The following is a 55,288-nucleotide window of genomic DNA, read 5'->3' as shown; positions in this document are numbered from 1 at the left end:
TGCAAAACCCTCCAGATGCTTCCGGGTCATGGCCGGCGGGTAAGAGGGGGGCGTCATCGGTTTACTCGCTCAGGCCTCAGAAACAAGCGGCGCTGAGATGCGTGAGTCCCTGCGGGGCTATCCACTCTCGCTACATGCACGATGTTCAACCACCCACAAAATTTATTGGTTCGCAGCAACAATTTTTCTTGTTGGACACCTCCCGCCCCCAGGCAGCAAAGTTGCGGCCACTGACGCTCGACCTTCTGGGTCAACAATAAAAAACCGAGCCGACTGCACGCCACTTCCTGCTGTGAACCCTTTGTTCACATCCTGCTGTAATGGCGCCGCAGCGCGCACTTAAGGACCTCACCGCCATGCAAACTGTTGTGAACTTATGGCCGTTGATCGGCGTACTGGTGATCGTGGTTGGCTTTGTATTGCGTATCAACCCTCTGTTGGTGGTCACCGCCGCCGCTATCGCCACCGGGCTTGCCGCCCATTTCCCCCTGGAAAAAATCCTCGCCACCATGGGCGATGGCTTCCTTCAGACCCGTGCCCTGCAATTGATTCTGTTGCTGCCCCTGGCGGTCATTGGACTGCTGGAGCGGCATGGGCTGCGCCTGCATGCGCAGAATTGGATTGCACGGTTCGAGCGCGCCACGGTCGGGCGCTTGTTGATCATCTATCTGTTTGTGCGTGAATCCACGGCCGCCATGGGCTTGACCAGCCTGGGCGGGCATCCGCAGATGGTGCGTCCGCTGCTGGCGCCGATGGCTGAAGGTGCAGCGGAAAAACGCTACGGCAAACTTCCCGAAAAACTGCGTCATAAAGTGCTGGCGATGTGCGCGGCAACTGACAATGTCGGCCTGTTTTTTGGTGAGGATATCTTTGTCGCCTTCGGTGCAATCGCCTTGATGCACACCTTCCTGCTGGGCTCGGGGATTGATGTGGAGCCGCTGCATATTGCGGTATGGGGGATTCCTACGGCGATCTGCGCCTTCATCATTCACGCGATCCGCCTGCATCGGTTTGACCGAAGGCTCACCCGAGAGATGACGCCGGCCGCTGCACCCGTGGAGGCCGCACAATGATTATTTCCATTCAATACCTGTATTGGCTGGCCGGGGTTCTGCTGCTGATCACGGCGGGCATGATCCTGATGGATCGCACCCATCCCAAACGCTGGACCAGTGCATTGTTCTGGCTGTTGTTCGCCATTCCATTCCTGATCGGTGAGCGTCTGCCGTCGGTGGCTATCGGGGTAGGCATAGTGGTGATGGCCTTGATAGCCGGCATGGGCGGCGTCGGCCGAGGCAAGCATGCCGAGCTGCACGACAAAGCATCCCGTGCCAGCGCTGGTCGCCTGGGGCACAAGCTGTTCATCCCGGCGTTGGCGATCCCGCTGACCACGGTGATCGGATCGGTGTTGCTCAAGCACACCGAGATCGGCGGAGTGCCATTGCTGGACCCGAAAAACACGACCTTCGTTTCTCTCGGTATCGGCTGCCTGATCGCCCTTGGCCTGGCGTGCTGGTTGACCCGTGATACGCCGGTGCAGGCCTTGCGTGAATCCCGTCGCCTGACTGAAGCGCTTGGCTGGGCCATGGTGCTGCCGCAGATGCTGGCAATGCTGGGCTTACTGTTCAACGAAGCCGGGGTTGGTACGGCTGTCGCGCACGTCACCACTACCTATATCAACCTTGATTTCAAGTTGGTGGCGGTGATCGTCTATGTGCTGGGCATGGCGTTGTTTACGGTGATCATGGGGAATGGCTTTGCAGCTTTTCCTGTAATGACCGGCGGTGTCGGCGTGCCGGTGTTGGTGGGTGTCTATGGCGGTAACCCCGCGGTGATGGCGGCGATCGGTATGTTCTCCGGCTACTGCGGTACCCTGATGACCCCGATGGCAGCCAACTTCAATATCGTTCCGGCGGCGTTGCTCGAGCTGCCGGACAAGAATGCGGTAATCAAGGCCCAGCTTCCGACCGCGTTGATGATGCTGGTGGTCAATATTGTGCTGCTTTATCTGTTGATGTGAGGCCGTGATGCAAATTGTACTGCTGACGGGTTTCGAGCCCTTTGATCAAGACCGGGTGAACCCCTCCTGGGAAGCCGTGCGCCAACTGGACGGCGTGCGACTGGGAAGCGATGTGCAGATTGTTGCGCGATTGCTGCCTTGCGCATTTGCCACGGCGGGCGCGTGCCTGACCGGGCTGATCGACGAGTTGCACCCTGCGATGGTGATTGCGACTGGCCTGGGGCCTGGGCGCAGCGATATCTCAGTCGAACGGGTGGCGATCAATATCAATGATGCACGCATCCCCGATAACCTCGGGGAGCAGCCTATCGATACGGCTGTCGTAGCCGGCGGCCCGGCGGCCTACTTCACGACCTTGCCGATCAAGGCGATGGTCAAGGCTGTGCGCGACGCGGGAGTCGCGGCCTCGGTATCGCAGACGGCTGGGACATTTGTGTGTAACCAGGTGTTTTATCTGTTGCAGCATGCGCTCGCAGGTTCTGGGGTACGCAGTGGGTTTATCCACGTACCTTTTCTGCCAGAGCAGGTGGCAGATTCACAGCGGCCCTCAATGGCGTTGGATACGTTGGTTGCGGGGCTGCAGACAGCTGTGCTGGCGGCGTGGCAAACACCGGTAGATGCAGAGGAAGCGGGCGGGCAGGTCAGCTGATCGGCCCGACGCTCCTCAAATCGCAAACAGTCGGGTAAGCCCGAAGGTGATAGCGCAAGCCAGGCCTGTCATGGCGAATGCGGTTGCCACGTACCATTTGATAAGGTTCAGTTCAGTAGTTGCCAGGTCTGCCTTGGAAGCGAAGTGCTTGTCCATGGCATCTGCCTTGCTCGAAACGGTGATCAGCTTCTCATTCATTTCAGCCAGCCCCTTTTCCAGTAAACCTAATCGCATTTCCATTTCAGGATCTCCATAATTTTACCGCTGCCGGCTCTCCCTTGAGCCCCTTGGGAAGCGAGACTAGTCTGGCTTGCGACCAGTGTTAAGAGACAAACCTTTGCAAAATAACACCGGGCGTTTGCGCTCAATCTTCCCGTCTAGGAAAGAACAACTCAAAACACGTCACACCTGCCTCACTGCTTACGCTGTACCGCCCGTTATGCAGTTGCATGATGGTTGCCACAATCGATAATCCCAACCCGTTGGACTGTGCAGAACGTTCCCGTGACTCATCCACCCGGTAAAACCGTTCGAACAGCCGCGGCAGATGCTCGGCGGCGATGGTCTCGCCTTGATTGCTGACCCTCAGGTGAATGCCATCGGCGCTTGGCACGGCGCGGATCTCCAGCTCGGTACCTGGCGCACCATATTTGATGGCGTTGGCGCACAGGTTCGCCAGGGCCCTGCGCAGCAGCATTGGCTCCGCCCAGATCACGCCTTCACCTTCGGCGTGAATGCTGATATCCACATCATCCGCCAAGCCCTCAAAGTACTCGGCGATGCGTTCCACCTCGTCCCAGGCACTGAGTTCCTGGCGTTGCCGCAAAGCACTGGCCGGGTCGGTGCGCGCGAGGAACAGCATGTTATCGAGCATCCGCGCCAGGCGTTCAAGCTCTTCCACATTGGACGCCAACAACTGCTGATAACTTTCAATGCTGCGGTGCTGTTGCAGGGCGACCTGGGTTTCTCCCAGCAAATTGTTGATGGGTGTGCGCAGCTCGTGGGCCATGTCGGTGGACACCTGACCCAGTTGGACAAAGCCCTTGGCCAGCCGCTCAAGCATGGTATTGAATGAATCAATCATCGGTAGCAGTTCCTTAGGCGCGCCGTGGCTGTCGAGGCGTTCGGCGAGGTTGCCGACGCCAATGCCTTGAGCGTGCCGGGCCAGGCGTCGCATCGGTAACAGCCCGCGATGAACCAGCAGGTAGCCGACCAGGGCCAGGATGATCGCGGCAATGCTCGCCAGGATATAAACGCTCAGGCGATAGCTGGCGAGTACGCTGGTGCGCTCGGTCATCAGGCGCCCCGTGGTGACTTGCAGGCTGCCCAGGTCGCCGGAGTCGATGGACGCGGCGACGGTGGCGAAGGGTGCGCCGTTGATGCTGGGAAAATGGTGTACGTCGGCGAGCGTCAGTTCGTGGTTCTTGGGGACCGGGGGTATGGAAGGCAGGTCGATATTGCCGGGATTGACCGTCAGCAATGGCTTCTGTCCTGGCGCGGCGATGCTCAGTACCGATTCGCGGTTGCCGAGCATGTTCTGGAACAACTCCGGCTTGGTCTTGATCAGGTCCAGGGTGTTGCTGTCATTGAGCAGGTTGCGCAACTGATCGATGCGGTAGATCAAGGCCGCGTCGTCACGCATGATCAATTCCCGCTCCAGTTCGCGATACAGCGCCACACCGAGGGTCGCCAGCAGGGCGAAGGCGAGCAGGGCGAAGATCAACGCCAGACGCAGGGTCAGGGAGTAATGACGGCGTGTGTTCATGGCTGGGTATCGAAACGGTAGCCGATGCCACGCACGCTGTGGATCAGCTTGAGCTGGAACGGGTCGTCGATTTTCAGGCGCAGGCGCCGTACGGCCACGTCGACCACGTTGGTGTCGCTGTCGAAATTCATGTCCCACACCCGCGAGGCTATCAGCGAGCGGGACAGCACCTGGTCCTGATGAGTGGCGAACAGGTGCAGCAAGGCGAACTCTTTGTTGGTCAGGGTGATGCGGGTGCCGGCGCGGGTGACACGGCGTTTGAGCACGTCGATTTGCAGGTCGGCGATCTGCAGCTGTTCCTCCTCGCGGCTTGGGCCACGACGGGTCAGGGTTCGCAAACGTGCCACCAGTTCGGCGAAGGAAAAAGGCTTGATCAGGTAATCATCGGCACCCAGCTCCAGGCCCTTGATGCGGTCGGCAATGTCGTCGCGAGCCGTCAGGAAAAGTACCGGCGTATCCGCTTCCTTTCGCAGGCGGCGCAGCACCTCCCAGCCGTCCATTTTCGGCATCATCACATCCAGCACGATCACGTCGAACGCTGTTTCCAGGGCCTGGTGCAAACCGTCCACGCCGTCACGGGCGAGGCTGACGGAGTAACCCAGTTCCTGCAGGCCGTTGAGCAGGTAATTGCCGGCCTTGGGTTCGTCTTCGACTACAAGAATGTTCATGGAAAGTGCCCTGTCTCAATGCGTGGCGCAAGTGTAGCCCGATCAATTGTCGCTGGCGCAACCGATGCCCTGGACCTGGTAGTCCAACACATGTTCGCGACCCTGGCTGTCCAGGTAGTCGAGGCGCGCCGGGACGATGCCGCATTGGCCGTAGGTGTCGGTGCTCGACAGCACTTTGGCCACATCCAGGTGCACGAAGAAGCCGGTTTTGTCATGGATCACAGGTTCTGCGGCAAGCACGGAACCGGTAGCGAGCAGAGCGGTAAAACCGAGGACAAACAGTTTCATGGTGGTATCTCTCTTAAAGGGTTAGCTGCCAGATCGTGACAGTGAGTTCACGGTAACCAGGCACCCCGAACAGCCAACCAACAGGATGATGACAAGTTTGTAATGCACGGCTCAGGGCTGGCGGCCAGAGGCCTCGAGGATCAGGTCGGTGATTTCCTTGGCGTGGGACACCAGCGACAGGTGGCTCGAAGGCAGCTCGATGGTGGTGGCGTTCATGCGCTTGGCGAGGAAGCGCTCCAAGTCCGGCTTGATGGTCTGGTCATTCGCCGACACTGCATACCAGGAAGGCTTGGTGTGCCAGGCGGCGTTGACGGTGCGACCGCTGAACAGGGTCTTGGCGATGGGCTGCTGCACGGCGTACAGCTCCATGGCCTTGGCATGCGGCACATCGCCGGCAAAGTATTTGAGGAAGGCCTCCTGGCTCAGGGTGAGGTAGCCGTCGTGGTCTTCAACGCCGGCCCGCACCGGCATGCTCGGAGACTTTGCCGAGAGTGCGACAAAGTCTTCATTGGCGTCCGGCGCGCGGGCGGCCACGTACACCAGGGCGCTGACCTTCGGGTTGGTCCCGGCGTCGACTCCACTGTATGAAGTGAGGGTGCTGGTAAGACTTGCCGCTCCATTACAAACCTGTAATGCAATCGACCTCGGTAGCGTTTACAAGCACCGAGGTGATCCGTAGATTGCATCGGGCCTATCATTTTTCCGCCCATGAGGAATTCGCTCAGTGTCTATCCGAGCTTCAGCCGTGTTCAATCGCCGTTACCGTGCCTTTTTGTTTGATATGGATGGGACCTTGCTCAACTCCATTGCCGCTGCCGAGCGGGTGTGGAGCATCTGGGCTGAACGTCATGGGCTGGATGTGGCGGCTTTTTTGACGACTATTCACGGCGCCCGCGCGATCGACACCATCACACGCCAGGCATTGCCGGGCGTCGATCCCGAGGTTGAAGCGCAGTGGATCACCGAGGCTGAAATCAATGATGTCGAAGGTGTTGTGGCGATTTCCGGCGCCGTGGCGTTTCTGAACCGCCTGCCGGGTGATCAATGGGCGTTGGTCACTTCTGCCCCCAGGGAGTTGGCGTTGCGCCGACTGCAAGCAGCGGGCATTGCGCCGCCGGCGGTATTGGTGACGGCTGAAGACGTGGCCGTCGGCAAGCCGAATCCGGCTTGTTACGTTTTGGGGGCGCAACGCCTGGGTGTGCCGGTGCAGGAATGCCTGGTGTTTGAAGATGCGCCGGTGGGTATTCGTGCGGGAGAGGCCGCAGGCGCGGATGTGATGGTCGTGACGTCGACGCATCACACGCCTATGGCCACTGACCACCCTTCGATAGACGGGTACCAGCAGTTGGACGTACAGCGTGACGCAGATGGCTTGTTGTACTTGAAGAGTCGGACGGGCTGATACGAAAAGGCCAAACTCGCGCTGTGACGCTGTTGATAGGGGGGCTGCTAGCGATGAGCGCGATGTCACTGACGCGTTTGCCGGCACAACCTGCGTTGTACGGACTTCTGGATGGGTTTGAGACAAAACAGGAACAAGTACCCGCAAAGCAGCAGCGCCAAGTCCAGCCCCGAATGAGGAGCGGCGGAGCCGGAGCCTTCGATTGCATACTTCAAACCATAGGCCAGCCCTGCGAAGACCCATCCTATCGATAAGGCGATCATCCAAGACGTGTAGGCAAATGGCGGTGGGGGCCTGGGCCGCATCGACATGCTCCTGAATGCACGCGGATAGCTGAGTGTCAGTCAGAAGATTCGGCTGAGAATGAAACAACAAGTTCCGGGCGTGAAGACAGTTTCATCTTTCCATGAAGATGAACGTATTGGTGGCGTCAGTCACGCAGCAATGACAAGAGCGGTGTGAAGAGGTTTTCGCCAGCCATTACAGTGCACGAAAGGGCTGGCTACTGAGGGCGCTTCAAGGCGTCTGGTTTTTGTCCGGGGCAGTCAAACCGGCCTGGATGCGCTGGTAGATCTCCTCGCGATGCACGGCAACATCCTTGGGTGCGTTGATGCCGATTCTTACTTGCTGGCCGCTGACGCCCAGGATGGTGACCGTGATGTCATCACCGATGTTTATGCTTTCACCAACTTTGCGGGTGAGTATCAGCATGGACTTCTCCTTGATTACTTTTAAGGACACATGTTTCAGACAGGGCAGGTGTCGGATGTGTGTAGCTTACTGCTAAGCGCTTCCCTGTGACTGCCTCTTTTTAGGACGCATAGAGGCGACATTAATTCCCATGGCGGCATCATACAGGTCTGCGATACATGATTCGCATTGTTTAAGCCAATGTTTATGACGGCCAGAATAGACAGTGAATGATAAAGTCGCCTCTTTATCTTTAAAGGAGCAGGGCAGTGCGTAAAGTAGCGATGGCAATGGCGGTGTTGGCATTGGCCGGTTGCGGTGAGGACAAACGCGTGGAGGCCCCCAGGAGCAAGCCTGTCGTGACCGAAAACCAGCCTCGAACCGGCGCGATTGCTGCCCAGGAATGGGACGTGTGGGTCGGGCCGCCGGACCACAAGCTACAGGCCATCACCGACCTTACGGCCTGGTTGCTGGAGCATGGTTTCAACTTTTACATCGTGAAGGTTGACGGCAAGGACGAAGTCCTGCTGGGGCCGTTCGCGACCAAGGCTGAAGCGCAGGCCAAGCAGGCACTGCTCAACGAGAAAATGGCGCGCGCCAAGAAAACCGATACCGAATCGCAGGTTATCGAGCACAAGGCGGCACAGTAACGCGCCGGGTGGGCGGGAGTTTCGCCCATTTTCAACTACAGGCTTTCAGATTCACCGGGCCGACAAACTCATTGCCGCGCCCCATCACACACGCCACTGTCTGGTTACGCTGGCGCTCCCAGGCCTGCACCGGGTAGGTCTTGTTCCAGGCTTCGTACAACTGGCGATCCTGTTTCGACAGGCGCAAGCCGTACTGTTTGCTCATATAAAAATAGGTGCGGGCGATCATCCCCCGGATGGAAGGGCGCGGCATGACCTTCTTGGTCTTGAAATCCACTTGAGTCAGGCAAGACCCATACTGCCCGCTTTGTACCGGCAGCCAGCCAAAACTGAAGTTATTACGGTCACCGTTGACCTCACCGATGCTGGGTACCAAGTTGTGCAGGTCCGCTTCGGCACGCTTGAACACGTCATCATGGCGCGTGCAGTTCTTACGCCCACCGTCCTGCCAGCATTGGCGCTGATGCCCGATCTGCCAGGCGGGAACAATGTGCTCCCATTCGATGCGTGCGGCACGATTGGCGTTTTTGCGGGGGATGTAGCCACAGGCTTTCAAGTCCACGCGATTGCCCGTGTACTTGCAGCCGCAATAGAACTCGGTGGATTGTGGCGCGTAGAGCTTCCAGGCGATTTTCTTGGCTTCACTGAACGTGCGTGGCGCCTGGGCGTGGGCGGTGACAGCAAAAAACAGGCAGCAAACCGCGATAAAACGGACACTCATTGAATCAATCTTCCTTCGGTACAACCCAGAAAATCTGTACGCCACCGTCGTCACGATAGGCGAGGGTGACGTTGTCGTTCTCTGCTATTTCCTCCAGCAACCGCGCCCATTCATCCTCGGGCTCGTCCGGCAAACGGAAGATCAACGCCGCCTTGGCTTTCTGGGCGTTGGTTGAATTGATGATCTTTTGCACGCGAATAGCCAGGCGTTCGTAGGCATCAGGTGCGGTTGGCACTGCGGAAGAGGACTTTGCCACGGAGTATTCCTTAATAAGCTGTACGCACATACAGTATTTAACTGTAGGCGATTTCGCAACTACTTAAAATTCAAGAAGTTCGTCTTACAGCAATTCAGGCAATTGGGTGTAGGGCGGGGCGGGATGGTGCAGGAGCGAGCATGCTCGCTCCTGCAGGGGACAGTCAGGAATCAATATTCCCAGAACATGCGCTGCAGCTCTTTGCTGTCTTGGGTCTTGGTCAAGGCGACCATGGCCAGGATGCGGGCTTTCTGCGGGTTCAGGTCGAGTGCAGCCACCCAGTCGTATTTGTCGTCAGGCTGTTCGGCGTTGCGCAGAACCATGCCACCGGCATTCACGTGGGAAGAGCGAATGATCTGTACACCCTGTTTGCGCAGTTCCACCAGGGCAGGTACGACTTTGGAGGACACGGAGCCGTTGCCAGTGCCGGCGTGGATGATGGCTTTGGCGCCTGCTTGAGCCAGGGCCTTGTAGGCAGTGTCGCTCACGTTGCCGTAGCCATAGGCGATCTCGACGTCCGGCAGGCTCTTGATGTTCTTGATATCGAATTCCGAATCCATGGTGTGACGCTTGGCCGGCAAGCGGAACCAGTAGGATTTGCCTTCAACCACCATGCCCAGTGGGCCCCATGGGCTCTTGAACGCTTCGGTCTTGATATTGATCATCTTGCTGACGTCGCGACCCGACTGGATCTCGTCGTTCATGGTGACCAGCACGCCTTTGCCGCGTGCATCCTTGCTGCCGGCCACGGCCACAGCGTTGTACAGGTTGAGCATGCCGTCCGCCGACATGGCGGTGCCTGGACGCATGGAGCCGACCACCACGATTGGCTTGTCGGTTTTCTCCACCAGGTTCAGGAAGTAGGCGGTTTCTTCCAGGGTGTCGGTACCGTGGGTGATCACGATGCCGTCCACATCCTTGCTGTCGGCCAGTTCGGCGACGCGGCGACCCAGTTGCAGCAGATTGTCATTGTTGATGCTTTCGGACGCAATTTGCATCACTTGCTCGCCACGCACATTGGCGATCTGGCTAAGCTCAGGAACACCAGCGATCAATTGCTCGATACCGACTTTCGCTGCCTGGTAGGTGGCGCTGTTGGCTGCGCTGGCGCCGGCGCCGGCAATGGTACCGCCGGTGGCGAGGATCACCACGTTGGACAGTTTGGTCTTGGTTTCAACTTCCTTTGCCTGGGCGGCAACGGGGAACAACAGCAGGAGGGCTAACGCGCCCGGAACAAAAGTCTTCAGTGCAGATTTCATTATTTTTCTCTCTGGTTTTTGATGAGTGCTGTAGCAGGTTCATCTAGAACACCCGTGCGGTTCTGAATGCCACGAGGTGATGAGGTAGAGCAGGATCTGTACCAGGCTCAGCGTGAACGCTAAAACAATTTAAATTATTGATTTATAACAGTTAATATTGATTTTTCGGGCTTATTGATCATGTCGGTGTCCGGCTTTCCGAACATCGGACCGCATTGCGTTCGGTTGTCCGAAAAGTTGACCGCCAGGCTTTTGAGGATGCATGAATGATGCGTTCCAGCCTGTCGTTTCAGAGAACGATTGGAAGTGTGTGATGTTTAGCTGCATCTATGCCCAAGCGTGAGGGAGGGCCTGGATGAAAGGCTGTTTTCAACCGTTGACAAATCTCGACAAGGTTCTCATAGTTTGAACAACGCAAACGTTTGCGAGATGTTTCACGAAGCACTCATTGAGTATCGTGATAGCTCGTATCAGTCCCCCGGGTGGGAAGGCTGCCGAAGGGGTCTTCGGTGCAAGCGTTGCTCACAATAATCATAAGATCGGAGTGAAACCATGAAGCTGCCATTCGCTGGACGTCTTCTTGCTGTCGCTGTGCTTGCCGCCGCATCCGCTGCCCTGCCTCTCTCCTCTGCATTTGCCGATGACGCCGCCAAACCCAAGGTCGGCCTAGTCATGAAATCCCTCGCCAATGAATTCTTCGTCACCATGCAGGACGGTGCCAAGACGTATCAGAAAGAGCACGCCGCCGATTTCGACATGATCACCAACGGGATCAAGAACGAAACCGACACCAGCGCGCAGATCGATATCGTCAACCAGATGATCCTCGCCAAGGTCAACGCCATCGTGATCGCGCCTGCTGATTCGAAGGCACTGGTCACCGTGCTGAAGAAGGCCTCCGATGCCGGTATCAAGGTCGTCAACATCGATAACCGCCTCGACCCGGATGTGCTTAAAAGCAAGAACCTCGATATCCCGTTCGTAGGCCCGGACAACCGTAAAGGCTCGAAACTGGTGGGTGACTACCTGGCCAAGCAACTGGCTTCGGGTGACAAGGTCGGCATTATCGAAGGTGTGCCGACCACCACCAACGCCCAGCAACGTACCGCAGGCTACAAGGATGCGATGGACGCTGCCGGCATGAAGATTGTGTCCACACAATCCGGCAACTGGGAAATCGACCAGGGCCAGAAAGTGGCGTCCGCCATGCTGAGCGAATACCCGGACCTCAAGGCCCTGCTGGCCGGTAACGACAACATGGCCCTGGGCGCGGTCTCCGCCGTGCGTGCGGCAGGCAAAGCCGGCAAGGTGCTGGTCGTAGGCTACGACAACATCGAAGCCATCAAGCCGATGCTGCAGGACGGTCGTGTGCTGGCGACCGCCGACCAGGCCGCTGCCAAGCAAGCCGTGTTCGGTATCCAGAATGCGCTCAAGCTGGTCAAGGGTGAGAAAGTCGATGCCAAGGACGGCGTGATCGAGACCCCGGTCGAACTCGTCCTCAAGAAGTAATTCCGGCAATACCCCAACAGCGCCCGCTCGTCCTGGGCGGGCGCCTGGAGATTTTCCTATGTCATCTTCCGCCCCGAACGCTGTCCTCTCGGTCAGCGGTATCGGCAAGACCTATGCCCAACCGGTTCTGTCCGACATCACCCTGACGCTCAATCGTGGGGAAGTGCTGGCGCTGACCGGTGAAAACGGCGCAGGCAAAAGTACCTTGTCGAAGATCATCGGCGGGCTGGTCACGCCGACCACCGGGCAGATGCAGTTCAACGGCCAGGATTATCGCCCTGGCAGCCGCACCCAGGCTGAAGAGCTGGGCGTGCGCATGGTCATGCAGGAACTCAACCTGCTGCCGACGCTGACCGTTGCCGAAAACTTGTTCCTGGATAACCTGCCCAGCCACTGCGGCTGGATCAGCCGCAAGCAACTGCGCAAGGCGGCGGTCGAGGCCATGGCCCAGGTCGGGCTGGACGCTATCGACCCTGACACTCTGGTTGGCAGCCTGGGCATTGGTCATCAGCAAATGGTCGAAATCGCACGCAACCTAATCGGCGATTGTCACGTACTGATCCTTGACGAACCCACGGCCATGCTCACGGCCCGTGAAGTCGAGATGCTGTTCGAACAGATCACCCGTCTGCAGGCCAGGGGCGTGGCGATCATCTATATTTCGCACCGGCTGGAAGAACTTGCCCGTGTTGCCCAGCGCATTGCGGTACTGCGCGACGGCAAGCTGGTCTGTGTCGAGCCGATGGCCAATTACAACAGCGAGCAACTGGTCACCTTGATGGTGGGGCGCGAGCTGGGCGAGCACATCGACCTGGGCCCGCGAACCATCGGGGGGCCGGCGCTGACCGTAAAAGGCCTGACCCGCTCGGACAAGGTCCGCGACGTGTCCTTTGAAGTGCGTGCGGGCGAGATCTATGGCATCTCCGGCCTGATCGGTGCCGGCCGTACTGAATTGTTGCGCCTGATCTTCGGCGCCGACCTGGCCGACAGCGGCACCGTGGCGCTCGGTTCGCCGGCCCAGGTGGTGAGCATCCGCTCGCCCGTGGACGCGGTAGGCCACGGCATTGCCCTGATCACCGAAGACCGCAAGGGTGAAGGGCTGCTGCTGACCCAGTCCATCAGCGCCAACATCGCCCTGGGCAATATGCCGGAAATCTCTGGCGGTGGGGTGGTCAACAGCCGCGACGAAACCGCCTTGGCCAAGCGTCAGATTGACGCCATGCGCATCCGCAGTTCCAGTCCGGCGCAGTTGGTCTCCGAACTGTCCGGCGGTAACCAGCAGAAGGTGGTGATTGGCCGCTGGCTGGAGCGCGACTGCTCGGTGATGCTGTTCGACGAGCCAACCCGCGGCATCGACGTGGGTGCCAAGTTCGATATTTATGCCTTGCTGGGCGAGTTGACCCGCCAGGGCAAAGCGCTGGTGGTGGTGTCCAGCGACCTGCGTGAGCTCATGCTGATCTGCGATCGCATCGGTGTATTGTCCGCCGGGCGCTTGATCGAGACGTTCGAGCGCGACAGCTGGACCCAGGATGAATTGCTCGCCGCCGCCTTCGCCGGCTATCAGAAACGTGATGCGCTGCTCAACGACGCAGTGCTTAGGGATACCCCATGAAAACCACAACCTCCCCTGGCAAGACCGGCGGCAACTTCTATGGCCTGGGTACCTACCTGGGTCTTGCGGGTGCCTTGCTGGCGATGATTGCGCTGTTCTCGGTGCTCAGCGATCACTTCCTGTCCTATGACACCTTCAGTACCCTGGCCAACCAGATTCCGGACCTCATGGTGCTGGCGGTGGGCATGACTTTCATCCTGATCATCGGCGGGATCGACCTGTCGGTGGGCTCGGTGCTGGCACTGGCTGCATCGGCCGTCAGCGTGGCGATCCTCGGCTGGGGCTGGAGCGTGTTGCCGGCTGCCGTACTGGGCATGGGCTGTGCGGCCTTGGCCGGCACCATCACCGGCTCGATCACCGTGGCCTGGCGCATTCCGTCGTTTATCGTCTCCCTCGGCGTGCTGGAAATGGCCCGGGGCGTCGCCTACCAGATGACCGGCTCGCGCACCGCCTACATCGGGGATTCATTTGCCTGGCTGTCCAACCCGATTGCCTTTGGTATCTCGCCGTCGTTCATCATCGCGTTGCTGGTGATCATCGTCGCGCAGCTGGTGTTGACCCGTACTGTGTTTGGTCGTTACCTGATCGGTATCGGCACCAACGAAGAGGCCGTGCGCCTGGCGGGGATCAATCCAAAGCCCTACAAGATCCTGGTGTTCAGCCTCATGGGCCTGCTGGCCGGCGTGGCGGCGCTGTTCCAGATTTCGCGCCTGGAAGCGGCGGACCCGAACGCCGGCTCCGGCCTGGAGCTGCAAGTGATTGCGGCTGTGGTGATCGGCGGCACCAGCCTGATGGGCGGGCGCGGCTCGGTAATCAGTACTTTCTTTGGTGTGTTGATTATTTCGGTACTGGCGGCTGGCCTGGCGCAGATCGGTGCCACGGAACCGACCAAGCGCATCATCACCGGTGCCGTGATCGTGATTGCCGTGGTACTCGATACCTACCGCAGCCGGCGCGCCAGTCGGCGGGGTTGAACCATGGCAACCATCAAGGATGTGGCAGCGCTTGCGGGTATTTCCTACACCACGGTGTCCCATGTGGTGAACAAGACCCGCCCGGTCAGTGAGCCGGTGCGTATCAAGGTTGAAGCGGCGATCAAGCAGCTCGACTACGTGCCCAGTGCCGTCGCGCGCTCACTCAAGGCCAAGACCACGGCCACCATCGGTTTGCTGGTGCCCAACAGCCTCAACCCGTATTTTGCAGAACTGGCTCGCGGCATCGAGGATTACTGCGAGCGTAACGGCTACTGCGTCATCCTGTGCAACTCCGACGACAACGCTGAAAAGCAGCGCAACTATTTGCGCGTGTTGCTGGAAAAGCGCATCGACGGCTTGATCGTCACATCGGTGGGCGGCGATGACAGTGGCCTCGCCGCCGGCTTGAGCGCAGTGCGCACGCCCATGGTGATCGTCGACCGGGCGCTGGATGGCATTGATGTGGACCTGGTGCGCATCGATCACGAGGAGGGCGCCTACCTGGCGACCCGGCACCTGCTCGAATTGGGCCATCGCGACATTGCTTGCATTGGCGGCCCTGCCCATACCCGTGTCGCGCAAATGCGTTTGGCGGGTTTTTACCGTGCGCTGCGCGAGGCCGGTGCCGAAGTGGCCGCCAACCGCACCCAGGAAAGCGATTTCACCAGCACGGGCGGTTATGCCGCCGCTGTGCAATTGCTGGCGCAAAACCCGCCCAGTGCGATTTTTGCCAGCAACGATATGATAGGTTTCGGCGTATTGCGTGCAGCGGCAGAGCGCAATATTCGCGTACCCGGCGAGCTGTCGGTGATCGGTTTCGATGACATTCAAATGAGCCGTTACGTCTACCCGGCGCTGACCACGGTCGGGCAGTCGATCGTGCAACTGGGCGAGACGGCCGCCGAGCTTTTACTGCGAAGAATTGCAACACCCCAAATGCCATTCGATCAACGCATCGTGACGCCGAGCATCGTGTTGCGTGAGTCGACGGCACCTGTCTCCGGTACGTTCGCCCAATACCGCTGAACCGAATTGATGAGTACTGATGTATGCCAGCAAAAGTAGTGGTAATAGGCAGCTTGAACATGGACCTGGTCACCCGTGCCAGCCGGTTGCCCCGTGCCGGTGAAACCTTGATCGGCCAGACATTCTCAACCGTACCTGGCGGCAAGGGTGCGAACCAGGCGGTAGCCTGCGCACGCTTGGGGGCCGATGTGTCGATGATCGGCTGTGTCGGCAGCGATGCCTATGGCATCCAGTTGCGCGATGCGTTGGTGGTGGAAGGCATCGATTGCCAGGCCGTCAGCACCGTGGACGGTTCCAGTGGCGTGGCCTTGATCGTGGTCGACGACAGCAGTCAGAACGCGATTGTGATCGTGGCGGGCAGTAACGGCGAACTGACGCCAGCCTCATTGCAGGCGTTTGATGCGGTGCTGCAGACGGCTGAGGTGATCGTCTGCCAGCTGGAAGTGCCGATGAATACGGTAGGCTATGCCCTCAAGCGCGGTCGTGAGCTGGGCAAGACGGTGATCCTCAACCCTGCACCGGCCAGCGCGCCGTTGCCGGCCGAGTGGTACGCCTCGATCGACTACCTGATCCCCAATGAAAGCGAAGCTGGCGCACTGAGTGGTGTGGCCGTCGACTCCATTGACAGTGCCAAGGCCGCGGCCACCCAACTGATCCTGGCGGGCGCCGGCAAAGTCATCGTCACCCTGGGCTCTCAGGGCGCACTGTTTACCGACGGCCAGAATTTCGAGCACCTGCATGCGCCCAAGGTCAAGGCGGTAGACACAACGGCAGCGGGTGATACGTTCGTCGGTGGCTTTGCTGCGGCGTTGGCCAACGGCAAGAGCGAGGCCGAGGCCATTCGTTTTGGCCAGGTCGCGGCGGCATTGTCGGTCACCCGCGCCGGTGCGCAGCCCTCTATTCCAACGCTGCACGACGTACAAGGTTTTGTGCCCTCATGAAAAAGACACCTCTGCTCAATATTGCCCTGTCGCGTGTGATCGCCTCCCTGGGGCACGGTGACATCCTCGTGATCGGTGACGCTGGCCTGCCGGTGCCGCCGGGTGTCGAGTTGATCGACCTGGCATTGACCCAGGGCATCCCGGATTTCATCAGCACCTTGCGTATCGTGCTCAGCGAGATGCAGGTTGAACGCCATGTGCTGGCGGAAGAAATCCTGCTCAAGCAACCACCGGCGCTGGTCGAGCTCAATGCGCTCACAGAGCAGGCGGCCCTCGGTGAGCGGCGCCTGGTCAGCCATGACGAATTCAAGCAGCTCAGCCACAAGGCGCGCGCGGTGGTGCGCACTGGTGAATGCCAGCCTTACTGCAATATCGCGCTGGTGTCCGGCGTAACGTTCTAGCGTTCTCAACGACAAGGAGTGTTTTATGCAATATGGTCTTCCCACCCTGAAAAACCTGTTCCGGAGTGTTCTGCTTTTGTCTGCGCTCACTGCTGCAAGCGCCCAGGCGGCGGAAAAAATCGACCTGATCATCGACACCGACCCAGGCGCCGATGATGTGGTGGCATTGTTGTTCGCCATGGCCTCCCAGGATGAGCTGAACATTCGCGCGCTCACCACCGTCGCCGGCAACGTGCGCCTGGACAAGACCTCCCGCAATGCACGCCTGGCCCGTGAATGGGCGGGGCGCGAGGATATCCCGGTGTACGCCGGTGCGCCCGCACCGCTGCTGCGCACGCCGATCTACGCCGAGAATATCCACGGTAAGGAAGGCATTTCCGGCGTCACCGTGCATGAGCCGAAAAAGGGCCTGGCGGACGGCAATGCCGTTGATTACCTGATCAATACCCTCAGCACTGCCAAGCCGCACAGCATCACCATCGCGATGCTCGGCCCGCAGACCAACCTGGCGCTGGCGCTGACCCAGGCACCGGAAATCACTCAGGGCATCAAGGAAGTGGTGGTAATGGGCGGCGCGCACTTCAACGGCGGCAATATCACGCCGGTGGCGGAGTTCAACCTGTTCGCCGACCCGGTCGCGGCTGAGATTGTGCTCAAGAGCGGCGTCAAGCTGACCTACCTGCCGCTGGACGTGACCCACAAGGTTCTGACCAGCGAAGCGCGCCTGAAAAAGATCGCCGACCTCAAGAACAACGCGAGCAAGGTGGTTGGCGATATTCTCAATGAATACGTCAAGGGCGACATGGAGCACTACGGTATTCCCGGCGGCCCGGTGCATGATGCAACCGTTATTGCCTACCTGCTCAAGCCTTCGCTGTTCAGCGGACGTGAGGTCAACGTGGTGGTGGACAGCCGTGAAGGCCCAACCTTCGGCCAGACCATTGTCGACTGGTACGACGGCCTGAAACAACCGAAGAACGCGTTCTGGGTGGAGAACGGTGATGCCCAGGGCTTCTTCGATCTGCTGACCGAGCGCCTGGCGCGTCTGAAGTGATGGGTTGACCGGTCCAGTCGGTTCTTATTCGCGCTCGGGGTCATGTGCCCCCATGTGATCGGCCGGGTATTTCTCGAATATCTGGCCGATGAACGCTTGGGCTGCCTGCGTACCCAGTTCCTTGACCAGCAGGTCGATGCCGATGATTGCCAATTCCTCTGGGCTGCCGGGGCTGTAGGAGCTTTGTCCTTGGGGCCACTTGGCTTTGATATCGGCTTGGAGCGTTACGGTGGTCATGTAGGTCTCACGGGGCTGAAAGTACTGGGCAATGCGCTGGAACGCGGTTCTTACCGGGCCAGTTAACCATTTTGCATCGCGTTTGGCACTGATACTTAGGCATGAGTCGATTCGGCATGACGCTGCTGCTGTGCGACACTGTCCGCCTGTTTAATTGCCGGGGACACCACGTGCAGATCGATTTGAACAACCCCGAGAACCTGACGCTGGCGAATGTGCGCCAGCTCCTCGCCAGTGCCAGTGACGATGAACATGCCCAATTGCGGGTGACCAAGGCCGGAATTGCCTATATCTCTTCAGGGAGGGTTGTCGGTGGCGTTGATATCGATGGGCTGCTGTTCCGGCTGGAGACTTGGGCCAAGGGTTCCGGATACGTAGGGAATGTGGCCGCCAGTGATGAAGTCTGGGTGACACAGATCTTCAATGCACTGAAGGAAAACTGGCCGAAGCCTGCGTTCGACTACATCGACATCTATTGAGCACATTCATATCCGGTCACGATTGAACGGGCGAATGCCTGTCCCGACTCAGGCAAACTTGCCCGGCGGCGGTTTACGTCTTGAAACCAATCCGCACAATCGCTGTCGCACGATCTCTGTCCATTTTTATCATAGGAGGCTTCATGCCTTGGAAGCTCGCATCATTCGGTACTTTGTTGGCGGCACTTGCGTTGGCGGGTTGCAGCACCCCGGGTGCCTCTGAGCCAGGCAAAGACGCCACCGTGACCGACGCCGGTCATAGCCGCTGTGAGTCGAAGGCCGCCGAATTCACGATCGGCCAGAAAGCCTCGCCCGAGTTGCTGGAGCAGGCGCGTACCCGTGCCGGTGCGCAGAACGCGCGGATCCTCAAGCCGAATGACATGATCACCCTGGAGTACCGCTCCGACCGCCTCAACCTGAACACCGATGACAACCTGGTGATCACGCGGGTCAATTGCGGCTAAGTCTCTCAAGGCTTTTGCAGTGCCCATAAAAAACCCCGTCACATGGACGGGGTTTTTTTAGCTCAGCGGAGAATTACTCGCCGCGAACCTGTGCAGCTTGCATACCCTTTTGGCCTTTCTCAGCCACGAAGGAAACGGTTTGGCCTTCTTTCAGGCTTTTGAAACCGTCGCTTTCGATAGCTTTGAAGTGTACGAACAGGTCGTCACCGCCACCTTGAGGAGTGATGAAGCCGAAGCCTTTTTCATCGTTGAACCATTTAACGGTGCCGGTTTGGCGATTAGACATGGTGTATCTCCAAGAAACATATATTTTCAGTAGTGCTGTGCTGCTCAGGCCAACTGGGCACACCGGGCTATCATAGTCGAAATGTTCGGCTTGGGAGCCCCCCCAAGGCATTGTTTGCTAATCAATAGCGTTGCGTTTAGTCCCTGTTCCGGCTGAAAGCCCCGATCCACGGGGCTTTCGCCCGAAATATCAACTGGTAAAAAAAGCCGTAAAAGCTGCGTAATTTGTGAGAAATGGCAGTTTTACAGCCGTTTTACCGGTAAAAAAATCGTCTGATCTGTGGCGGATCTTACTTTTTCTTAACGACTTTGCAGGACGAAATAGCCGCGACTGCTTTGTTTTTAAGCTCCGGGCTGGCGTTCTGGTTGGTCATGAGCTCTTTGATTTCCGCGGTGCTCAATTCGGCGTTGATCTTGTCGGCGCCACATTCGCAGTGGGCTTTGGCAGTTTTGACGTCTACGTTCTGGCTGGCGGCTGCGCTGCAATCGCTGACGAAGCTGTCACGGGCACCGGCTGGCCAGTTGGACGGAGCGGCCGCCTGTGCACCGAGGGAAAGAAGGGTCAGGGAAGCGGCGAGAGCGAGGGTAGAGGTAAAACGCATCATGAGGATGCTCCTTTGGGTCGAGGACGAACGGCGATTCTCAGTGGGTTTGAGGCATTGCGTACAGCTCAAGTTCACTTTTGCAGCTATAAATGGCGGATTTTGTCGTAACGCAAGATAGCAGCGCCGCGATGACCGTTCATCTGTGCTAGCATCTTGCGCTTGGCTATTTCCAGGCGTGCCAATTGCCGCCTTGCCAGGTTCTTTTTAGCTCACTCCAGTCACTCTGGTTCGATTATCGGTTGGCCGAAAGGCTCCTGCCGCTGTAAGGCAGGCGTTCATCATTGAACGGCCTGGTGTTGGATCTTGTACTGGCTCATCCCAACCCACGTGACCTTTGGTAGGGGTCACCACTAGGAGAGGAGGCGCCATGCCAACTATTACTCTTCCCGACGGCAGTCAACGTTCATTCGATCATCCGGTTTCCGTAGCCGAGGTCGCCGCATCCATTGGTGCAGGCCTGGCCAAGGCCACTGTGGCCGGCAAGGTCGACGGCAAGCTGGTCGATGCCAGCGACCTGATCACCTCCGATGCCAGCCTGCAAATCATCACGCCCAAGGATCAAGAGGGGCTGGAGATCATTCGCCACTCTTGCGCGCACTTGATTGGCCATGCGGTCAAGCAGCTGTACCCCACCGCGAAGATGGTGATCGGTCCCGTCATTGAAGAAGGCTTCTATTACGACATTGCCTACGAGCGTCCTTTCACTCCGGACGACCTGGCTGCCATCGAACAACGCATGCACGCGCTGATCGAAAAAGACTACGACGTGATCAAGAAGGTCACGCCGCGCGCCGAAGTGATCGACGTGTTCACCGCCCGTGGCGAAGACTACAAACTGCGCCTGGTGGAAGACATGCCGGACGAGCAGGCCATGGGCCTGTACTACCACGAAGAATACGTCGACATGTGCCGTGGCCCGCACGTGCCGAACACACGCTTTCTCAAGTCCTTCAAGCTGACCAAGCTGTCCGGCGCCTACTGGCGTGGGGACGCGAAGAACGAGCAACTGCAGCGGATCTATGGCACTGCCTGGGCTGACAAGAAGCAACTGGCGGCCTACATCCAGCGCATCGAAGAAGCCGAGAAACGCGACCACCGCAAGATCGGCAAGCGCCTGAACCTGTTCCACCTCCAGGAAGAAGCGCCGGGCATGGTGTTCTGGCATCCGAACGGTTGGACCCTGTACCAGGTGCTCGAGCAATACATGCGCAAAGTTCAGCGCGAAAATGGCTACCTGGAGATCAAGACACCTCAGGTCGTTGACCGCAGCCTGTGGGAAAAGTCCGGGCACTGGGCCAACTACGCCGACAACATGTTCACCACCCAGTCGGAAAACCGCGACTACGCCATCAAGCCCATGAACTGCCCTTGCCACGTGCAGGTGTTCAACCAGGGCCTGAAGAGCTACCGCGAGTTGCCGATGCGCCTGGCCGAGTTCGGTGCCTGCCACCGTAACGAGCCATCGGGTGCGCTGCACGGCATCATGCGCGTGCGTGGTTTTACCCAGGACGACGCCCACATCTTCTGCACCGAGGAGCAGATGCAGGCCGAATCAGCCGCGTTCATCAAGCTGACCATGGACGTTTATCGTGATTTCGGCTTTACCGAAGTCGAGATGAAGCTGTCCACTCGTCCGGAAAAACGCGTCGGCTCCGACGAACTGTGGGACCGCGCCGAAGCGGCACTGGCCGCTGCGCTCGACAGTGCGGGCCTTGCGTACGACCTGCAACCGGGCGAGGGCGCTTTCTACGGTCCGAAGATCGAGTTCTCGCTGAAAGATTGCCTTGGCCGCGTCTGGCAGTGTGGTACCCTGCAGCTCGATTTTAACCTGCCGATCCGTCTGGGAGCCGAATACGTCTCCGAAGACAACAGCCGTAAGCACCCGGTTATGCTGCACCGGGCGATCCTTGGCTCGTTCGAACGGTTCGTCGGGATCCTGATCGAGCACTACGAGGGTGCATTCCCTGCGTGGCTGGCTCCGACCCAGGCAGTGATCATGAATATCACTGATAAACAGGCAGATTTTGCCGCTGAAGTTGAAAAAACACTCAACGAAAGCGGATTTCGTGCCAAGTCCGACTTGAGAAATGAAAAGATCGGCTTTAAAATCCGCGAGCATACTTTGCTCAAGGTTCCCTATCTTTTGGTTATCGGAGATCGGGAAGTCGAGATGCAGACTGTCGCTGTGCGTACTCGTGAAGGTGCTGACCTGGGCTCGATGCCCGTCGCCCAGTTCGCTGAGTTCCTCGCGCAAGCGGTTTCCCGGCGTGGTCGCCCAGATTCGGAGTAATTATTATTAAGCGTGAAATGAGACAAGATAAACGAGCTGCACCGAAAGCCCCGATCAACGAGAATATCTCGGCACGCGAGGTTCGGTTAATTGGCGCTGACGGCGAGCAGATTGGCATCGTCTCGATTGATGAAGCGCTTCGTATCGCTGAAGAGTCCAAACTGGACCTGGTGGAAATCTCCGCCGACGCAGTCCCGCCTGTTTGCCGGGTGATGGACTACGGCAAGTCGATCTTCGAAAAGAAGAAGCAGATTGCTGCGGCGAAGAAGAACCAGAAGCAGATTCAAGTAAAAGAAATCAAGTTTCGTCCAGGGACGGAGGAAGGGGATTACCAGGTAAAACTGCGCAACCTGGTACGTTTCCTGAGTGATGGGGACAGGGCCAAGGTATCCTTGCGATTCCGCGGCCGTGAGATGGCCCACCAGGAGCTGGGGATGGAACTCCTCAAGCGGGTTGAAGCTGACCTGCTCGAGTACGGTTCGGTCGAACAGCATCCTAAGATGGAAGGACGCCAGCTGATCATGGTCATCGCCCCGAAAAAGAAGAAGTAATCAACAGGGCACGGCAGGCCTTCTGATTATGTTTATCAACTGAATGCGGAGTATCCGAACATGCCAAAGATGAAGACTAAAAGTGGTGCTGCTAAGCGGTTTCTGAAAACTGCTAACGGTATCAAGCACAAGCACGCTTTCAAGAGCCACATCCTGACCAAAATGTCGACCAAGCGTAAGCGTCAACTGCGCGGTAGCAGCTTGCTGCATCCGTCTGACGTGGCAAAAGTCGAGCGCATGCTGCGCCTTCGTTAATTTTTGGATCAAGAATAGAGGAAGTAACTCATGGCTCGTGTAAAGCGTGGCGTCATTGCCCGTAAGCGTCACAAAAAAATTCTGAAACTTGCTAAAGGCTACTACGGCGCGCGTTCACGCGTATTCCGTGTTGCCAAGCAAGCGGTAATCAAGGCAGGCCAATACGCCTACCGTGACCGTCGTCAGAAAAAACGTCAGTTCCGCGCTCTGTGGATCGCTCGTATCAACGCTGGTGCACGTGTTAACGGTCTGTCCTACAGCCGTTTCATCGCTGGCCTGAAAAAAGCGTCCATCGAGATCGACCGTAAGGTTCTGGCTGATCTGGCAGTGAACGAAAAAGCGGCGTTTGCTGCGATTGTCGAGAAAGCTAAAGCCACCTTGGCTTAAGTACCCCCGACAGTCACCCTGGGTTACGCTGTAGCCCAAGGTGTTAAACGTCATAAATAGGGGAAGAGCCTTCAAGCTCTTCCCCTATTTTGTATCTGGAGTCTGTACATGGAAAACCTGGACGCGCTCGTCGCTCAAGCCCTTGAGGCTGTGCAAAGCGCTGAAGATGTAAATGCCCTGGAGCAAATCCGGGTTCACTACCTTGGCAAAAAAGGTGAATTGACTCAGGTGATGAAGACCCTGGGGAATTTGCCGGCTGAAGAGCGCCCGCAAGTCGGTGCGCTGATCAACGTCGCCAAGGAGCGTGTCACAGAGGTGCTCAATGCGCGCAAGGCGTCGCTCGAGGAGGCCGATCTTGCGGCCAAGCTCGCCGCCGAGTCCATTGACGTAACCCTGCCTGGCCGTGGTCAGGCCTCGGGCGGTCTGCATCCGATCACCCGGACTCTGGAACGTATCGAACAGTTCTTCACCCATATCGGCTACGGCATCGCCGAAGGCCCTGAGGTCGAAGACGATTATCACAACTTCGAGGCGCTCAACATCCCAGGCCACCACCCGGCCCGGTCGATGCACGACACCTTCTATTTCAACGCGAACATGTTGTTGCGCACCCATACCTCGCCGGTACAGGTCCGCACCATGGAAGCGAACAAGCCGCCGATCCGCATCGTCTGCCCAGGCCGTGTATACCGCAGCGACTCCGATATCACCCACTCGCCGATGTTTCACCAGGTCGAAGGCCTGCTGGTTGATCGCGATATCAACTTCGCCGACCTCAAGGGCACCATCGAAGAATTCCTGCGGGTGTTCTTCGAGAAGGAGCTGGCGGTACGTTTCCGTCCATCGTTCTTCCCGTTCACCGAGCCGTCCGCTGAAGTCGATATGGAATGCGTGATGTGCAGTGGTAAAGGCTGCCGCGTCTGCAAACAGACCGGCTGGCTGGAAGTGATGGGCTGCGGCATGGTTCACCCCAACGTGCTGCGCATGTCCGGTATCGATCCGGAAGAATTCTCGGGCTTTGCCTTCGGCATGGGTGTAGAGCGTCTGGCCATGCTGCGTTACGGCGTGAACGACTTGCGTCTGTTCTTCGACAACGACTTGCGGTTCCTCGCGCAATTTCGCTAGTCGTAACGAATCTTTAGGAGAGCAGGATGAAATTCAGTGAACAATGGCTGCGTGGCTGGGTAAGCCCGCAGGTTAGTCGCGACGAGCTGGTTGCGCGTCTGTCGATGGCCGGTCTTGAGGTCGATAGCGTTACGCCGGCCGCCGGTGTTTTCAGTGGCGTGGTGGTAGGCGAGGTGCTGAGCACCGAGCAGCATCCCGACGCTGACAAATTGCGCGTATGCCAAGTGAGCAATGGCGCGGAAACCTTCCAGGTCGTGTGCGGAGCGCCCAATGTGCGCCCGGGCCTGAAGATCCCGTTCGCCATGATCGGTGCCGAGTTGCCGGGCGACTTCAAGATCAAGAAGGCCAAGCTGCGTGGCGTTGAATCCAACGGCATGCTGTGTTCCCAGGCGGAGCTGCAGGTCGGCGAGGGCAATGATGGCCTGATGGAACTGCCGGCCGACGCGCCCGTGGGCCAGGACATCCGCGTTTACCTGGAACTGGAAGACGCCAGCATCGAGGTCGACCTGACCCCGAACCGTGGCGACTGCCTGTCCCTGGCTGGCCTGGCGCGTGAAGTGGGCGCTTTGTACAACGCCCCGGTCACTCGTCCGGTCGTTGCAGCTGTACTCGCTGTGCACGACGAAGTACGTCCGATCGACGTGCTGGCCCCCAACGCCTGCCCACGTTACCTGGGCCGGGTGATCCGCAACGTCGACCTGTCCAGGCCCACCCCGCTGTGGATGGTTGAACGCCTGCGCCGCGCTGACGTGCGCAGCATCGACGCTGCCGTCGACATCACCAACTACGTGATGCTGGAGCTGGGGCAACCGCTGCACGCGTTCGACCTTGCCGAAATCAACGGCGGCATCCGTGTGCGCATGGCGGAAGACGGCGAGAAGCTGGTGCTGCTCGATGGTCAGGAAGTCAACCTTCGCGCAGACACCCTGGTTATCGCCGACCACTCCCGCGCCCTGGCGATTGCCGGCGTGATGGGTGGCGAGCACAGCGGCGTATCCGCTACCACTCGCGACGTATTCCTCGAAAGCGCATTCTTCGACCAGATCGCTATCGCCGGCAAGGCCCGTTCCTATGGCCTGCACACCGACGCGTCGCACCGCTATGAGCGCGGCGTGGACTGGAACCTCGCCCGTGAAGCCATGGAGCGCGCCACTGGCCTGCTGCTGGAAATCACTGGCGGCGAAGCCGGCCCGATCACCGAAACCGTCAACAAGCAGTTCCTGCCATCGGTTGCGCCGATCACCCTGCGTGCCAAAAGTGTTGAGCAGATGCTTGGCCTGGTGATCGAACCGGCTGAAATCGAGCAACTGTTGTCCGCCCTCGGCCTGGGCATTTCCGCCGGTGGGGAAGGGCAGTGGAGCGTTGAAGTACCAAGCCATCGCTTCGATATCAGCCTGGAAGTCGACCTGATCGAAGAGCTGGCCCGCCTCTACGGCTACAACCGCCTGCCGGTTCGTTACCCGCAAGCGCGCCTGGCGCCGCAACCCAAGGCCGAGGCGCGTGCGCACCTGCCTGAGCTGCGTCGCCTGCTGGTTGCCCGTGGCTACCAGGAAGCGGTGACCTACAGTTTCATCGATCCCAAGCAGTTCGAACTGTTCAACCCTGGCGTCGAGCCGCTGCTGTTGGCGAACCCGATCTCCAACGACATGGCGGCCATGCGTTCGTCCCTGTGGCCAGGCCTGGTGAAAGCACTTTCCCATAACCTGAACCGTCAGCAAGACCGCGTGCGCATGTTTGAGAGCGGCCTGCGTTTCGTTGGCCAGCTCGATGGCCTGAAGCAAGAGCCAATGCTGGCTGGCGTGGTGTGCGGTAGCCGCCTGCCGGAAGGTTGGGCGCAGGGCCGCGATGCCGTGGACTTCTTCGACGTCAAGGCTGACGTGGAAGCGGTGCTGGGCTTTGCCGGTGCACTGGACGCCTTCACCTTCGTACCAGGCAGCCATCCGGCGTTGCACCCAGGCCAGACAGCACGCATCGAGCGCGAAGGGCGTTTGGTAGGTTTCGTCGGTGCCCTTCACCCTGAACTGTCGAAAACCCTCGGCCTTGATCGTCCGGTGTTTGTGTTCGAACTGGTCCTGGCTGAAGTGGCTTCGGGCAAAATGCCTAAATTCAGCGAGCTGTCGCGCTTCCCTGAAGTGCGCCGTGACCTGGCGCTGATTGCCGACCGTGACGTGGCTGCCACTGCCGTTCTGGATGTAATCCGTGAAAATGCAGGGGAATGGCTGACAGACCTCAGGCTATTTGACGTCTATCAGGGTAAAGGTATTGATCCGCATAGAAAAAGCCTTGCAGTTGGCTTGACCTGGCAGCATCCATCGCGCACTCTTAATGACGATGAGGTGAATGCCACGACACAAAATATCCTCACCTCGCTCGAACAAAGGTTGAACGCCACGTTAAGGAAGTGACGTATGGGGGCTTTGACGAAAGCTGAGATGGCGGAACGTCTGTACGAAGAGTTGGGTCTGAACAAGCGCGAGGCCAAGGAATTGGTCGAGCTGTTTTTTGAAGAGATCAGACACGCTCTGGAAGACAACGAACAGGTCAAATTGTCCGGTTTCGGTAATTTTGACCTGCGGGACAAACGCCAGCGGCCTGGCCGCAATCCAAAAACGGGAGAAGAAATCCCGATCACGGCTCGCCGTGTGGTCACCTTTCGTCCAGGGCAGAAGTTGAAGGCCCGAGTTGAGGCTTATGCTGGAACCAAGTCATAACGACGAGCTACCCGTCATCCCAGGCAAACGCTACTTCACCATTGGTGAAGTCAGCGAGCTTTGTGCGGTAAAGCCGCACGTGCTGCGCTATTGGGAGCAGGAGTTTCCTCAGCTCAACCCCGTCAAACGCACCGGGAACCGTCGGTATTATCAGCGCCAGGATGTGCTGATGATCCGACAGATCCGAGCGTTGCTCTACGATCAGGGGTTCACCATCAGCGGCGCGCGTCAGCGTATGTCCGGTGATGAAGCCAAAGACGACACCACCCAATACAAACAAATGATCCGCCAGATGATTGCCGAACTCGAAGATGTGCTGGTGGTTCTGAAAAAGTAATTCCGGCTTTTAAAATACTTCCACATTTCAAAAGCTTGCGGTATATTCCGGTTCGCTTCGTCAAGAAGCAAACCCAGTAACACGCCTAGTCGGGGCGTAGCGCAGTCCGGTAGCGCACTAGCATGGGGTGCTAGGGGTCGAGTGTTCGAATCACTCCGTCCCGACCATTATTCCTGAGTAAAATCAGACTCTTGAGCCGATCAGATAGATCGGCTTTTTTGTGCCTGCACAAAACTTCTCGTTGATTTCGCTGATGTTCAGATCCGGAACTGCCTCGGACCAGATGATTTCCCCATGGGTCCCGCTGATAGTTCTTGGTCATGCCCTCAATTTGCGCCATGAGACGCCGATACGATAGGTATGACCCAAGAGGCGATGTCCTATGTTCAATGCAAGCCTTAAGAAACAGCTTCAATCTCAGACCAGTGAACTGTTAGAGCTTCGCCAACTGCGTGATGGCCTGAACCGTGAAATGCTAACGTTGAGTATCGACTCGTCGTTTAACATCACGGCCTGCAACGAAAACTTTGGAAATACGCTGGGCTACGCTCCGGATCAGCTTGTCGGTCGCGCCATGGCCGAGATTGTTCCCTCGTATGTCTCCAAACTGCCGTGCTTTCATAACTTTCGAGCGGCGGTGGCCGCGGGTAAGTCAATCAGCGACGATTACAGATACCTTCATGCCAATGGTTCGTTGGTGTGGATTCATGCACATTGGCAGCCAATCATGGACGCGAGCGGCCAGTTGAGTCATGTCACGTGCTACGCGACGAACATTACCTCCCGAGTGGAAAAAGCCTCGGAAAATGCGTCGTTCATTGAGGCGTTATTACGTTCCACTGCGGTGATCGAGTTTGATCTCTCCGGGCATGTACTGATGGCGAATGATCAGTTTCTACAAGCCATGGGCTACAACCTGGGACAGACAAAAGGGAGCCATCACCGTGTTTTCTGTAAACCGGAGCTGACTTCGTCCCAGGCGTACAAGGACTTCTGGGCAAAGCTGAACAGAGGTGAATTTGTTGCCGGCCGGTTCGAACGTATAGACAGTCGCGGCCAAACGGTGTGGCTGGAAGCGACCTACAACCCGGTTTACGACACCGAAGGCAATCTTTGCAAAGTGGTGAAGTTCGCCACGGTAGTGACCGATCAAGTGGCCCGTGAGCAAGAAGTGAGCGGGGCCGCCCAGACGGCATTTGAAATTTCTCAGCAAACGGATGTCAGCGCTCAACGAGGCGCAGTCGTCGTCAACGATACGATGCATACCATGCGTAAGATCGCCGTTGATATGCAGGCGGCCTCCGGGGGAGTAGAAGCGCTGGGCAAACAGTCATTGTTGATCAGCTCGATTATTCAGACGATCAGCAGCATCGCGCAGCAAACCAATCTTCTTGCTTTGAATGCTGCGATTGAAGCGGCTCGCGCAGGTGAACAAGGTCGAGGATTTGCCGTTGTGGCTGATGAGGTTCGACAATTGGCGGGCAGAACCAGCACGGCGACTGAAGAAATCGCGTCGGTTGTCTTGCAGAATCAGAAGTTGGTCGATGAGACCGTCGCTGAGATGGCCAACAGCAAGTCCCAAGCCGAGCAAGGCCTGGAACTTGCCACTCAGGCAGGCCAGGTGATTGTTGAAATCCAGGACGGTGCCAAGCAAGTAGTCGACGCCGTGGGCAGGTTTGCGACCCAGTTGGCTTAGGGAGCGAAAGGGCGCGCCACAGCTGTCATCAAGGATGGGGCCTGGACACGGCCCTGCGCTGAAACGCCGGTCGGCTCAGCACAGGAACCATCCGCCCCTGAGTCATGTGTCGAGTGCGTGCTGTTTGGCTATTTCCTGGTTGCGCAAAATAAACCGCTGCAACTTTCCACTCGGTGTCTTGGGTACTTGTTCGACGAATTCGATTTCCCGCGGGTAAGCATGTGCAGCCAGGCGCTCTCGCACGTGCAGGCGCAGGACTTCCGCCAATTCGGCGCTGGGCGAATACTGGCCATGCAATACGATAAACGCCTTGATCAGTTCGGTGCGCTGCGGGTCGGGTTTGCCGATCACCGCGGCCTCGACCACCGCCGGGTGTTCGATCAACGCGCTCTCGACATCGAAAGGCCCGACGCGATAGCCCGAGGTGGTGATCACATCGTCGTTACGGCCGACGAAGCTGATGCTGCCGTCGTCATTCAACTCCACGATATCGCCGCTCAAGTAATAGCGGCTGACGAAGGCGTTGGTCGGCATCGCGAAGTAGCCGTTGAACCAGCACTGCGGCGAACGCTTGCGGTCCACCGCCAGCACGCCAGGCTGGCCAGTCGGCAATTCCTGGTGGGCGTCATCCAGCACGACAATCCGGTATCCCGGCACCGCATAGCCGGCCGAGCCCTCACGTACCGGGTGGCGTAGCCCATGATGATTGCACAGCACCATGCCGATTTCGGTCTGGCCGTAATGGTCGTGGATGACCACGCCGAGCTGTTCGGCAAACCAACGGATGACTTGCGGGTTGAGCGGCTCGCCGGCGCTGCTGACGATACGCAGATGGCCGCGCACGGCGTCGGCGAACTCGGCTCCTGCCGCGATCAGCAGGCGATAGGCTGTCGGCGAGCCGGCCAGGTTGCGGATGCCGTATTTGGCGATGATCCGGCAGGTACTCTCCACCGAAAACGGCCCGTCATAAAACAATGTGGCATGGCCACATGCCAATGGACCGGTCACCGCGTAGTACAGACCATACGCCCAGCCAGGGTCGGCGAGGTTCCAGAATGGCTCGTCCTCACGCAGGTCGATTGCATCACGCATATAGCCCTTGAAGGCCAGGAGGGCGCTTAAAGGCACTTCCAGCGGTTTGGCCGGCCCGGTGGTGCCCGAGGTGCACATCAGCAGAAAAGGCGCACTGGCATCCAGCAACTCGGGTGCGCATTCGGTGTGTTGATGACCCAGTGCACTCCAGAAATCGTAATCGCCCGGGGCCCGTGCATGATCGTCGGTCACCAGGATGCCTGGGCAGTCCGGGATGTCATCCAGCTTGGAACGGTTGTGCGCGTCGGTCACGATCCAGCGTGCCTTGGAGCAGCCCAATCGCTGCTCGATCGCCTTGGGACCGAATGCGGTAAAAAGCGGCTGGTAGACCGCGCCGATACGCCAGGTGCCCAAGATGGCGATCAACAGTTCAACCGTGCGTGGCATCAGACCCGCGACACGCTCTCCGGGCTTGACTCCCTGTTCCCGCAGAAAATTGCCGAAGCGCGCAGCGTGGGCCTGCAGTTCGCTGAAGCGGTAATGCGTGGCACGGCCATCCCGCGTTTCGCAATACAACGCCACGGCATTTGCGTCGGCGTGGCGGTCGCAGCATTCGACGCAGGCATTCAAGGCGTTCAGCTCGCCCTGCAAATCCTGCGCGGCCAGGCGTAAAAAATCGAAGGAGTTCACTGCTGAGTCGTAATCGCGCATAACGTACCTGATTGTTATTGTTGGATTAGGTGCTTTGCCCACGCCCATGGTGCGGGGGGGAGGTTGCCCCAGCCTGCAAGGCGGCCGACAGGGCCTGTGCGTCAAAGGCAGCCGCCCCCGGCAGGGCTCGCCAGGCCGACGGCCCGGCGGCGATTTCCTCGGCACTGAGCAGGCAGTGGTCGAGTTCACGCTGTAAAGCATGGGTGTCGAGATCCTGGCCGATGAACACCCACTCCTGCCGACAGTCGCCGACGATGCTGTCCCACTTGGCCATGATGCTCTGCAACCGGTATTCATCCCGGGGCCACTGCGACTGCTCGATGAAGTTCCACCAGTGCCCGACGTAGTCCCACTGGAACTGCGCGCCGCTCTGCGCCAGCAGGCCGGTTTCCAAGTGTCGGCTGGCCAGCCAGAAATACCCTTTGCTGCGTAACAGGCGGCCGTTGCTCCAGGGCCGTTGGAGGAAATCGAGCAAGCGTTGTGGATGGAAGGGCGCGCGTTCGCGGTATACCCAGGACGTCACGCCATAGGTGTCCGACTCGGAGGCCGGAGCGTCTTCAACCTCCATTTTCCTCATCCAGCCCGGCGACGCCGCAAGGCTGGGCAAGTCAAACAGATGGGTGTCGAGGAGGCGGGTCAATTCGACCTGGCCGTGGGCCATCGGCATGATCCGGGCAGTCGGATTAAGGCCTGCGAGAATCGCCCGCACAGTCTGATAACCCGGCTCGTCGATCAGGTCCCGTTTGTTGACGAGAATGACGTTGGCGTACTCCACCTGCTCGATCAGCAGGTCCGCCAGAGGGCGCGCAGGGGTGCTCTCCTGCGTGTCGTCGCGGGCCACGGTGTCCGGTGACGCGAGCAATGCCTGGAAACGGCTGCCATCGACCACCGTCACCAGGGTGTCGAGCCGTGCCAGTTCGCTGAGGCTGAAACCTTCAGCGTCAAGGAAGGCGAACGTCTCGGCGACCGGCATTGGCTCCGAGATGCCCGTGGATTCGATGAGCAGGTAATCGAAACGCTGCTGACGCGCCAGGGCACTGATCTGTTCGAGCAGATCGGCGCGCAGCGTGCAGCAAATGCAGCCGTTGCTCATTTCGATCAGCTCATCGCGACCACGGTGCAGCGACACGTCGCGCTGCACCTCGGCGGCATCGATATTGACCTCGCTCATATCATTGACGATGACCGCCACCCTCAGGCCTTCGCGATTGCGCAGGATATGGTTGAGCAGGGTGGTCTTGCCGGCACCGAGGAAGCCGGAAAGCACCGTTACCGGCAGTCGGCCCGCCTGGGTGCCGTCCATCATACGTTCACCGTTCGAGGGACATCGACGCGGTCCAGGTAGCTTTCGAACAGATCGACCACCACGAAGCCGTCGTCTGCCGCATCGCCCCACAGATCTTTCACGGCAAACTCCACATGGTAGGTCGGCTGATGCGCCGCGCTTGTATCGCCATGGCCGATCGCGTCCGGGAACGGCCATTTTTCCGACGTGCGATGCAACACCACGCCTTGCTTGCCACGCACATAGGCCGGCATGCGGATATGCCCGGCCACGTACTCGTCGCGCACGACCACGCGGTCACCGACCTCAAACGGCGCTCGACCGGTAATCGCCGCACGACCTCCAGCCTGTGCCGGGTTTGCCAGCTTGAAGTGAGAACCCAAGGCCTGGTCGAGCTCCGCCTGGGTGATGACGCCCGTTTCGACCAGCAGGGTGGCGGTCGCGATGACGTAGCGTTCGTAGTACTGGGTGCCGACATGTTGGCGAACGTCCAGGCGTTCGACGGCATGACGCACTTCGTCCACGCTGAACTTCTTCAAATGATCGGCCCCGACGAACATCAAGCTGTAGGCCAGGTGCTCCCAGTCCTGCTTGAATACCTGTTTGTAGTCCAGGCTATTGATGGTGTGAGGGACTTTGCCAAAGCCTTGGAAACCGCCGAGATCGTGAAAGCCATCCATAATAGAAACTCCGGGAGTTGAACGATGATGCGTGGTTTTTCTCAGCCAACGCGGGGCAGGGCGACGCCGATCAGCACGTCTTTGGTCACGAGTGCCTGAAGCTGCGCCTCACTCATGTGCTCGGAACCTTCAGGCCTTACCGGCAACACCAGGTAGCGGGTCTCGGCGCTGGTATCCCAGACCTTGACCACCACGTCGGTTGGCAGCTCCGTCCCCAGTTCTTGCAGCACCGTGCGCCCCTCCCGGACCAGGCGTGCACGGAACTCGAAGCCCTTGTACCACTCGGGCGGCAGGCCGAGCACCGGCCAGTTGGTGCAGGAGCACAAGCTGCAGACAATGACGTTCTTCACCTGCGGCGTATCTTCCAGCGCGACGATGTATTCGCCCTGCGGTCCGGTATAGCCGAACTGGGCACACGCAGCGGTGCCGTCCTTGAGCAACAGCGCCCGGAATTGCGGATCGACCCAGGCCTTGGCGACCACACGGGCGCCGTTCTCGGGGCTCCAGCCGTGCTCCATCAATTGCGTGAGCTGCTCGACGTAGCCCTCCGGGATAAGGTCCTTGCTCTTGAGGACTTGAAACAATGCCCAGGCCCGTTCACCTGGGGTTGAAGTGCCCGCAGGCGTGGAATTGGATGGACTCATGGGGTATCTCCTATCAGTCAACGCGGTTGTGGAGTGGTTGAAACGTGCCGGTGTTTCTTATTGTTTTCCAGGTTGGGCGTTCAGAGCGTGCGCCAGTCCACCGTGGCTTCGAACGCCGCCGCGGCCTGGTAGATCGTGCCTTCGCCGTAGTGCCTGGCGACCAGCATCAGCCCGACGGGCAGCCCGTCCACCAGGCCGCAGGGAATCGACATGGCCGGATGCCCGGTGATGTCTTGTGGCGCGGTATTGCCGATCATTTCCAGGGCGCGCGCCACGTATTCAGTGATCGAACAGCCCGCCGGCGGGTGGGGCTGGGCGGTGATGGGCGTGGTCGGCATCACCAGCAGGTCATAGCTCTGCAAGGCCTTGTCATAGCCTTGCCGGGCGAAGCGGGCGAGGTTCTGTGCCTTGGCGTAATACCGCCCGTTGTAGTGGGTCAGGCCGTACTGGCCGACGAACATGCACAGCTTGAGCGACGCGGATAACTGGTCCGCCTGGTCGCGCCAACCGGCCTGTTTGTCCAGCAGGCCGACGTCGTACAGGCCTTTCCAGTTAAAGCCCGCGCCGTTGCCGTGCATCATCTGCATGGTCAAGCCTTCGCAACCGATGGGATGCCACAACGAACCTGCCAGGTTGTGTTCGGGAACGGACACCGGCTCGACATGGGCGCCCAACGCTTCGAGACGGGCGATAGCGTCGCGCACCTTGTCCGCCACGCGCGGGTCCTGATTGGCCAGCGCGAACCCCTCCTGCAACACGCCGATTCTGAGCCCGCTCACGCCCCGCGCCAGGTAACTGCAATAGTCATCGACCTGGGGCGCCGCCTGGCGTGGGTCGAGGCCATCGGAACCGGCCATGGCCTGCAGCATCAGCGCGTTGTCGTGCACGTTGGCGGAAATGGGGCCGACATGATCGATCGTCGCTTCAATCGCCATGATGCCGGTGTAGGGCACCAGGCCATGGGTGGGTTTCATGCCGTAGGTGCCGCAGAAGGCCGACGGGATGCGGATGGAGCCGCCTTGATCGCCGCCCACGGCGATGTCGACTTCACCAGTGGCGACCAATGCCGCGCTGCCCGATGAAGACCCGCCGGCGGCATACCCGTGGCGATGGGGGTTGTGTACCGGGGCTGGGTCAGAGGTATGGCTGCCGCCCGACAGACAGTAGTGCTCGCAAGTGGCTTTGCCGAGGATGGTCGCGCCGGCATCGAGCAAACGCGTGACCACGGTGGCATCGAAGCCCGGCACAAACCCTTCCAGCGGTGCGGCGCCGTTCATCATCGGGACGCCGGCCAGGGCGATGTTGTCTTTGAGCGCGACGGTTTTACCGGCCAGCAGGCCGCTACGGGCGCCATTTACTTCAGTCCGGTAGTACCACGCGTTGAGCGGGTTTTCCTTGGCCGAGGGACGATAGCCTGAGCTGCGCTCGTAACGTATCGGCGGAACGAAATCACACAGTTCGTCGACCAGGTCGTATGCATCGAAACTCGGTTGCATCAGGTCCAGGTAGGACGCCGCCTGTTCGTGGGTCAGTTGCATGTTCAACTGGGCCGCAATGGCTAACAGCTGATCAAGCGTGGGACGAGTAATGGCCATGATTTTCCTGTCTTTTTATCGATTCAGTCCGGGTAGCAATGGACACCAAATTAGGCCTCTATCACTGTGTTCGCATGGTTGAGCAGGACACGCATTTGGCTGAAAAGGACAGCGCCACTCAGAACACTTTCAAGACGCGCAGATTCAGCCGTGCACCTTCCCTGAAGCCTTGCTCCACCTCGATATCCCTGCCGAGCTGCGCCTGGACCTGCAAGGTTGGATCGATAAAGTGCGTGACCGTGAAACGTGCATAGGACGTCGATACGCCATCGTGCTGGTCAACGCCGTCGACGCTGGTTGCGGCCCCGGTGACATAGCCTCCGCCGAGGGCGAACGTGGTGCTTGGGGTCCAGTTGTAGCGCACGGCGGCCTGGTACTCGTAGCGCGTGTTTTCTTCGAGTTTTGCGCTGCTGGCGCCGTAGTCGTGATTGGTCGAAACCCAGGACACATCTGCTACGGTGTCCAATGCCCACTGCGCTGAGAAGTGGTGGATATAGGCTGCTTGTAGCGTCGCCCGCCAGCGATTCTCGCCCAGGTTCAAGGCATCGTTTTTGTCGTAGCTGCCCACGGGGATGTACAGGTAGGGGGCCAGGGCAAATACATCTTTGTTGGCGGTGGGCAGTGTCCACTTGAGCGGGGCGGTGAGAATCGGGTCGCCCACGCCGTGGGCATCGCCCAGTGCGCCGACATCGCCAGCGGCGTTCATGTAGCCGAACGGCAGCAATATCTGCGGTTCCCATGAAAGGTTTTCGCCGAGGCCTACGGCATGGATGTAACGCAGGATCCCTACGTCGGAGCTGAGCTTGGCGTTGTCCGAGGTTCGATGGCCGTTCTGATACAGCTCGGACCGGTCGGTGTGCTGGTAGTAAAACAGCACCGCATCGGCCCCGGCGGGCAGCGGCTCGAAATCCCCCGGCGCGACTTCAAGGGCCTGGCTTTTGGCAAATGGCAACATTCCCAGCACCAGCACGAGTCGACTCACTTTCATGGCCGTTCTCCTTGTGCGGCGGCGGCATCGCGCAGCATTCCGGTGTGCGGATGGCAGTTGATGTACTCGAAGATCTGGCTGTTGGCGTCTGACACTGACACTTCGTGGTATAGCCGCAACTTTTTCAAACCGGCGGCCACGCGGAAGAACGTCACGAAAATACGCAGGTGGGTCGGGTGGGATTCGGCCCAGCGCTCGAGTTTTTCCACCGAGCGCCAGTGGCCGATGTTGTAGCTGATGTCGAGAAAGTTGCCGTCCAGGTCGATATTGCGCACGAACCGATTGCTGTAGCAGCCCAACGGCTGGCCGTTGTCACGCAGGAAGTCCATGCCGTCCTGCAAGGTTGGCAGAATTTCGTCGAGGTACAGCGCGCGCTCATCCGCCTCGGCGTCCGCCCAATCCTGGCCGGAACGAATCAGCGTGAGGTTGTCATGCCCCAGCACCACCACCCGTCCGCCCCTGGCGGGATCACCGCTGATCACTTGCAGCTCACTGGTAGGCTTCATCCAGTCGGTCTGGGAGATCGGAAAGCGGTCGCGCATCGAGCCCCAGTAACCGTGCTCTTCGATTTCGCCGCTGGTCTTGTCCATGACTGCGCCGACACCGGGCAGATTGTCCTGGAAGGCGTACAGCGTCTCGAACTGCTCCGCGCGCGGTGCGCTGATTTCACGAAAATAGCCCAGCCCGTCGTCGAGGCGATCCTGGGAGGCCCACCAGTCGTTGACCGGTGCGCAGCGTGACCAGCGGCAGTGAGCTGCCGGGTCTTTCCAGTAGCCGACCACCATCAGGTTATCGAAGCCGCTGTTGTCGGTGTGGTGGGTCACGTCATGGTTCTGCGGGCCATCGACGAGGCTGAAGCTGCCAACGATGTGACGCATGGCCTGGAGCGCGGCTTCGCGCTGCGCTTCCCCTCGGTACTGCACGCCGAAGTAAGCCATCACCACCTGTTCCAATTGCTCGTCGGCGCGTGCAACCCACATGGCAAAGGGGGGCTGGTACTCTTCGGGCACACGGCGAGACAGGGTGCGTGGGCATTTGAGATGTGTGTCGATTGCAGATTCCATGTTGCGCTCCTCGTTATTTTCGTTCAGGTCTGCGGGTGGGCATCAGTGCTGGGGCGACGGGTCGCGCTTGGCGGTCTGTCGTCGGCGCAGCAGCTTCATGGCCCCCCACTCAATCAACCAATAAGCCGACTCTTCAGGCACGAGGTCGCGCCTCTGCAAGAGCCAGGAGGCATCAGCCGAAGGGTGTGAACAGTGTCGATGCATGGCGTGCCTCATCAGCGGGGGGGTGAGCTGCTGTGAGGTGGAAATTAGGCGTGACGGCAAGGCGGCGCTTGGTTCGTCGAGACAACCGTTTGGTTGGAAGAGACAACGCCGGAGGGGACTCCACGGGTGATCGGCGTTGGTGCGCCCGTGTCGAAAGCTCAGGCCTCTGTGCCTCTTATTGGGGACAACGAGGGCGTTGAAAGCCACGCTTGGGTGCAGGAAACCGATAGGCGTACGTGAGGGCGAGCGTCAATGTGCCTGGCCTGTTAATTGCTAGCGCTGAAAAGCCGGTAACACCTTTTCGAGTTCTTACTGCATCGCTGTACCGAGGTCAGTGCCATGAATCCAAGCACTCAGTATTCGACCCTTGCCGTTGCTGCACCACGTCGATTTGATTACTGGAAAGAAGTGGTCTGTCGCCATTGCCTGGCGGCCGATAGCAAACCCCTGTCCCAGAGCAGTTTCGATGGCGTTCTTGCGGTCAATTCCGTGGGCGCTCTCGATCTCTGTTCCCTGTCATCGCCCCTGCATTACTGGGAGCGTTCCGAGCAGCATCTGCGCAGCGGTCCGGCCGACGATCTATGGTTGGGGTTTGCCCGAAACGGTTATGGACAGATCGAACAGAGCGGAAGAAAAGCCAGCCTGGCAACGGGCAATTTGTTTCTTTATGACGCAACGCAACCGTTCCGATTCAGCCTCGGTGGTACCGAAAACCACCTGGTGCGTATTCCGCGGGCATTGCTGACCGAACGCCTGCCGCGTATTGCGGAGCACACCGCGATGGTCCTGGATGATCGGCGGCCTGGCGTGATTCCCTTGCGGGAAATGCTGCGCCAAGCAGCGATTACGCCGGCATCCTTACAGGATCAGCACATCTCCAGTCGCTATTCAGGGGCGTTGCTCGACCTTCTGGTGATCAGCCTGGAACTCCAGGACCTGAAGGCCACTCACCAGGAACTGGATCTTTACGGCCGCATCATGCAGTACATCCAACGGCATCTGGCCGAGCCGGACCTGTCGATTGAGGTCATCGCCCAAGCCCACAATGTGTCGACCCGCACCGTCACGCGCGCCTTCGCGCGGCACCAGAAAACCCCCGCCGCAGAAATCTGGAGGGAACGCCTGAATGCCAGCCGTGAAGCGATCGAGCGCGGCCAGGTGCGCAGTATCTCGCAAGCCGCACTGGACTTCGGGTTTTCTGACTTCTCCCATTTCAGCCATGCGTTCCGCAAAGCGTTCGGCGTCGCGCCTAACACGCTGTTGCAGCGAAATTGAATGATCAAGCAGGGGGAGCGCTAGCCGGCGCTCCTGTTCCTGGACATATCAATCTCAAACGTTATCTCGTCCGCAAGCTGCTGCACGCTCGAGCGGTCTGCAAGCTTGGCCAGGTTGATACCCGTGGTGCAAAACATTGATTCAGTTTCTGGCGACCTGACAAAGACGGTAGCAGTCCAGCCATTGATCAGAACGCAATCGACCTTGTGCCCTGGCAGGCTCCGCTCCAGACCCTCGGTCAGCGATATTTTCTTCCAGCTGTGCATGATGACGTACTAACGTGGGTAGTGATGAACTGTTGACCTGTGCGCCTTCAAGAAGTGCCAATAGGCCATCATTTTCAATCTGAACAACCTTTATACCTAATTGATCAGGGCCCCGAATATTCCTGCTCTGCGCTTGCCAGCAGGTTGGCGCCAGTGCTCAGTGCCAGCACCGTAAACAACAGCACCAGGATCAGCGCTTTGTTCTTGAACAGCATGTTCGGATGACCTCACCTGAACCTTAAGGAAAGCGGCCGCAAGGGCCGCAATCGTCGACTTACCAGAGGGCAATGTCATAGGTGAGGTAAAGGCGGTTGCTGTCGCGGCCCCGGGAGAATTCAGAGCGATAGACATAGTTGCGCATGCGCACCCCCAGCCCCTTGAACGTGCCGGCCTGCACCACGTAGGCCAACTCGGTATCACGCTCCCATTCCTTGACGGTGGTTGCGGACTTACCGTCATTGCCGCTCAGGTAGCGCGTTGAAAAGGTCAGGCCGGGCACGCCGACGGCGGCGAAGTTGTAGCCGTAGTTGAGCATCCAGGTCTTCTCGTCCTCCTCGATGAATTTGCCGATGCCGGCGTTGCTGAACGAGTAGACGGTGGCGCCGCTGATGTAGGGCAGACCGGCATCTCCGCGAAGGGTCTGGTAGCCGCCGCCGACGGTATGGCCTGCGATCACGTAGGACAGCTGGCCGCTGAACATGTCGTTGTCGATTTTGCCTGCGTAGGCAGAGCCGCTATCGACACTGTTGAAGTAGCGCAGGTCGCTGGTCAGCACCCCACCGGCCAGTGGCAGGTCGTGCTGGATACCGGCAAAATTCTGTCGGTAGAAGTTCTCGAGTTCTCCATAGAAATAACTCAAGCGAAGGTTTTTGCCCCATTTGTACTCAGCCCCGGCGTAGTTGAAATCCCCCGATTTTTCCCCGCTGTAGCCATCGGGCACGATCGGCACGCTGTTGGTGGAGTCGCGTAACTTGAAGCGGTCCAGGTGCCCGCCGGTGACGGTCAGGTTGTCGATGTCGGTGCTGCTGACCTGGGTGCCCTGGTAGGTCTGGGGCAACAAGCGTGCATCGTTGTAAATCAGTACCGGCGTCTTGGGCAGCAAGGTGCCGTACTTGACGGTGGTTTTGGCGAACCTGGCCTTCGCGGTAGCGCCGGCGCTGGCGAACTCGTCGGCTGCCTGCCCATCGTCATGCACCGGCATGAGCCCGGTGCCACTGCGACCGCGCCCCGAATCGAGCTTTACGCCATAGAGCCCCAGGGCGTCCACACCAAAGCCAAGGGTGCCCGGCGTGAATCCGGACTGATAGTCCAGCAGAAATCCCTGGGCCCACTCGGTACGCTCGCTTTTTGTCGTTCTGGCGGCTCGCGCACTCAAGCCGTGCTCGTCGCGAAAGTTCTCGTTGAAATACACATTGCGCAGTTGCAGCTTGAGTTTGCTGTCGTCAATAAAACCTTCGGCGTTCGCACTTGTGACCGGTACCAGGGCAAACGCGCAAAACAACGCCCGATGGGCATACACATGGTTCATGGCAAATGACTCTTTGTTGTTATTTGGGGTGCGGTGCGACACGCGCCCCGTGAGCGAGGCGCGCTGAAAGACAGCAGAGGTTGTGGGTGGATCAGGTGAACAGGCTGATGGCCCCGGTCAACAAGGCCAGCGCGGTGACGACCAGCGAGGTCAGCACTGCCCATTTGACGGTGGCCTTCTGGAAGTCGCCGATATCGCGATCGACCATGCCCACCAGCAACAGCGTCGACGCCACCAGCGGGCTCATGAGGTGGACGGGTTGCCCCAGGATCGAGGCGCGCGCGATTTCAACCGGGTCGATGCCATACGCCGCGGCGGCATTGGCCAGGATCGGCACCACGCCAAAATAGTAGGCGTCATTGGACAGCACGAACGTCAGCGGCATGCTGGTGATCGCCACCACCAATGGAAACAGGTGGCCCCAGGATGGCGGGATCCAGTCGACGAGGGTCTGCGCCAGGGCGTCCACCATCTTTGTGCCGGAAAAAATCCCGGCGAAGATCCCGGCGGCGAATACCAGCAACACCACGGTCATGGCATTGCCCGAATGCGCCAGGATGCGTTCTTTCTGAATGTCCAATTGCGGGTAGTTGATCATCAGCGCGAGCACAAAGCCGATCAGGAACAGGATCGCGGAGTGCATCAACCCCATCACCAGGGCCGCCATCACCGCAATGACCAGCACCAGGTTAACGTAGGCCAGTTTCGGACGCTTGTGGGGGGTGTCTTCAAGAATCGCGTTGATATAGCAATCGCCGCCACCGCTCTGCAGTTGGACGTTGCCGATCCGCTTGCGCTCGGCGCGCCCCAGCAGGAAGGCGGTGAAGATCACCCACAGGGCGCCGCCGATCATGGTCGGCAGCAACGGCACGAAGTATTCGCCGGCATCCAGGCCCAGCGCGGCGATAGCACGTGTCGCGGGGCCGCCCCAGGGGGTCATGCCGCTCATGATGCTCAGCGACAGCATGGAAATGGTCGCCAGGATCATCGGGTTCATGCCGATGCGCTTATACAGCGGCAGCATTGCCGCACAGGTGATCATGTAGGTCGTGGTGCCGTCGCCGTCGAGTGCGACCAGCAACGAGAGCAGGGCAGTGCCGACCGCGATCTTCATCGGGTCGCCATTGACCCGCTTGAGGATCTTGCGGATCAGCGGGTCGAACAAGCCTGCGTCGATCATCAAGCCGAAGAACAGGATCGCAAACAACAGCAAGGCGGCAGACGGGGCGACCATTTTCAGGCCGTCGAGCATCATCTTGCCGGTGGTGCCGCCGAAACCGCCAAGCACCGCGAAGACGATAGGTACAACGGTAAGCGCGACGATGGGCGACAAACGCTTCGTCATGATGAGGACGGTGAATACGACCACCATGGCCAGGCCAAGGAAAGCGAGCATAGGACGATTCTCTTGTTGTTATCGTAATAGTGGCTGACGCCGAGGCGCACGCGCCCTGATCCGCCGGGCGGCCAAGGGCACCTGGCGGAGGAGGGGTCAAGTCAGGGAGGGGCGTTGCCCGGTTATTGTTAAACGCGCTTGGGGACTTTCAGGTCTTCCCAGGCTTCTACCGGCGTCGCAGAGGGTTTTGCGTCGAGCATCCGGTGCAGCGTTTCGCGATGGCAGGCATTTTCAGATAGGGAAATCACTACCGTCGCGACGGCGTTGCTGGCCAGGCTGGTCAGGGCGCGCGCTTCGGACATGAAGCGGTCAACCCCGATCAGCAGCGCCAGGCCGGCCAACGGGATGTCGTGAATGACCGTCAAGGTCGAGGCGAGCGCGACGAACCCGCTGCCCGTCACGCCGGCGGCACCTTTGGAGGACAGCAGCATGATCGCCAGCATGGTGATGATTTGCGTCAGGCTCAGGTCAATGTTGCAGGCCTGGGCGATGAAAATCGCCGCCAACGACAGGTAAATGGCCGTGCCGTCCAGGTTGAACGAGTAGCCGGTGGGGAGTACCAGGCCTACGACGCCTTTTTTGCAGCCCAGCGCTTCGAGTTTTTCCAGCATGCGTGGCATGACCGGTTCCGTGGAGGACGTGCCCAGCACCACCAGGAATTCTTCGCGAAAGTAGCGCAACAGTTTCCACAGGCTGAAGCCGTTGCTACGGCAAATGCTGCCCAGGACCACGAACACGAAGAAGCCGCAGGCGATGTACAAGGTCATGATCAACTTCGCCAGCGAACCCAGCGAAGTGATGCCGTACTGACCCACGGTGAACGCCAGGGCGCCGAAGGCTCCGACCGGGGCAAAACGCATCAGGTACGCGAAGATCTTGAAGACCATCTGCGAAGCGGCTTCGAGTACGTCGAGTACCGGCTTGCCACGCTCGCCCAGGGATGACAAGGCAAATCCGGAGAGTACCGCGATAAAGAGCACCGGCAGCACTTCCCCCTTGCTGAAGGCACCCACGAAGGTTTCGGGGATGATGTGCATGAAGAACTCCACAACCCCAAGCTTTGCCGCCGACTCGGTGTACTGGGCCAAGCCTTTGGTGCTCAGTTGGGTGGGATCTATGTTCATGCCGACGCCCGGCTGGAACACGTATACCGCCACCAGGCCAATGACCAGGCTGATCACCGTCAGGCCAAAAAACAGCAGCATGGTCTTGCTGAGCAGGCGTCCGAGCGAGCGTTTGTCGCTCATGCCGGCGATGCCGGTGACGATGGTGCAGAACACCACGGGGGCAATCATCATCTTGATCAGCTTGATGAACGCATCACCCAACGGCTTGAGCGCGATGGCCTGCTGAGCCCAGAAATGCCCGACCACAATGCCCAGCACCACGGCGCAGAGAATCTGGAAGTAGAGCGATTTAACAACTTTCATGGCATCACCCATTTTTAGAATTGTGCGGATGCAAAAATGCCAACGACCGCCGGAATTATCCGGCGAGGCGCTGTGACTCAGTGGCGTAGACGTAACCGGAGAAAAGCCTGCGCGCGGTGCGTACGACGGACGCTTGAATTGTCTCACCATTGCTGCCGGTGTAGGACAATACGACATCAATCCCGCCGCTTGGATGTTCGATACGCACCGCTTCACGACGCGGCGTGCTGACCCCGCCAAGCATCTGCGCGACGATGCTGCCTTCTATCACGCACGCGGTGGCCAGACCAATCGAGCCGGTAATGGCAAGCGCGCGGTGGCAGTTGTGCGGCATGAAATAGCGAACCTGAATCGTACCGCCAGCTTTCGCGGGCGAGACCAGGACCGGCTTGGGAATCACTTTGCCGCTGACATCGCCCAGGCCCATGGCCAGGCCGGCCTGGAGCCGCAGTGTCTCCAGGCGTCGCAGGAACTCCTTATCGGCGTCCAGTTCCGCTGGGCTCTCATCGCCTCGCTTGCCCAGTTGGCTGGCTTCGACGAGCACCATGGGCATCGCCATGTCGATACAGGTCACTGCAATGCCATCAAAGACGTCCTGCGTGTTGCCGGTGGGAAAGAGCTTGCCCGTCTTGCTGCCGGCTGCATCCAGGAAGGTCAGTTGCACCGGCGCCGCAGTACCGGGCACGCCATCAATGGCGGTATCGCCCTCATAACTGACTTTGCCATCCGGTGTGTACACCTGGGAATGGATGAAGGTCCCGGTGTTGACGTTGCGAATGCGCACGCGGGTGCGTCCGGGGGTGGCTTTGACCAGGCCCTGTTCGATGGCGAATGGGCCAACCGCACACAGCATGTTGCCGCAATTGGGTGCGCTGTCGACTCTGCGCTGAGACACCATCACTTGGACAAACAAGTAATCGACGTCCGCATCCGGGTGCAGCGAAGGGCTGACAATCGCAACCTTGCTGGTTTGCGGGCTGCCACCACCGATTCCGTCGATCTCCAGTTCATGACCGGAGCCCATCAGGTTGAGTAGCAGTTCGTCGCGGGCCTCGATGGACGACGGCAAATCCCAGTCGAGAAAAACCGGACCTTTGGAGGTACCACCGCGCATCAGCACACAGGGGATTCTTTGCATAATACTGACTCTTGTTGATCAATCGAGGTAATTGATGCTCTGTGAGCAAGAGTCTCAAGCTTTGAAAAATGTTTCCAATGCAAAAATTGACGTTATTATTGCGTTTGGCGAATGGTAAATGTGCGCCAAACGACTTCCCAATTTCCTTGGCTGACGAGACTGGACATGGACTATGAGCTGAATGATATCCGATCTTTCGTGAAAATCGCCGAATTGGGTAGCTTTCACGAAGCGGCCGATGCTTTGCATCTGTCTCAACCTGCACTCAGCCGGCGGATAAAAAAACTCGAAGAGGGGCTGGGCACGGCGTTGCTGGATCGCACCACCCGCAAAGTCAGCCTTACCAGCGTCGGGCGTGACTTTCTTCCCAAGGCGCGCCGGTTGCTGGATGACTTCGACGAGTCGATTCTTAATATCCGTGAACTGGCCGAACGCCAGATCGGCCGTGTAACCCTGGCGTGTATCCCTACCGCCGCGTTCTATTTCCTGCCTTCAGTGATCCGTCTGTACAACGAGCGCTACCCGAAAATCCGGATCCGTCTGCTGGATTTGAGTGCGAATGAGGGGCTTGAAGCGGTGCTGCGCGGGGAAGCCGACTTCGGTATCAACATGATGAGTGGCCAGCATCCGGACATTGAGTTCGTGCCATTGGTCAGTGAGCCCTTTGTATTGGCGTGCCGGCGTGATCACGAGCTGGCAGGGCGCAGTTCGGTCACCTGGTCTGAATTGAGCGATTACCGCCTTATCGGGGTAGGGCGTTTGAGCGGCAACCGCATGCTGCTCGACCACGCTCTATCGGGCTTGAGTTGGCGGCCGCAATGGTTCTATGAAGTCCAGCACCTTTCGACTTCACTGGGCCTGGTGGAGGCTGGCCTGGGGGTTTCGGCGATGCCAAGCCTGGCCATGCCGGCTGATGATCATCCCACCCTGGTCAGCGTTCCATTGATCGAGCCCGTGGTGAACCGCTCTTTGGGCCTGGTTTACCGCCGAGGGTCCTCGCTTTCGCCGGCGGCGGAAAAATTCGTCTCGATACTGCTTGAGCAATGGCCACAGTGACCGGCCGCGTGTTGCCGTTCGCCGGCGGTCATCGTCATGAATGCGAGGTGGGCATGCTCTGAGTTGTTACTTCTGCCCACTGAGCGGGCGTTTTCTGAGCGGTCAGGTAGCAAGCTTGTGCACGATCCCTTCACGGTTTCCGCTGATGCAATGGGCCTATTTCATTTGAATCAAGCGCTTGGGTCATAGCGCCGTGATTTGGCACGCTTCCTGCTTTTTCGTATCCATGGATAATTGGATACAAAAATTCAAAAGGTGCTGCCGATGCAATTTGCCCCCGCTTACGTTGACCGCCAGCCCCTCACCGCCGAGGAGGAGGCCTACAACTTCCTGCTCGATGCCATTTGCGGCGGCCGCTACCGCAAAGGCGACCGTCTGATCGCCGAAGATATCGCCAGCGAAATCGGCATGAGCCGCATGCCGGTGCGCGAAGCCTTTCGTCGCCTGGACGCCCAGGGCCTGGTGACCTTGCGGCCCAATCGCGGCGCCATCGTCAGCGGCCTGGATATCAATGAACTGCACGAAGTGTTCGAAATGCGCAGCGCCCTCGAAGGCCTGGCGGTGCGCGTCGCGGTGGGGCGTATCGGCGAGCGCCAGTTGGCCGCGCTGGAGCGCTTGCTCGATGCGATGGACGACTACCGCGATGACAGTGCCGCCTGGGTCAGCCGGCACCGCGCTTTCCACGAATACCTGTGTAGCCTCAGTGGCCGCCCACGCCTGATGAAGCAGATTTCGGCGCTGTACTCACTGGTCGAAGCGCCCATGCGCCTGTGGTTGCAGCACGGTGAAAAACCCCTCAGTGCCCGCCAGGAACACGCGGTGATCCTCGACGCGATCCGTGCCGGTGACGCCGCCCGCGCCGAGGCCGTGGTGCGCGAACACATCGAAGGCACCGTGCCGGCACTGATCCAGTTCCTGCAAACCGAACAACAATAAGAAACACCTGCTGTGTGTTGACGTTGAGTCCTGCCCCGTTAATCAACGAACTGGAGTGTCTGGTCATGCATAAACACCGCGCCTTGCTGGTGGCTGTCTCCCTCGGCCTCTGTACCCAATGGGCCGTTGCCGCGCCCCAGGTGCCGGAGCGCCTGAAGAACGTCGACAAACTCATCTACTGCTCGGGGATGGATTCACCGCCCCTGGTGTCCTTCGATGAAGCACAGAAACCCCGCGGGCTCACCATCGACCTGGGCCTGGAGATCGCCAGGCGCCTGGGCGACAAGCAGGTGCAGTGGCGAGTGATTCCGTTCTCTGGCCTGGTGCCGGCATTGCTCGCCCAGCAGTGCGACATGATCGTCGACCAACTGTTCGACAAGCCTGAGCGACGGCAGGTGATCGACATCGTCAACTACATGTATTCCAGCCAATCGGTGGTGGTGCCCAAGGGCAACCCCAAGGGCATCAAGACCCTGGATGACTTGTCCGGACACAAGGTCGCGGTGCTCAACGGCTCCACCATCAAGACCCTGCTGGACGCGCAGAACGACAGCCTGGCCAAGGCCGGCAAACCGCCGATGAAACTGGTGGTGTACAACACCGACACCGACGCCTTCCAGGCTCTGCGCATCAGCCAGGTCGACGCCTACGGTACTACCGTGGAAACGGCCGGCTATTACGCCGCCATGGCCCCGGACCTTTTCCAGGAAGGCGTGCCAGCGTTCAGCCGCATTCTCACCGGTTTGGGCATGCGCAAGGACGACCCGCAACTCACCGCCGCCGTGCAGCAGGTGATCAGCGACATGCGCAGCGACGGCAGCTACGTCCAGTTGCTGAACAAATGGCATGTCAGCAGCGACACACTCGACTGAGGCACACCGGCGATGAATTTCAATTGGGATGTGTTCTGGCAGTACCTGTTGCAGCCGAGCGGGGTGTACCTCACCGGGCTGTGGCTGACCTGCCTGATCGCGGTGTCGGCGATGCTGCTGGGCTGCGTGCTGGGGTTGGCGGCGGCGCTGCTGCGCTTGTCGAAGAACCCGCTGTTGCACTTGCCGGTACGCTTTTATGTGTGGCTGATGCGCGGTACGCCGCTGCTGGTGCAGATCGTATTCCTGTACACCGCGCTGGCGGCGGGAGGGATTTTCCGTTTCGAGGACATCGCGCTGTTCGGCCTGGTCATCCCCGGCAATATCCAGGCGGCGATCATCGCGCTGGGCTTGAACGAAGGCGCGTACATGGCCGAGATCATCCGCGCCGGCATCGGCGCGGTGGACAAGGGCCAATACGAAGCCGGGCGTTCCCTGGGCATGGGCTTTGCCAAGCTGATGCGGCGCATCGTGCTGCCCCAGGCGTTCCGCGTGATCGTGCCGCCGCTGGGCAATGAGTTCAACGTGATGCTCAAGAACACCACCCTGGTCAGCGTGATCGGCGTGCAGGAGTTGCTGCTCAGCACGCAGATGGTCACCTCGGCGACGTTCCGCGTGTTCGAGTTGTACCTGGTGGTCGCGATTTACTTTTTGATGCTTACCACGCTGTGGGGCTTTTTCCAGCGCTGGCTGGAGGCGCGCTTTGGCCAGTCCGACCGGCCATCCGCGCCGCCACCGGCGTCCAGCCGCATGTTCGGGCGCAGCACCTTGAAACTGCTGAGGGGACGATAACCATGGCGCACCAGAGTGAAGAACTGATCATCGAGGCGCTGGACATCCACAAGTCGTTCGGCACCCTGCAGATCCTCAAGGGCATCTCCCTGCAAGTGCGGCGCGGCGAAGTAGTGGTGCTGATCGGCGCCTCCGGCTCGGGCAAGACCACCTTTATCCGCTGCATCAACCTGCTGGAAGACATCCAGAGTGGGCGCATCCGCGTCAACGGTTGTGCCATGGGCTATCGCGAGCGCAGCGATGGCAGCCTGGTACGCGATTCGGAGCGCAACATCGCGCGCCAACGCCGCGACATCGGCATGGTGTTCCAGCGTTTCAACCTGTTCCCCCACATGACCGCGCTGGAAAACATCATCGAAGCGCCGATCCAGGTGCTCGGCACATCTCGCGCCGAAGCCTTGGAGCAAGCCCGTGGATTGCTGGCGCGGGTCGGCCTGGCGGACAAGGCCAGCCATTACCCGTCGATGCTCTCCGGCGGCCAGCAGCAGCGGGTGGCGATTGCCCGCGCCCTGGCGATGAAACCCCAGGCCATGCTGTTCGACGAACCCACCAGCGCCCTCGACCCGGAAACCGTCGGCGAGGTGCTGCAGGTGATGAAGGAGCTGGCCGAGGAGGGCATGACCATGGTGGTGGTCACCCACGAAATGGGCTTTGCCCGTGAAGTGGCCGACCGCGTGGTGGTGCTCGACCAGGGCGAACTCATCGAACAAGGGCCGCCGGAACAGATTTTCAGCCGCCCCAGCCATCCCCGTACCCGGGCCTTTCTCAGTCGTGTGTTGTGAGTCTTTCCATCACCCTGTGTTGACGAGTCTTAGCCATGTTGAAATTTTCTGCTCACGAGTACCCCTATCCCTCGCAGCGCCAAAGCGTGTTTGCCCGTCGCGGCATGGTTGCGGCGTCCCAGCCCCTGGCGGCCCAGGCCGGTATCCAGATCATGCAACAGGGCGGTAACGCCATTGATGCGGCGATTGCCACGGCGGCCGCGCTGACGGTGGTGGAGCCCACCGGCTGTGGCCTGGGCGGCGACGCGTTCGCGCTGGTCTGGTGCAAGGGCCGGTTGCACGGCCTGAACGGCAATGGCCACGCGCCGGCGGCCTTGAGTATCGAGGCGGTCAAGGCGGCGGGGCACGACCGGATGCCGCTGTATGGCTGGACACCGGTCACCGTGCCCGGTTGCCCCTCGGCCTGGGCCGAGCTGTCCGAGCGCTTCGGCAAGTTGCCGTTTGCCGAGTTGCTGCAGCCCGCCATCAGCCTGGCGCGTGACGGCTTCCCGTTGTCGCCGGTGATCGCCCAGCTCTGGCAGGCCGCGCTGGATGAATTCGGCCCCCATCGTGACCCGGCCCTGGACGCCTGGTTCGACACGTTCCTGATCGACGGCCGTGCGCCCCGGGCGGGTGAGATATTCCGCAACCCCGCCCAGGCACGTACCTTGGAAGAACTCGCCGCTACCCGTTGCGAAAGCTTGTATCGCGGTGCCCTGGCCGAACGCCTGGATGCGCATTCCAGGGCCAGTGGCGGTTACCTGCGCGCCAGCGACCTCCAGGATTATCGCGCCCAATGGGTGGACCCGATCCACGTCAACTACCGAGGGGTGGACGTCTGGGAAATCCCGCCCAGCGGCCAGGGCCTGGTGGCGCTGATGGCGTTGAAAATCCTTGAAGGCTTCAGCTTCGATCACCGCGACAGCCAGCAGACCTGGCACCGCCAGTTGGAGGCGATGAAACTCGCCTACAGCGACGGCCTGCACCACATCACCGACCCGTTGCACATGCGCGTGGCCGTCGCCGACCTGCTCAGCGATGCCTACAGCACCCGTCGCCGTGGGCAGATCGGCGAACAGGCGCAACCGCCCAAGCCCGGCGACCCCCATGCCAGCGGCACGGTGTACCTGGCCACGGCGGATGCCGAGGGCAATATGGTCTCGTTCATCCAGAGCAACTACCACGGCTTCGGCTCCGGCGTGGTGCTGCCCGACAGCGGCATCGCCCTGCAGAACCGTGGGCAGGAATTCAGCCTCGACCCAAGTCACGCCAACTGCCTGGCACCGGGCAAGAAAACCTTCCACACCATTATTCCCGGCTTCCTCACCAAGGACGGGCAGGCCCTCGGGCCATTCGGCGTGATGGGCGGCTACATGCAGCCCCAGGGCCATGTGCAGATGGTGATGAACCTGGTGGACTTCGGCCTCAACCCGCAAGCGGCCCTGGACGCGCCGCGCTGGCAATGGCTGGGCGACATGAAGGTCGGCATCGAACACGGTGCCTCTAGTGACCTGGCCAATGCCCTGGCGCGACGCGGGCACCAGGTGCAGATCGCCAGCGACCTCACCGACTACGGGCGTGGCCAGATCATCCTGCGTGATCCGGTCAGTGGTGTATTGTGCGGCGGAACGGAGCCAAGGACGGATTCAACGATCGCAGTGTGGTAAGCGAAAAAAATTGGCTGAAGCCTGTCCCTTTTTTTCACCTCGCCTGTCATTCCAGGCAAGTGAACAATATCGAGAGCTTCCGCCAATGCCCGCAGTCCGCCCCTTGCTCAAACTGAGCCTGATGCTGAGCCTCAGCGCCAGCCCGTTTTTCGCCGCCGTCAGCTACGCCGAAGACACCGCCGCGCGGCGCAGCTACCAAGTGCCGGCGGGCAGCCTGAGCGCGGCGCTGACGCGTTTTGCCGGGCTGTCGGGGGTCAACCTGTCGGTGGACCCGGCGCTGGTCAGCGGGCGCAGCAGCACTGGCTTGTCCGGCGAATACGGCGTGGAGGAGGGCTTTGCCCGCCTGCTGCAAGGTTCCGGCCTGCAACTGCAAGCCATGGGCGAGCAGGCCTACATGCTGGTGCCGGTGCCGGACGGCAGCAGCCTGGAGCTGGCGCCCACGTCCATCCTCGGCACCACCGGCCTGTACGACGGCGACACCTACGCCGGTGGCCAGGTGGCGCGCCGCACGGCGCAGGGCATGCTGGGCACGCGGGATTTCATGGAGACTCCGTTCAGCATCACCACCTACACCCAGGAGGCGGTGAAAAACCAGCAGGCACGCACCCTCGGCGACCTGATCGCGGCCGACCCCTCGGTGCGCGCCACCAACCCGGCCGGTGGGCGCTACGAGCAATTCACCATTCGCGGGTTCAGCCTGTTCAACAGTGACGTGGCCTACAACGGCCTGTACGGCGTGCTGCCGACGTACACCATCGACATGGAGATGGCCGATCGCGTCGACATCCTCAAAGGCCCGAGCCAGTTGATCAACGGCATCTCGCCGCGTGGCAGCGTCGGCGGCGGGATCAACGTGGTGCCCAAGCGCGCCACCGACAAGGACATCAACTCGTTTACCGGCAACTGGGCGTCCGACAGCCAGGCCGGCGGTGCGGTGGACATTGGCCGACGCTTTGGCGAGGACAACCAGTACGGCATTCGCTTCAACGGCGTGAAGCAATCCGGCGACACCGCCTGGGACCACCAGAGCGTCGACCGCGAAATGGCCGTGCTGGGCCTGGATTTTCGCGGCGAGCGCCTGCGCCTTTCCACCGATATCGGCCACACCGAGCGCGACACCGATGCCCCCCAGGAGCGCGTGCAGGTGGCGGCCGCTGCGCCGGTCCCGAATGCCAACGACGTGCGCCGCAACTATGCGCAGTCGTGGAGCAAGGCTCGCACCAATGACACCTTTGGTACGGTCAACGCCGAGTACGACCTCAGTGACAACGTGATGCTCTACGGTGGCGTGGGCGCGCGCAAAAGCAACCACGACTTCCTGCGCCACGCGGTTTCGGTGACCAATGCGGCCGGCGATTTCAGCGTGCAGCCGCGGGATTTCACCCGCGATGAAAACGTGCGCACCTACACCGCTGGCGTGCGCAACTGGTTCCATACCGGGCCGGTGAGCCATGAGGTCAACCTGGCCGCCAGCTACTTCGACATGGACTTCACCAACGGCGGTGCGCGGTATACGGCGCCGTCGAGCAATCTCTACAACCCGGTGCAGTCGCCGACGCCGTCACGGCCGACGCGCTTCGATCCCAAGGTCTACACCGAAAACAAATTCAGCGGCGTGGCCTTGTCCGACACCCTGGGTTTTTTCGACGACCGCCTGTTGCTCACCCTCGGTGCGCGCTGGCAGCGGGTCAAGGTGACTGAATGGAGCGACGGGATCAAAGGCGACACCGCCTATGACGAAGAAAAGGTATCGCCGTCGGGCGGCCTCCTGTTCAAGGCCACCGACAAGTTGTCGCTGTACGCCAACTACATGGAAGGCCTGAGCCAGGGCAAGATCGCGCCGTCGACCTCGAGAAACGAAGACGAGATCTTCCCGCCGTTCATCAGCCGCCAGGTGGAAGTGGGCGCCAAGTACGATGCCGGTGCCTTCGCGGTGACCGCCGCCGTGTTCCGCATCAAGCAACCGGCCTATGAAACCAATGCGACCACGCGGCTGTTTGGCCCCAACGGCAAGCGCGAGAATGCCGGTGTGGAACTGAGCGTGTTCGGCGAACCGCTCAAGGGCTTCCGCCTACTGGGCGGGGTGATGTACATCGACAGCAAACTCAAAGACACCACCAATGGCACCTGGGACGGCAACCGTGCGCCGGCCACGCCCAAGTACAACGTCAACCTCGGCGCCGAATGGGACGTGCCGGGCCTGGAAGGCCTGACGTTGACCAGCCGTGGCATCTACTCCAGCTCGCAGTACCTGGACCAGTCCAATGTCAAGGAAATCGACGCCTGGAACCGCCTCGACGTGGGTGCGCGCTATGGCTTCAAGGTGGATGACAAGCACATCACCCTGCGGGCGAATGTGGAGAACGTCGCCGATAAACGCTACTGGAGCTCGGCCGGTGCATCGGATGACAGCGAGCCGGGGCTGACCCTGTCGACGCCGCGCACCTACCTGCTGTCGGCCACCGTCGACTTCTGACACTGGGCCGTGCAGGTTATAAATGAGAATGTTTTTTGATCACGCCGCGCCGATATGGAATAGTACCCGCCGTTTTCCCCGGCCTGCCTAGCCGGGGTGTTTTAACGCCGAGGTCCTTGTCATGCGAATGCTGCGTTCCATCCCCACCCTGGCCGCCTGTGTCCTGGCGTTCTCGTCCAGCCTGCTGAGCGCCGCGCCCATCGACCTCAACGACGGCCAGCACGCCGTGCATCTGCCCGATGCCCCCAAACGCGTGGTGGTGCTGGAATTCTCCTTTCTCGACAGCCTGGCCGCCGTTGACGTCACCCCGGTCGGCGCCGCCGATGATGGCGATGCCAACCGCGTGTTGCCCCGCGTACGCCAGGCCATCGGCCAATGGCAGTCGGTGGGCCTGCGCTCGCAGCCGAGCATCGAGGAGATCGCCCGGCTCAAGCCCGATCTGATCGTGGCCGACCTCAATCGCCACCAGGCGCTGTACAGCGACCTGGCGAGCATCGCGCCGACCTTGCTGTTGCCGTCCCGTGGCGAGGATTACCAGGGCAGCCTCAAATCCGCCGAACTGATTGGCAAGGCCCTCGGCAAGAGCGCGCAGATGGAGGCGCGCATCCAGAAGAACCGTGAAAACCTCAAGGCCATCGCGCAACAGATCCCGGCCGGCGCCAGCGTGTTGTTCGGTGTGGCGCGTGAGGACAGCTTCTCCGTGCATGGCCCGGACTCCTACGCCGGCAGCGTGCTTGAGGCCATCGGCCTGAAAGTCCCATCGGTACGCGCCAACGCCGCGCCCACCGAGTTCGTCAGCCTGGAACAGTTGCTGGCCCTCGACCCGGGTTGGTTGCTGGTCGGTCATTACCGTCGCCCCAGCATCGTCGACAGCTGGAGCAAGCAGCCGTTGTGGCAAGTGCTCGGCGCCGTGCGCAATAAGCATGTGGCCGAAGTGGATGGCGACAGCTGGGCGCGCAACCGTGGCGTGCTGGCGTCGGAGCAGATCGCCGAGGATGCGCTGGCGATTCTCAAGGGCGGCAAAGCCGTATTGAGCCAATAACCGTGCAACGCAGTTTCGCCGCCATTGGCATTCTGCTGTCGGGTGCCGGGTTGTTCTGGCTGTCGCTGTACAGCTGGTCGCCATTTACCCTGACAGCGACGGATGCGTGGAATGGCCTGGTTCACCAGGGCCGCGTCGGCGGCAACATGGCCTATATCGTCGCCCAGTTGCGTGTGCCACGGGCCGTGTGTGCCGCGTTGGTCGGTGCCTGCCTGGGCCTCGCGGGGGCGCTGATGCAGGGCATTACGCGCAACCGTCTGGCCTCGCCGTCGCTGTTTGGCGTGACGGCGGGCGCCGCGCTGGGACTGGCCCTGTTTTCCACCGGCCTGGTCGCGCCGCCCTTTGCCGGCGGTGCGCTGTTGATGACCTGCCTGGGCGGCGCGCTGGCCTGGATCACCGTGTTCAGCCTCGGCGGTGCCTGGTCGCCGACCACGGCCCAGGGCCGTCTGGTTTTGGCTGGCGTGGCCGTGGCGGCGTTGTGCGCCGCGTTGACCCGGCTCACAGTGATCCTGGTCGAGGCCCAGGCGCAAAGCGTGCTCAACTGGCTGGCCGGTTCACTGGCCAATGTCGGCGCTGCGCAGGTGCAACTGCTCTGGCCATGCGCCTTGATCGGCGGCCTGTGGGCACTCTGGTGTGCGCCGCGCCTGAACCTGATCAACCTCGGCGAAGACGCCGCACGCTCACTGGGCGTCGGCATCGCCAGCCTGCGTCTGCAGGTGTTTGTCGCCAGTTTGCTGCTGGTGGGCGCCAGCGTGTGTGCGGTGGGGCCGATCGGGTTTGTCGGGCTGATCGCGCCGAATATCCTGCGTCAGTTCCTGGGCAATGACTACCGCTGGCTGATCCCGCTGAGCGCCACATTGGGCGCGGTGATCGTGCTGGGGGCCGACCTGCTCAGCCGCGCCGTTGCCTTCCCGGTGGAAACGCCGGCGGGAGTGGTCACCGCGCTGATCGGCGCGCCGTTTTTCCTCTTTCTTGCCAGGCGCGCCCTATGATCCGACCACGACTGCGCCTGTGGCTGCTGCTCGGGTTGTTGCTGCTGGCAACCCTTGTCAGCCTCAGCGCCGGCACCCTGTGGCTCACGCCGCAAACCGTTTTCGAACGCCTGCTGGCCCACGACGTCCTTGACTTCGAAGTGTGGAACCACCG

General features: G+C 60.0%; 56 protein-coding genes, 1 tRNA gene and 2 pseudogenes (1 of these 59 running past the window's edge). 36 read left to right on the top strand and 23 right to left on the bottom strand.

The genetic code is table 11. The features are described 5' to 3' along the window. Positions 1–356 precede the first annotated feature (356 nt). From AC3WP7_RS22975 to pcp, 3 genes are read left to right on the top strand one after another with little or no spacing between them, the layout of a single operon-like run. Positions 357–1,073: a DUF969 domain-containing protein gene (locus tag AC3WP7_RS22975; RefSeq protein ID WP_071492206.1), complete on the top strand. Its 717-nt coding sequence runs from the start codon at positions 357–359 to the stop codon at positions 1,071–1,073. Next, positions 1,070–2,020, top strand: coding sequence for a DUF979 domain-containing protein (locus AC3WP7_RS22970; protein ID WP_102592744.1), 951 nt, complete (start codon positions 1,070–1,072; stop codon positions 2,018–2,020). The genes AC3WP7_RS22975 and AC3WP7_RS22970 overlap by 4 nt, the downstream gene beginning before the upstream one ends. A 7-nt stretch (positions 2,021–2,027) precedes the next feature. Continuing rightward, positions 2,028–2,669 carry a pyroglutamyl-peptidase I gene (pcp, locus tag AC3WP7_RS22965; protein ID WP_093124617.1) on the top strand — a complete coding sequence of 214 codons (642 nt, stop codon included), beginning with the start codon at positions 2,028–2,030 and terminating at the stop codon, positions 2,667–2,669. A 15-nt stretch (positions 2,670–2,684) separates the two neighbouring features. On the opposite strand, the gene AC3WP7_RS22960 is transcribed toward pcp, so the two are convergent. The 5 genes and pseudogenes from AC3WP7_RS22960 to AC3WP7_RS22940 all read right to left on the bottom strand — a co-directional run. Next, a complete protein-coding gene (locus tag AC3WP7_RS22960) occupies positions 2,685–2,909 on the bottom strand; it encodes a hypothetical protein (protein WP_058426270.1) in 225 nt (74 codons plus the stop codon). Positions 2,910–3,033: 124 nt separating this feature from the next. Further along, positions 3,034–4,434, bottom strand: coding sequence for a heavy metal sensor histidine kinase (locus AC3WP7_RS22955; protein ID WP_102592743.1), 1,401 nt, complete (start codon positions 4,432–4,434; stop codon positions 3,034–3,036). Next, complete coding sequence (locus AC3WP7_RS22950) at positions 4,431–5,102, bottom strand: heavy metal response regulator transcription factor (RefSeq protein ID WP_071492202.1); 672 nt, start codon at positions 5,100–5,102, stop codon at positions 4,431–4,433. Before AC3WP7_RS22950 ends, AC3WP7_RS22955 begins: the two co-directional genes overlap by 4 nt. Positions 5,103–5,144: 42 nt before the next feature. Continuing rightward, positions 5,145–5,390: a DUF2790 domain-containing protein gene (locus AC3WP7_RS22945; protein WP_071492201.1), complete on the bottom strand. Its 246-nt coding sequence runs from the start codon at positions 5,388–5,390 to the stop codon at positions 5,145–5,147. A gap of 111 nt (positions 5,391–5,501) precedes the next feature. Then, positions 5,502–5,978, bottom strand: a pseudogene (locus AC3WP7_RS22940) (alpha/beta fold hydrolase); the annotation flags it as partial. Between the two features lie 136 nt (positions 5,979–6,114). Here AC3WP7_RS22940 and AC3WP7_RS22935 point away from each other — a divergent pair. Then, entirely contained in the window at positions 6,115–6,792 is a 678-nt protein-coding gene (locus tag AC3WP7_RS22935) for an HAD family hydrolase (RefSeq protein WP_093513080.1), read from the top strand. A 516-nt stretch (positions 6,793–7,308) separates the two neighbouring features. Here the strand turns inward: AC3WP7_RS22935 and csrA are convergent. Beyond that, positions 7,309–7,503: a carbon storage regulator CsrA gene (csrA, locus tag AC3WP7_RS22930; RefSeq protein ID WP_058426265.1), complete on the bottom strand. Its 195-nt coding sequence runs from the start codon at positions 7,501–7,503 to the stop codon at positions 7,309–7,311. Positions 7,504–7,766: 263 nt separating this feature from the next. Here csrA and AC3WP7_RS22925 point away from each other — a divergent pair, with 263 nt between their 5' ends. Then, positions 7,767–8,132, top strand: a complete 366-nt coding sequence (locus AC3WP7_RS22925) for a penicillin-binding protein activator LpoB (RefSeq protein ID WP_092250381.1) — start codon at positions 7,767–7,769, stop codon at positions 8,130–8,132. Positions 8,133–8,163: 31 nt separating this feature from the next. Here AC3WP7_RS22925 and AC3WP7_RS22920 read toward each other — a convergent pair whose 3' ends face one another. From AC3WP7_RS22920 to AC3WP7_RS22910, 3 genes are all read right to left on the bottom strand, one after another. Then, positions 8,164–8,853 (bottom strand): endonuclease, encoded by a 690-nt coding sequence (locus AC3WP7_RS22920; protein ID WP_092250384.1) that lies wholly within the window; start codon positions 8,851–8,853, stop codon positions 8,164–8,166. A 4-nt stretch (positions 8,854–8,857) separates the two neighbouring features. Further along, a complete protein-coding gene (locus AC3WP7_RS22915) occupies positions 8,858–9,109 on the bottom strand; it encodes a DUF1654 domain-containing protein (protein WP_083351486.1) in 252 nt (83 codons plus the stop codon). A gap of 170 nt (positions 9,110–9,279) precedes the next feature. Continuing rightward, complete coding sequence (locus AC3WP7_RS22910) at positions 9,280–10,368, bottom strand: asparaginase (RefSeq protein ID WP_071492194.1); 1,089 nt, start codon at positions 10,366–10,368, stop codon at positions 9,280–9,282. 552 nt (positions 10,369–10,920) lie between these two features. On the opposite strand from AC3WP7_RS22910, the gene AC3WP7_RS22905 reads away from it, so the two are divergent. Genes AC3WP7_RS22905 through AC3WP7_RS22875 form a run of 7 tightly spaced genes read left to right on the top strand, consistent with a single transcriptional unit; the run spans position 10,921 to position 17,885 of the window. Continuing rightward, positions 10,921–11,877, top strand: a complete 957-nt coding sequence (locus AC3WP7_RS22905) for a sugar ABC transporter substrate-binding protein (RefSeq protein WP_092250390.1) — start codon at positions 10,921–10,923, stop codon at positions 11,875–11,877. A 58-nt stretch (positions 11,878–11,935) separates the two neighbouring features. Next, the gene (locus AC3WP7_RS22900; protein ID WP_071492193.1) at positions 11,936–13,489 is read left to right on the top strand and encodes a sugar ABC transporter ATP-binding protein; all 1,554 of its coding nucleotides are present in this window, start codon (positions 11,936–11,938) and stop codon (positions 13,487–13,489) included. After that, positions 13,486–14,463: an ABC transporter permease gene (locus AC3WP7_RS22895; protein WP_017528200.1), complete on the top strand. Its 978-nt coding sequence runs from the start codon at positions 13,486–13,488 to the stop codon at positions 14,461–14,463. The genes AC3WP7_RS22900 and AC3WP7_RS22895 overlap by 4 nt, the downstream gene beginning before the upstream one ends. 3 nt (positions 14,464–14,466) lie before the next feature. Further along, positions 14,467–15,489 carry a LacI family DNA-binding transcriptional regulator gene (locus AC3WP7_RS22890; RefSeq protein ID WP_092250393.1) on the top strand — a complete coding sequence of 341 codons (1,023 nt, stop codon included), beginning with the start codon at positions 14,467–14,469 and terminating at the stop codon, positions 15,487–15,489. A 23-nt stretch (positions 15,490–15,512) separates the two neighbouring features. Beyond that, positions 15,513–16,430 carry a ribokinase gene (gene rbsK, locus AC3WP7_RS22885; protein WP_092250396.1) on the top strand — a complete coding sequence of 306 codons (918 nt, stop codon included), beginning with the start codon at positions 15,513–15,515 and terminating at the stop codon, positions 16,428–16,430. Continuing rightward, positions 16,427–16,831, top strand: a complete 405-nt coding sequence (gene rbsD, locus AC3WP7_RS22880; RefSeq protein WP_071492190.1) for a D-ribose pyranase — start codon at positions 16,427–16,429, stop codon at positions 16,829–16,831. The genes rbsK and rbsD overlap by 4 nt, the downstream gene beginning before the upstream one ends. Positions 16,832–16,856: 25 nt before the next feature. Further along, complete coding sequence (locus tag AC3WP7_RS22875; protein ID WP_071492189.1) at positions 16,857–17,885, top strand: nucleoside hydrolase; 1,029 nt, start codon at positions 16,857–16,859, stop codon at positions 17,883–17,885. A gap of 24 nt (positions 17,886–17,909) precedes the next feature. Here AC3WP7_RS22875 and AC3WP7_RS22870 read toward each other — a convergent pair whose 3' ends face one another. Then, the gene (locus AC3WP7_RS22870) at positions 17,910–18,122 is read right to left on the bottom strand and encodes a hypothetical protein (RefSeq protein ID WP_010209115.1); all 213 of its coding nucleotides are present in this window, start codon (positions 18,120–18,122) and stop codon (positions 17,910–17,912) included. Between the two features lie 170 nt (positions 18,123–18,292). Here AC3WP7_RS22870 and AC3WP7_RS22865 point away from each other — a divergent pair, with 170 nt between their 5' ends. Further along, complete coding sequence (locus AC3WP7_RS22865) at positions 18,293–18,601, top strand: hypothetical protein (protein WP_071492213.1); 309 nt, start codon at positions 18,293–18,295, stop codon at positions 18,599–18,601. Between the two features lie 143 nt (positions 18,602–18,744). After that, positions 18,745–19,065: an I78 family peptidase inhibitor gene (locus AC3WP7_RS22860; RefSeq protein ID WP_092250399.1), complete on the top strand. Its 321-nt coding sequence runs from the start codon at positions 18,745–18,747 to the stop codon at positions 19,063–19,065. 73 nt (positions 19,066–19,138) lie between these two features. Here AC3WP7_RS22860 and AC3WP7_RS22855 read toward each other — a convergent pair whose 3' ends face one another. Together AC3WP7_RS22855 and AC3WP7_RS22850 are read right to left on the bottom strand one after the other, a co-directional pair. Beyond that, positions 19,139–19,351, bottom strand: a complete 213-nt coding sequence (locus AC3WP7_RS22855; protein WP_003234260.1) for a cold-shock protein — start codon at positions 19,349–19,351, stop codon at positions 19,139–19,141. A 289-nt stretch (positions 19,352–19,640) separates the two neighbouring features. Continuing rightward, entirely contained in the window at positions 19,641–19,955 is a 315-nt protein-coding gene (locus AC3WP7_RS22850) for a hypothetical protein (RefSeq protein WP_016978147.1), read from the bottom strand. Positions 19,956–20,322: 367 nt separating this feature from the next. Between AC3WP7_RS22850 and thrS the strand changes: the two genes are divergently transcribed. From thrS to AC3WP7_RS22795, 11 genes and pseudogenes are all read left to right on the top strand, one after another. After that, entirely contained in the window at positions 20,323–22,245 is a 1,923-nt protein-coding gene (gene thrS, locus AC3WP7_RS22845) for a threonine--tRNA ligase (protein WP_003192490.1), read from the top strand. Further along, positions 22,245–22,796, top strand: coding sequence for a translation initiation factor IF-3 (gene infC, locus AC3WP7_RS22840; RefSeq protein WP_169850653.1), 552 nt, complete (start codon positions 22,245–22,247; stop codon positions 22,794–22,796). Before thrS ends, infC begins: the two co-directional genes overlap by 1 nt. 60 nt (positions 22,797–22,856) lie before the next feature. Then, positions 22,857–23,051, top strand: coding sequence for a 50S ribosomal protein L35 (gene rpmI / locus AC3WP7_RS22835; RefSeq protein WP_002553160.1), 195 nt, complete (start codon positions 22,857–22,859; stop codon positions 23,049–23,051). A gap of 30 nt (positions 23,052–23,081) precedes the next feature. Next, positions 23,082–23,438, top strand: coding sequence for a 50S ribosomal protein L20 (gene rplT, locus AC3WP7_RS22830; protein WP_002553161.1), 357 nt, complete (start codon positions 23,082–23,084; stop codon positions 23,436–23,438). Between the two features lie 108 nt (positions 23,439–23,546). Further along, positions 23,547–24,563 carry a phenylalanine--tRNA ligase subunit alpha gene (gene pheS, locus AC3WP7_RS22825; RefSeq protein WP_003192486.1) on the top strand — a complete coding sequence of 339 codons (1,017 nt, stop codon included), beginning with the start codon at positions 23,547–23,549 and terminating at the stop codon, positions 24,561–24,563. Between the two features lie 26 nt (positions 24,564–24,589). Next, positions 24,590–26,968, top strand: a complete 2,379-nt coding sequence (gene pheT / locus AC3WP7_RS22820; RefSeq protein WP_093528207.1) for a phenylalanine--tRNA ligase subunit beta — start codon at positions 24,590–24,592, stop codon at positions 26,966–26,968. Between the two features lie 3 nt (positions 26,969–26,971). Next, positions 26,972–27,274, top strand: a complete 303-nt coding sequence (gene ihfA / locus AC3WP7_RS22815) for an integration host factor subunit alpha (RefSeq protein WP_002553164.1) — start codon at positions 26,972–26,974, stop codon at positions 27,272–27,274. Continuing rightward, the gene (locus AC3WP7_RS22810; RefSeq protein ID WP_010209127.1) at positions 27,255–27,611 is read left to right on the top strand and encodes a MerR family transcriptional regulator; all 357 of its coding nucleotides are present in this window, start codon (positions 27,255–27,257) and stop codon (positions 27,609–27,611) included. Before ihfA ends, AC3WP7_RS22810 begins: the two co-directional genes overlap by 20 nt. A gap of 90 nt (positions 27,612–27,701) precedes the next feature. Beyond that, positions 27,702–27,778 (top strand) — tRNA-Pro (locus AC3WP7_RS22805). A 215-nt stretch (positions 27,779–27,993) separates the two neighbouring features. Beyond that, positions 27,994–28,770: pseudogene (locus tag AC3WP7_RS22800) on the top strand (PAS domain-containing protein); the annotation flags it as partial. A gap of 99 nt (positions 28,771–28,869) precedes the next feature. Further along, entirely contained in the window at positions 28,870–29,307 is a 438-nt protein-coding gene (locus AC3WP7_RS22795) for a methyl-accepting chemotaxis protein (RefSeq protein ID WP_371322063.1), read from the top strand. Positions 29,308–29,409: 102 nt separating this feature from the next. Here the strand turns inward: AC3WP7_RS22795 and AC3WP7_RS22790 are convergent, their stop codons facing one another. The 7 genes from AC3WP7_RS22790 to oxdA all read right to left on the bottom strand — a co-directional run bounded on the left by AC3WP7_RS22790 (position 29,410) and on the right by oxdA (position 37,306). Then, positions 29,410–31,050, bottom strand: coding sequence for an AMP-binding protein (locus AC3WP7_RS22790; protein WP_102592741.1), 1,641 nt, complete (start codon positions 31,048–31,050; stop codon positions 29,410–29,412). Between the two features lie 25 nt (positions 31,051–31,075). Next, positions 31,076–32,356 carry a GTP-binding protein gene (locus tag AC3WP7_RS22785; RefSeq protein WP_102592740.1) on the bottom strand — a complete coding sequence of 427 codons (1,281 nt, stop codon included), beginning with the start codon at positions 32,354–32,356 and terminating at the stop codon, positions 31,076–31,078. Continuing rightward, on the bottom strand, positions 32,353–33,015 hold the full coding sequence (gene nthB / locus AC3WP7_RS22780; RefSeq protein ID WP_102592739.1) for a nitrile hydratase subunit beta: 663 nt from the start codon (positions 33,013–33,015) through the stop codon (positions 32,353–32,355). The genes AC3WP7_RS22785 and nthB overlap by 4 nt, the downstream gene beginning before the upstream one ends. Before the next feature lie 41 nt (positions 33,016–33,056). After that, positions 33,057–33,659: a nitrile hydratase subunit alpha gene (gene nthA / locus AC3WP7_RS22775; RefSeq protein ID WP_092250418.1), complete on the bottom strand. Its 603-nt coding sequence runs from the start codon at positions 33,657–33,659 to the stop codon at positions 33,057–33,059. Positions 33,660–33,739: 80 nt separating this feature from the next. Further along, positions 33,740–35,254, bottom strand: coding sequence for an amidase (locus tag AC3WP7_RS22770; protein WP_092250421.1), 1,515 nt, complete (start codon positions 35,252–35,254; stop codon positions 33,740–33,742). A gap of 118 nt (positions 35,255–35,372) precedes the next feature. Beyond that, positions 35,373–36,242 carry a transporter gene (locus tag AC3WP7_RS22765; protein ID WP_092250424.1) on the bottom strand — a complete coding sequence of 290 codons (870 nt, stop codon included), beginning with the start codon at positions 36,240–36,242 and terminating at the stop codon, positions 35,373–35,375. Continuing rightward, positions 36,239–37,306, bottom strand: a complete 1,068-nt coding sequence (gene oxdA, locus AC3WP7_RS22760; RefSeq protein WP_093124565.1) for an aliphatic aldoxime dehydratase — start codon at positions 37,304–37,306, stop codon at positions 36,239–36,241. The genes AC3WP7_RS22765 and oxdA overlap by 4 nt, the downstream gene beginning before the upstream one ends. Positions 37,307–37,849: 543 nt before the next feature. Between oxdA and AC3WP7_RS22755 the strand changes: the two genes are divergently transcribed. After that, positions 37,850–38,785, top strand: a complete 936-nt coding sequence (locus tag AC3WP7_RS22755) for an AraC-like ligand-binding domain-containing protein (protein WP_092250429.1) — start codon at positions 37,850–37,852, stop codon at positions 38,783–38,785. Positions 38,786–39,325: 540 nt separating this feature from the next. Here the strand turns inward: AC3WP7_RS22755 and AC3WP7_RS22750 are convergent. From AC3WP7_RS22750 to AC3WP7_RS22735, 4 genes are all read right to left on the bottom strand, one after another. Beyond that, a complete protein-coding gene (locus tag AC3WP7_RS22750; RefSeq protein ID WP_102592738.1) occupies positions 39,326–40,579 on the bottom strand; it encodes an OprD family porin in 1,254 nt (417 codons plus the stop codon). A gap of 91 nt (positions 40,580–40,670) precedes the next feature. Further along, positions 40,671–41,975, bottom strand: a complete 1,305-nt coding sequence (locus AC3WP7_RS22745; RefSeq protein ID WP_092250438.1) for a CitMHS family transporter — start codon at positions 41,973–41,975, stop codon at positions 40,671–40,673. Positions 41,976–42,103: 128 nt separating this feature from the next. Beyond that, complete coding sequence (locus tag AC3WP7_RS22740) at positions 42,104–43,417, bottom strand: dicarboxylate/amino acid:cation symporter (RefSeq protein WP_092250441.1); 1,314 nt, start codon at positions 43,415–43,417, stop codon at positions 42,104–42,106. 43 nt (positions 43,418–43,460) lie between these two features. Then, positions 43,461–44,543, bottom strand: coding sequence for a 4-oxalomesaconate tautomerase (locus AC3WP7_RS22735; protein ID WP_071492173.1), 1,083 nt, complete (start codon positions 44,541–44,543; stop codon positions 43,461–43,463). A gap of 165 nt (positions 44,544–44,708) precedes the next feature. On the opposite strand from AC3WP7_RS22735, the gene AC3WP7_RS22730 reads away from it, so the two are divergent. The 10 genes from AC3WP7_RS22730 to AC3WP7_RS22685 form a co-directional block, all read left to right on the top strand. Further along, positions 44,709–45,599, top strand: coding sequence for a LysR family transcriptional regulator (locus AC3WP7_RS22730; protein ID WP_071492172.1), 891 nt, complete (start codon positions 44,709–44,711; stop codon positions 45,597–45,599). 264 nt (positions 45,600–45,863) lie between these two features. Continuing rightward, positions 45,864–46,535, top strand: a complete 672-nt coding sequence (locus tag AC3WP7_RS22725; protein WP_102592737.1) for a GntR family transcriptional regulator — start codon at positions 45,864–45,866, stop codon at positions 46,533–46,535. Between the two features lie 65 nt (positions 46,536–46,600). Continuing rightward, positions 46,601–47,407: an ABC transporter substrate-binding protein gene (locus AC3WP7_RS22720; protein ID WP_071492170.1), complete on the top strand. Its 807-nt coding sequence runs from the start codon at positions 46,601–46,603 to the stop codon at positions 47,405–47,407. Positions 47,408–47,419: 12 nt separating this feature from the next. After that, on the top strand, positions 47,420–48,196 hold the full coding sequence (locus tag AC3WP7_RS22715; RefSeq protein WP_058426249.1) for an amino acid ABC transporter permease: 777 nt from the start codon (positions 47,420–47,422) through the stop codon (positions 48,194–48,196). 2 nt (positions 48,197–48,198) lie between these two features. Continuing rightward, the gene (locus tag AC3WP7_RS22710) at positions 48,199–48,978 is read left to right on the top strand and encodes an amino acid ABC transporter ATP-binding protein (RefSeq protein WP_093124553.1); all 780 of its coding nucleotides are present in this window, start codon (positions 48,199–48,201) and stop codon (positions 48,976–48,978) included. 35 nt (positions 48,979–49,013) lie between these two features. Beyond that, a complete protein-coding gene (locus tag AC3WP7_RS22705; RefSeq protein ID WP_102592736.1) occupies positions 49,014–50,624 on the top strand; it encodes a gamma-glutamyltransferase family protein in 1,611 nt (536 codons plus the stop codon). Between the two features lie 85 nt (positions 50,625–50,709). Next, on the top strand, positions 50,710–53,100 hold the full coding sequence (locus AC3WP7_RS22700) for a TonB-dependent receptor (RefSeq protein WP_102592735.1): 2,391 nt from the start codon (positions 50,710–50,712) through the stop codon (positions 53,098–53,100). 127 nt (positions 53,101–53,227) lie between these two features. Further along, positions 53,228–54,142, top strand: coding sequence for a Fe(3+) dicitrate ABC transporter substrate-binding protein FecB (locus tag AC3WP7_RS22695; RefSeq protein WP_371322062.1), 915 nt, complete (start codon positions 53,228–53,230; stop codon positions 54,140–54,142). Between the two features lie 2 nt (positions 54,143–54,144). Then, positions 54,145–55,134, top strand: coding sequence for an iron-dicitrate ABC transporter permease FecC (gene fecC / locus AC3WP7_RS22690; RefSeq protein ID WP_102592734.1), 990 nt, complete (start codon positions 54,145–54,147; stop codon positions 55,132–55,134). Further along, on the top strand, positions 55,131–55,288 hold the 5' portion of the coding sequence (locus AC3WP7_RS22685; protein WP_102592733.1) for an iron chelate uptake ABC transporter family permease subunit. It continues 811 nt past the right edge of the window; 158 of the gene's 969 nt are visible here — the first part of the coding sequence; the start codon lies at positions 55,131–55,133; its stop codon lies beyond the right edge, outside the window. Before fecC ends, AC3WP7_RS22685 begins: the two co-directional genes overlap by 4 nt.

This window comes from Pseudomonas sp. FW305-3-2-15-C-LB1 (assembly GCF_058787615.1).
Note: the sequence above shows the minus strand (reverse complement) of the source record. Positions and strands in the feature narration are given on the sequence as shown.

Bases quoted from the DNA above. Each gene is read 5' to 3' on its own strand.
- AC3WP7_RS22975 (WP_071492206.1), top strand. From the start codon at position 357: ATGCAAACTGTTGTGAACTTATGGCCGTTGATCGGCGTACTGGTGATC.
- AC3WP7_RS22970 (WP_102592744.1), top strand. From the start codon at position 1,070: ATGATTATTTCCATTCAATACCTGTATTGGCTGGCCGGGGTTCTGCTG.
- pcp (WP_093124617.1), top strand. From the start codon at position 2,028: ATGCAAATTGTACTGCTGACGGGTTTCGAGCCCTTTGATCAAGACCGG.
- AC3WP7_RS22960 (WP_058426270.1), bottom strand. From the start codon at position 2,909: ATGGAAATGCGATTAGGTTTACTGGAAAAGGGGCTGGCTGAAATGAAT.
- AC3WP7_RS22955 (WP_102592743.1), bottom strand. From the start codon at position 4,434: ATGAACACACGCCGTCATTACTCCCTGACCCTGCGTCTGGCGTTGATC.
- AC3WP7_RS22950 (WP_071492202.1), bottom strand. From the start codon at position 5,102: ATGAACATTCTTGTAGTCGAAGACGAACCCAAGGCCGGCAATTACCTG.
- AC3WP7_RS22945 (WP_071492201.1), bottom strand. From the start codon at position 5,390: ATGAAACTGTTTGTCCTCGGTTTTACCGCTCTGCTCGCTACCGGTTCC.
- csrA (WP_058426265.1), bottom strand. From the start codon at position 7,503: ATGCTGATACTCACCCGCAAAGTTGGTGAAAGCATAAACATCGGTGAT.
- AC3WP7_RS22925 (WP_092250381.1), top strand. From the start codon at position 7,767: ATGGCAATGGCGGTGTTGGCATTGGCCGGTTGCGGTGAGGACAAACGC.
- AC3WP7_RS22920 (WP_092250384.1), bottom strand. From the start codon at position 8,853: ATGAGTGTCCGTTTTATCGCGGTTTGCTGCCTGTTTTTTGCTGTCACC.
- AC3WP7_RS22910 (WP_071492194.1), bottom strand. From the start codon at position 10,368: ATGAAATCTGCACTGAAGACTTTTGTTCCGGGCGCGTTAGCCCTCCTG.
- AC3WP7_RS22905 (WP_092250390.1), top strand. From the start codon at position 10,921: ATGAAGCTGCCATTCGCTGGACGTCTTCTTGCTGTCGCTGTGCTTGCC.
- AC3WP7_RS22900 (WP_071492193.1), top strand. From the start codon at position 11,936: ATGTCATCTTCCGCCCCGAACGCTGTCCTCTCGGTCAGCGGTATCGGC.
- AC3WP7_RS22895 (WP_017528200.1), top strand. From the start codon at position 13,486: ATGAAAACCACAACCTCCCCTGGCAAGACCGGCGGCAACTTCTATGGC.
- AC3WP7_RS22890 (WP_092250393.1), top strand. From the start codon at position 14,467: ATGGCAACCATCAAGGATGTGGCAGCGCTTGCGGGTATTTCCTACACC.
- rbsK (WP_092250396.1), top strand. From the start codon at position 15,513: ATGCCAGCAAAAGTAGTGGTAATAGGCAGCTTGAACATGGACCTGGTC.
- rbsD (WP_071492190.1), top strand. From the start codon at position 16,427: ATGAAAAAGACACCTCTGCTCAATATTGCCCTGTCGCGTGTGATCGCC.
- AC3WP7_RS22875 (WP_071492189.1), top strand. From the start codon at position 16,857: ATGCAATATGGTCTTCCCACCCTGAAAAACCTGTTCCGGAGTGTTCTG.
- AC3WP7_RS22870 (WP_010209115.1), bottom strand. From the start codon at position 18,122: ATGACCACCGTAACGCTCCAAGCCGATATCAAAGCCAAGTGGCCCCAA.
- AC3WP7_RS22860 (WP_092250399.1), top strand. From the start codon at position 18,745: ATGCCTTGGAAGCTCGCATCATTCGGTACTTTGTTGGCGGCACTTGCG.
- AC3WP7_RS22855 (WP_003234260.1), bottom strand. From the start codon at position 19,351: ATGTCTAATCGCCAAACCGGCACCGTTAAATGGTTCAACGATGAAAAA.
- AC3WP7_RS22850 (WP_016978147.1), bottom strand. From the start codon at position 19,955: ATGATGCGTTTTACCTCTACCCTCGCTCTCGCCGCTTCCCTGACCCTT.
- thrS (WP_003192490.1), top strand. From the start codon at position 20,323: ATGCCAACTATTACTCTTCCCGACGGCAGTCAACGTTCATTCGATCAT.
- rpmI (WP_002553160.1), top strand. From the start codon at position 22,857: ATGCCAAAGATGAAGACTAAAAGTGGTGCTGCTAAGCGGTTTCTGAAA.
- rplT (WP_002553161.1), top strand. From the start codon at position 23,082: ATGGCTCGTGTAAAGCGTGGCGTCATTGCCCGTAAGCGTCACAAAAAA.
- pheS (WP_003192486.1), top strand. From the start codon at position 23,547: ATGGAAAACCTGGACGCGCTCGTCGCTCAAGCCCTTGAGGCTGTGCAA.
- pheT (WP_093528207.1), top strand. From the start codon at position 24,590: ATGAAATTCAGTGAACAATGGCTGCGTGGCTGGGTAAGCCCGCAGGTT.
- ihfA (WP_002553164.1), top strand. From the start codon at position 26,972: ATGGGGGCTTTGACGAAAGCTGAGATGGCGGAACGTCTGTACGAAGAG.
- AC3WP7_RS22810 (WP_010209127.1), top strand. From the start codon at position 27,255: ATGCTGGAACCAAGTCATAACGACGAGCTACCCGTCATCCCAGGCAAA.
- AC3WP7_RS22795 (WP_371322063.1), top strand. From the start codon at position 28,870: ATGCATACCATGCGTAAGATCGCCGTTGATATGCAGGCGGCCTCCGGG.
- AC3WP7_RS22790 (WP_102592741.1), bottom strand. From the start codon at position 31,050: ATGCGCGATTACGACTCAGCAGTGAACTCCTTCGATTTTTTACGCCTG.
- AC3WP7_RS22785 (WP_102592740.1), bottom strand. From the start codon at position 32,356: ATGATGGACGGCACCCAGGCGGGCCGACTGCCGGTAACGGTGCTTTCC.
- nthB (WP_102592739.1), bottom strand. From the start codon at position 33,015: ATGGATGGCTTTCACGATCTCGGCGGTTTCCAAGGCTTTGGCAAAGTC.
- nthA (WP_092250418.1), bottom strand. From the start codon at position 33,659: ATGAGTCCATCCAATTCCACGCCTGCGGGCACTTCAACCCCAGGTGAA.
- AC3WP7_RS22770 (WP_092250421.1), bottom strand. From the start codon at position 35,254: ATGGCCATTACTCGTCCCACGCTTGATCAGCTGTTAGCCATTGCGGCC.
- AC3WP7_RS22765 (WP_092250424.1), bottom strand. From the start codon at position 36,242: ATGAAAGTGAGTCGACTCGTGCTGGTGCTGGGAATGTTGCCATTTGCC.
- oxdA (WP_093124565.1), bottom strand. From the start codon at position 37,306: ATGGAATCTGCAATCGACACACATCTCAAATGCCCACGCACCCTGTCT.
- AC3WP7_RS22755 (WP_092250429.1), top strand. From the start codon at position 37,850: ATGAATCCAAGCACTCAGTATTCGACCCTTGCCGTTGCTGCACCACGT.
- AC3WP7_RS22750 (WP_102592738.1), bottom strand. From the start codon at position 40,579: ATGAACCATGTGTATGCCCATCGGGCGTTGTTTTGCGCGTTTGCCCTG.
- AC3WP7_RS22745 (WP_092250438.1), bottom strand. From the start codon at position 41,975: ATGCTCGCTTTCCTTGGCCTGGCCATGGTGGTCGTATTCACCGTCCTC.
- AC3WP7_RS22740 (WP_092250441.1), bottom strand. From the start codon at position 43,417: ATGGGTGATGCCATGAAAGTTGTTAAATCGCTCTACTTCCAGATTCTC.
- AC3WP7_RS22735 (WP_071492173.1), bottom strand. From the start codon at position 44,543: ATGCAAAGAATCCCCTGTGTGCTGATGCGCGGTGGTACCTCCAAAGGT.
- AC3WP7_RS22730 (WP_071492172.1), top strand. From the start codon at position 44,709: ATGGACTATGAGCTGAATGATATCCGATCTTTCGTGAAAATCGCCGAA.
- AC3WP7_RS22725 (WP_102592737.1), top strand. From the start codon at position 45,864: ATGCAATTTGCCCCCGCTTACGTTGACCGCCAGCCCCTCACCGCCGAG.
- AC3WP7_RS22720 (WP_071492170.1), top strand. From the start codon at position 46,601: ATGCATAAACACCGCGCCTTGCTGGTGGCTGTCTCCCTCGGCCTCTGT.
- AC3WP7_RS22715 (WP_058426249.1), top strand. From the start codon at position 47,420: ATGAATTTCAATTGGGATGTGTTCTGGCAGTACCTGTTGCAGCCGAGC.
- AC3WP7_RS22710 (WP_093124553.1), top strand. From the start codon at position 48,199: ATGGCGCACCAGAGTGAAGAACTGATCATCGAGGCGCTGGACATCCAC.
- AC3WP7_RS22705 (WP_102592736.1), top strand. From the start codon at position 49,014: ATGTTGAAATTTTCTGCTCACGAGTACCCCTATCCCTCGCAGCGCCAA.
- AC3WP7_RS22700 (WP_102592735.1), top strand. From the start codon at position 50,710: ATGCCCGCAGTCCGCCCCTTGCTCAAACTGAGCCTGATGCTGAGCCTC.
- AC3WP7_RS22695 (WP_371322062.1), top strand. From the start codon at position 53,228: ATGCTGCGTTCCATCCCCACCCTGGCCGCCTGTGTCCTGGCGTTCTCG.